The sequence below is a fragment of the Klebsiella sp. D5A genome, from assembly GCF_001620885.1.
In the GTDB taxonomy this organism is placed as follows: domain Bacteria; phylum Pseudomonadota; class Gammaproteobacteria; order Enterobacterales; family Enterobacteriaceae; genus Klebsiella; species Klebsiella variicola.
This window is the reverse complement of the sequence record NZ_LOAR01000005.1, coordinates 1-56,629: the sequence shown is the minus strand read 5'-3', so window position 1 is coordinate 56,629 and position 56,629 is coordinate 1. Positions and strand designations below refer to the sequence as shown.

Below are 56,629 nucleotides of genomic sequence, written 5' to 3'. Positions count from 1 at the left end.
AGAACTAGTGGTTTGCGTTAAGGATGGCGCAACGATGATCCTGAATTTCTTCCGCTGAAGCCCGGTTCAGGGTCAGCAGGTTACGCTCCGTCGCCAGCAGCACCAGCGAGCCGTCGCTCTGCTGCGCCATCGCCAGCGCGAAGCGTCCCATATGTTCGCGCGCCTCCGGCACCTCTTCCGCCAGCATCAGGAACGGGCTGCGCTGGGCCAGTTCGGCCTCCGTCACCCGGCGCGCCAGGTATTCATGGCCCTGAAGCCCGCCCGGCAGCGGCAGCCAGCGGCTGCTGACCGCGCGCGCATCCTTATCTAACTGCGCGCGCACATCGGGGCGCAGGCAGGAGATATGAATATGGAAATGGTTTTGCGTGCGTCCGCTGCGCGAGTTAATCGCCAGTGATATCGCGTTATCAGGAACCGGCGCGCCGTGACGCTGACTCATGATTTCACGTCCCTGCCAGGCCTGCCAGAAGAAGTTCGGCGTCAACGGGTCCAGCAGCAGCGGGCTTTCGGTGCCGTTAATGCGGTAGGTCGGCATCAGCAAATACTGCAGCGGGCCGTTACGGTCTTTAAACAGCACATAGCCGCCCTTGAGGTTCACTTCCGCGCACGGCGACGGATTTTGCTGCTGTTGCTGATGGGGTACGCACTGCTGCAGGACAATCTTGCGTAATGCGTCCGGGTTGCCGGAGTGCAGCCAGTAGTAGCCGCCCGCCAGCGCCGCGAGGATCGCCACCAGCAGCGCCAGCAAAAAGTATCTTACTCTTCTCATTTTCATTCCCTGTTAAGCCTGAAGCGGAAGAGTAACGTAATTTGATGACTAAATGAAAACAGATGGCGGGTGGGGCGTTATCCCGGGTAGCGGCTGGCGCCTTACCCGGGCTACGGACGGTGCAAATAGTAGCCCGGCTAAGCGCAGAGAAAGCCGGGGATTCCCCGGGTGGCGGCGTTCCGCCTTACCCGGGCTACCAGACGAAGCAGAACTGTAGCCCTGCTAAGCGTAGCGCAAGCAGGGACAAGAGGATTAACGCTGGCTAATCTGGTCGAAGGTGCCGCCGTTGGAGAAGTGCTCTTTCTGCGCTTTCGTCCAGCCGCCGAACTCCTGATCGATAGTAAACAGCTTCAGTTTCGGGAACTCGTTAGCATATTTCTTCGCCACATTCGGATCGCGCGGGCGGTAGAAGTTCTTCGCCGCAATCTCCTGGCCTTCCGGCGAGTAGAGATACTTCAGGTACGCTTCCGCCACCTGGCGCGTGCCTTTTTTATCCACCACTTTGTCGACCACAGAGACGGTCGGCTCAGCCAGAATCGACTCACTCGGGGTCACGATTTCAAACTTGTCTTTGCCCAGTTCGTTGGTCGCCAGCAGCGCTTCGTTTTCCCAGGCAATCAGCACATCGCCGATGCCGCGTTCTACGAAGGTATTGGTCGAACCACGCGCGCCGGAGTCCAGCACTTCCACGTTTTTATACAGCGCCTTGACGAATTCCTGGGCTTTGGCCTGGTCGCCGTGATTCTGATGCAGAGCATAGCCCCAGGCTGCCAGATAGTTCCAGCGGGCGCCGCCGGAGCTTTTCGGGTTCGGGGTAATGACCGACACGCCCGGTTTGATCAGGTCGTTCCAGTCATGGATCTGTTTCGGGTTGCCCTTGCGGACGAGGAACACGATGGTTGAGGTATACGGTGCGGAGTTATCCGGCAGGCGTTTCAGCCAGTTTTTATCGATACGGCCGCGTTCAGCAATGGCGTCTACGTCGTAGGCCAGCGCCAGTGTGACCACATCCGCTTCAATACCGTTAATCACTGAGGTCGCCTGTTTGCCAGAACCACCGTGCGACTGGCGGATCACCACGTTGTCGCCGGTCTCCTGCTTCCAGTGCGCGCTAAACGCTTTGTTGTACTGTTCGTACAGCTCGCGCGTTGGATCATAAGAAACGTTTAAAAGCTGAATGTCTTTTGCCAGAACGCTGGCGGATGCCAGCAACAGAGTTAACCCTACGCCCCACTTATTCATCGCACCGCTCTCTTTATGTGTGTTGTGATGGGCTAAGCGTGCCAGAAAGCGATTCAATGATTAAAGAATAAAAAAAGATTGGCTATAACTTGTGGATATAAAGAGGTGAATAAGGATTGCCCCCTCCCGGGCGGGAGAGGGCGCGAAGCGATTAGACTTCTTCCATACGGCCCAGCAGCGCCTGCAGGCGATCCTGCCAGCCCTGCTGTTGCTCTTTCAGCTGGCTGTTTTCGCGCTCCAGCTCTTCACGACCATGCTGCGCGCTCTGAACTTCCTGAACCAGGGTGTTGTTCTTTTCTTTCAGCTCTTCGATTTCCATCTGCAACAGAGTGATGGTATCAATCGCCTGCTGAACTTTAGATTCTAATTTCTCAAACACTTCTAATGACATCGTCATACCTCTCCTGAACTTGCAAGGCGTTGATAGAAACTCGTGTTTCGTATACGCGGTCCCGCCTTAACGAAAATTAGCGCACATAGCGGTGTTATCGTCGATTGTATGAATCCCCGCCGCCCCTGTCCAGCGGCAAGCCGCGCAGATTGCGGTTTGCAACACTTTTCAGTCTTTACCTGGTGCTTTCAGCGCAGTTCGCTCGTACTTCATGGGTCATTGTTAATTTTATGGTTAACAAAATGCGAGGTGAAACGCTCCGGCACCGGTCTCAATGCGCGCGGATGGCGCGAAAACGCTCATTTTCTTGACGCGGTACACACATTTGAAGTTCGATATTTCTCGTTTTTGCTCGTTAACGATAAATTAACACTATGCCTACATGGCAATATGGTCGTCTGTGACCACCCTACATACAATAATCATCACCACGCTTCAGGATTCGATTATGAGCCAAACATCAACCTTAAAAGGCCAGTGCATCGCAGAGTTCCTCGGTACCGGGTTGTTGATCTTTTTCGGCGTTGGGTGCGTGGCTGCGCTCAAGGTCGCGGGAGCCAGCTTCGGGCAATGGGAAATCAGCATCATCTGGGGTCTGGGCGTCGCCATGGCGATCTACCTGACCGCTGGGGTCTCCGGTGCGCACCTTAACCCTGCGGTAACTATCGCACTGTGGCTGTTCGCCTGCTTCGATGGCCGCAAAGTGGTCCCTTTTATCATTTCGCAATTCGCTGGCGCCTTTTGCGCTGCGGCATTAGTTTACGGGCTTTACTACAATCTTTTCCTCGATTATGAAACCACCCACCATATGGTCCGCGGCAGCGTAGAAAGCCTCGATCTGGCCGGCATCTTCTCCACCTATCCGAACCCGCATATCAATTTTGTGCAGGCCTTCGCGGTAGAGATGGTGATTACCGCTATCCTGATGGGCGTCATCCTGGCGCTGACCGACGATGGCAACGGCGTGCCGCGCGGCCCGCTTGCTCCGCTGCTGATCGGCCTGCTGATTGCGGTGATTGGCGCCTCCATGGGACCGCTGACCGGCTTCGCCATGAACCCGGCGCGTGATATCGGCCCGAAAGCTTTCGCCTGGCTGGCCGGCTGGGGCGACGTCGCCTTCACCGGCGGCAAAGATATTCCTTATTTTCTGGTGCCGCTGTGCGCACCGGTGGTCGGCGCGGCGCTGGGCGCATTCAGCTATCGTAAGCTGATTGGCCGTCACCTGCCTTGCGACACCTGCGTGGAGGAAGAGCAACAGAGCCCCTCCTCTTCCACCACTCAACATAAAGCTTCGCTGTAATCTGACTACGGGACACCGACTATGACCGACAAAAAATATATCGTTGCGCTTGACCAGGGCACTACCAGCTCCCGGGCCGTTGTGATGGATCATGATGCCAATATCGTCAGCGTCTCCCAGCGAGAATTTGAACAAATTTATCCTAAGCCAGGCTGGGTCGAACATGACCCGATGGAAATCTGGGCTTCCCAAAGCTCGACGCTGGTCGAAGCGCTGGCCAAAGCGGATATCAACTCCGATCAGATCGCGGCCATCGGCATCACCAACCAACGTGAGACCGTGGTGGTGTGGGAGCGTGAGACCGGTAAACCCATCTACAACGCCATCGTCTGGCAGTGCCGCCGTACCGCGGAGATCTGCGAGCAGCTCAAGCGTGACGGGATGGAAGAGTATATCCGCAAGGCCACAGGCCTGGTGGTGGACCCCTACTTCTCCGGCACCAAGGTAAAATGGATCCTCGACCATGTCGAAGGTTCCCGTGAACGTGCGAAACGCGGCGAGCTGCTGTTCGGCACCGTTGACACCTGGCTTATCTGGAAGATGACCCAGGGCCGCGTGCACGTTACCGACTACACCAACGCCTCACGTACCATGCTATTCAACATCCACGAGCTGGACTGGGACGACAAAATGCTCGACGCGCTGGACATTCCGCGCGCCATGCTGCCGGAAGTGCGCAAGTCTTCCGAAGTGTACGGCCAGACCAACATCGGTGGTAAAGGCGGGACCCGTATTCCTATCGCCGGGATCGCCGGTGACCAGCAGGCGGCCCTGTTCGGCCAGCTGTGCGTCAAAGAAGGGATGGCGAAAAACACCTATGGCACCGGCTGCTTTATGCTGATGAACACCGGTGAAAAAGCGGTCACCTCCACCCACGGTCTGCTGACCACCATCGCCTGCGGCCCGCGCGGCGAGGTGAACTACGCGCTGGAAGGGGCGGTGTTTATGGCCGGCGCGTCTATTCAGTGGCTGCGCGACGAGATGAAGCTCATCAGCGATGCCTTCGATTCCGAGTACTTCGCCACCAAAGTGAAGGATACCAACGGCGTATACGTGGTACCCGCGTTCACTGGTCTTGGCGCACCATACTGGGACCCGTATGCCCGCGGCGCGATTTTCGGCCTCACCCGCGGCGTGAACTCCAACCACATTATCCGTGCGACGCTGGAGTCCATCGCCTATCAGACCCGCGATGTGCTGGAGGCGATGCAGGCAGACTCTGGCATTCGTCTGCACGCCCTGCGCGTGGACGGCGGCGCGGTGGCTAACAACTTCCTGATGCAGTTCCAGTCCGATATCCTCGGCACCCGTGTCGAGCGTCCGGAAGTACGCGAAGTGACGGCGCTGGGCGCGGCCTATCTGGCGGGTCTGGCGGTCGGTTTCTGGCAGAATCTGGACGAGCTGCAGGAGAAAGCGGTGATTGAGCGCGAATTCCGCCCGGGGATTGAAACCACTGAGCGTAACTATCGTTACAGCGGCTGGAAGAAAGCGGTGAAACGCGCGTTAGCGTGGGAAGAGCACGACGAAGCGTAAGATTGTGGAGGTATTCCCGGCTTGCGGCGTAAACGCCTTAGCCGGGCTACAAAACCCCAAGCAGCACGATCTTGTAGCCCGGACAGGTGCGCAGCACCGCTTCCGGGTTTTTTATCAGCCAAACATCGGCAGCAGCAGGTATAGCTTAATCACCAGTGCGTTGACGATGTCGATAAAGAACGCTCCCACCATCGGCACCACCAGGAAGGCCATATGTGACGGGCCAAAGCGGTCGGTAATCGCCTGCATATTAGCAATCGCCGTCGGCGTTGCGCCCAGACCAAACCCGCAGTGGCCCGCCGCCAGCACCGCGGCATCGTAATTCTTGCCCATCATCCGGTAGGTAACGAACACCGCATACAGCGCCATCGCCAGCGCCTGCACCGCCAGGATAATAATCATCGGCAGCGCCAGCGAGGCCAGCTCCCACAGCTTGAGGCTCATCAGCGCCATGGCGAGGAACAGCGACAGGCTGACGTTGCCCAGCACCGATACCGCGCGATCGAACACCCGGTACAACCCCGCCAGCGCCAGGCTGTTGCTAAGGATCACACCGATAAACAGCACGCAGACGAAGGTCGGCAGCTCGAAGACGCTGCCCGCCAGCAGTTGCGCAACCACCTTGCCCACCGTCAGACAGATAGCGATCAGGGCGATACTTTCGATCAGCACCAGCGAGGTGATCACCCGCCCCACGTCCGGTTTTTCAAAGGCGGTTGGCGCCACCTGATCGTCCGGTGTGCCGTCCGGAGAGGAAGAGTGCTTCACCAGGTAGCGAGCCACCGGACCGCCGATCAGGCCGCCCAGCACCAGGCCGAAAGTCGCGCAGGCCATCGCCACTTCGGTGGCGTTGGCAAAACCGTAGCGTTCAACGAACAGCTTGCTCCACGCCGCCCCGGTGCCGTGGCCGCCGGATAAGGTAATCGACCCGGCCAGCAGGCCCATCAGCGGATCCAGCCCCAGCAGCGTCGCCATGCCGATACCGAGGGCATTCTGCAGCAGCAGCAGGCCAACCACCACGATCAGGAAAGTGCCCAGCACCTTGCCGCCGGCCCGCAGGCTGGCGAGGTTGGCGTTAAGACCGATGGTGGCGAAGAACGCCAGCATCAGCGGGTCTTTCAGACTCATATCGAAATCAATTTCGATATCCATGCTTTTCTTCAGCACCAGCAGCGCCAGCGCTACCAGCAAACCGCCGGCAACAGGTTCAGGAATGGTGTATTTCTTGAGGAAGGGAACGGTTTGCACGAGTTTTCTGCCGAGCAATAGCACAAGCGTTGCGGCAACGAGCGTCGATAAGGTATCGAGGTGAAACATAAAAAGCTCCTTATGGGCGCATGATCCATTCACACGCGACGTAATTCCTGGTGTCTTTAGCTTCTCATCATGAGGAGTCAGAAGGGGATTTTACGCAGAACGGCGGAAAAAATGACAGAAAAAGATATTTTGTATCCTTAATGATGCGATTTAGCATACAAAATGTTAATAACCTCGTTGCGCATATTCACGGCATAAATTTTTATGACCAAATGCTGGCAAACGTTTGCTTTTGGTCTACAGTCCGATAAAATTCCCGCTTTGCCACCTTGGGATTGCTTGTGATGTCCGTTAACACCGCAGAGTCAGAAAATGCGCAACCGGTTGCGCATAAATCAGCTAGCGAATTAATCTACCGCCTCGAAGATCGCCCACCGCTACCGCAAACCCTGTTCGCCGCCTTCCAGCACCTGCTGGCGATGTTTGTCGCGGTGATCACTCCAGCGCTGTTAATCTGCCAGGCTCTCGGTCTCCCGGCGCAAGATACCAAACATATCATCAGCATGTCGCTGTTCGCTTCCGGTGTCGCCTCTATTATTCAGATCAAAGCCTGGGGCCCGGTCGGCTCCGGATTGCTCTCCATCCAGGGCACCAGCTTTAACTTTGTCGCCCCGCTGATCATGGGCGGTACCGCATTGAAAACCGGCGGCGCCGACGTCCCCACCATGATGGCCGCCCTGTTCGGCACCCTGATGCTGGCCAGCTGCACGGAAATGGTCCTCTCCCGCGTCCTGCACCTGGCGCGCCGCATCATTACCCCGCTGGTCTCCGGCGTGGTGGTGATGATTATCGGCCTGTCGCTGATTCAGGTCGGACTGACTTCCATCGGCGGCGGCTACGCGGCGATGGCCGACCACACTTTCGGCGCGCCGAAGAACCTGCTGTTGGCGGGCATCGTGCTGGCGCTGATCATTATTCTCAACCGCCAGCGTAATCCCTATTTGCGCATTGCTTCGCTGGTGATTGCCATGGCGGCGGGCTATCTGGCGGCATGGTTCCTCGATATGCTGCCAGCCAATACCGCCCCGACCAACAGCAGCCTCATCACCGTGCCGACGCCGCTCTACTATGGTCTCGGTATCGACTGGAGCCTGCTGCTGCCGCTGATGCTGGTGTTTATGATCACCTCCCTGGAAACCATCGGCGATATCACCGCCACCTCAGACGTCTCCGAACAGCCGGTTTCCGGCCCGCTGTATATGAAACGCCTGAAAGGCGGTGTGCTGGCTAACGGCCTCAACTCCTTTGTTTCCGCGGTCTTCAACACCTTCCCGAACTCCTGCTTCGGCCAGAACAACGGCGTGATCCAGCTGACCGGCGTCGCCAGCCGCTACGTCGGTTTCGTGGTCGCCCTGATGCTGATCGTCCTCGGTCTGTTCCCGGCGGTGAGCGGCTTCGTGCAGCACATCCCTGAGCCGGTGCTCGGCGGCGCCACGCTGGTGATGTTCGGCACCATTGCCGCGTCCGGCGTGCGCATCGTCTCCCGTGAGCCGCTGAACCGTCGGGCGATCCTGATTATCGCCCTGTCGCTGGCAGTGGGCCTCGGCGTGTCGCAGCAGCCGTTGATCCTGCAGTTCGCCCCAGACTGGCTGAAAAACCTGCTCTCTTCGGGGATTGCCGCCGGTGGTATCACAGCGATAGTTCTGAATTTAATTTTCCCGCCAGAAAAAGCCTGATCTGACGCGCTCCCGGTCGCGCCATTGGCCGGGACGCTTTCCACGACCTGCCTCATCACGGAAATAAACCACGCCCGCCTTGAGAAGTGCGCCTAAATCGGGCATAACACGGTGATGTGCATCTCACAGAATGGAAGACCATGAAATTTCTTGGAAAGCTGATTCTCTGGCTGCTAGTCGCTCTGCTGCTCGTCATTGTTGGCGCGTGGTTCCTGCTGCAAACCCACTGGGGCGCCCGCCAGGCCAGCGCCTGGCTCAGCAATGGCACCGGCTGGCAGGTCTCCTTCGATGCGATGGAACACGATTTCTCCTCCCCTCTTCATGTGCAGTTGCAAAACGTCACCTTTGGCCGGGAAGGCAAGCCGGCCACCCTGGTGGCAAAAACGGTCGATATTGGCTTCAGCACCCGCCAGTTTAGCGATCCGCTGCATGCGGATGAGATAGTCCTTAACGACGGCACTCTGAATCTGTCACCCCACTCTGCAGACCTGCCGTTCGCTGCCGACCGGCTGATGTTGCGCAACATGGCTTTCAACAGCCCGGAAACCGGCTGGGCGCTCAGCGCGCAGCGCGTCACCGGCGGCGTCAGTCCATGGACGCCGGAAGCGGGCAATGTGCTGGGGAAAACGGCGCAGATCCAGATGAGCGCGGGCTCGATGACGCTCAATGGCGTCGAAGCCAGCAACGTTCTGATTCAGGGCAGGATTGATCAGGGTGAAGTGACCCTCTCCACCCTCGGCGCCGATGTCGCCCGCGGCACCTTAACCGGCAATGCGAAACGCAGCGCCGACGGCAGCTGGCTGGTGGATAACCTCCAGCTCAATGAGATTCGACTGCAGAGCCCCGCCTCGCTGGCCGAGTTTTTCGCGCCGTTAACCACGGTCCCCTCTCTGCAGATTGGCCGCCTGGATATCACCGACGCCCGCCTGCAGGGGCCGGACTGGGCGGTAACCGACCTCGACCTGAGCCTGCGCAACCTGACGCTCAGCCACGGCGGCTGGCAGAGCCAGGACGGCACGCTGTCGATGAACGCCAGCGAATTTATCTACGGCTCGCTGCACTTCTTCGACCCGATTCTGAATGCTGAATTCTCTCCCCAGGGCATTGCGCTGCGCCAGTTCTCCTCGCGCTGGGAGGGCGGCATGGTGCGCACCTCCGGCAACTGGCTGCGCGCTGGTAACGCGCTGGTGCTCGACGACACCGCCTTCGCCGGACTGGAGTACACGCTGCCGGCGAACTGGAAACAGCTGTGGATGGCGCCGATGCCAGCCTGGCTGCAAAGCCTGACGCTGAAAAAATTCAGCGCCAGCCGTAACCTGATCATCGATGTGGATCCTGCCTTCCCGTGGCAAATTACCGCCCTCGATGGCTATGGCGGCGAGCTACAGCTGGTGAAAAACGGCAACTGGGGAGTATGGAACGGCAGCGCGACGCTGAACGCCGCGGCGGCGACTTTTAACCGGATCGACGTGCGCCGCCCGTCACTCAAGCTGAGCGCGACAGCGTCGACGGTCAATATCACTGAGCTTAGCGCCTTCACCGAGCGCGGCATTCTGCAGGCCACCACCGCGGTATCCCAGCTGCCGCAGCGCCAGGTCAATCTGAGCTTTACCGGCCGCGGCGTGCCGCTGAATATTCTGCAGGCCTGGGGCTGGCCGTCGCTACCGATAAGCGGGGATGGCAATCTCCAGCTGACCGCCAGCGGCAGCGTGCAGGCCGATGCCCCGCTCAAGCCGACGGTCAACGGGCAGCTCAGCGCCGTGAATATGGAGAAACAGCAGGTGGCGCAAATCATGCGCAACGGCGAGGTCAGCCCCGCCCCCGCCGCGCCGCAGTAAAATCCCCCTCATCTGGCCCTCTCCCCACGGTGAGAGGGCATGCTTTCCGACAAACTCCGCTCTGGCCACGCCCTCTCCCTTTCAGGGAGGGGGTTGGGGTGCGAGTCCTGAAACCTGTGTGCAATACGCGGCTATCTGTACCTATTTAGCGCAACAGGTTCCTTTCAAATATCAGAATTGCTATAACCAAATTACTGGAAGTCGATAAAAAACCGCTCCCTGTACCTACAAAAATATAAAAGGATCAATCATGCCTGAAATACGTCAGCGTATTCTGGAGAATATGCAAAAATTCTCCCGGGCCATGATCGGCGCCGTATTGTTCTTGCCGGTCATTGGCTTAATTCTGGCCCTCAGTTCAGTATTAACTAATCCGACATTAATTGCTGAAACCAGTTTCTTACATCAGCTTGGGCAAATGCTCGGCGACACTTTTTGGCCTTTATTTGGCAACCTCGGCTTATTATTTTGCGTCGGCATTAGCTATGGCCTGGCAAAGGATAAAAAAACCGAAGTCGCGCTGGTTGCAGTGATGTGCTTCATTATGTTCCTTGGCGCCAACCACTCCTGGCTGGAACACACCCACGGACTCGCCGAAAAAATTAACGGTGAATATTATGGCACCGGGCAAACCCAGCTGCTGGGCTTTGTGGTGGTGGATATGGGCGTTTTCCTGGGCATTATTCTCGGCTGCACGATTGCGTGGGTGCACAATAAAGTCTCTGCCATTGAGCTGCCTGGCGCGCTGTCGATGTACGGCGGCGCCAAGCTGACGCTGGTGGCGATGACGCCGGTGGTTATCTTCTACGCCATCGCCTTTACCTGGATTTGGCCCTTTATGACCCACGGCATCTCCGCCCTCACCGGTTTTATGAAAAATGCCGGGGTCGCCGGGGTCTTCGTCTATGGTTTCTTTGAAAAATTCCTTATCCCCACCGGCCTGCACCATTTCGTCTGGTCCCCCTTCCAGCTCACCCAGATTGGCGGCACCCTGCACGTGGACGGTCAGGTGGTCTCCGGGACCCAGGCCATTTTCCTCGCCTATATGCGCCACCCCGACCTGACGCCGGTCATGAACGACGCATTACGTTTTTCGCAGCAAGGGATGACCACTATCTTTGGCCTGGCGGGCGCCTCGCTGGCGTTCTACCACACCGCGAAACCGGAGAAGAAAGTGATGGCGAAGGCGATCCTGCTGCCGGCGATCATCACCTCGATGCTGACCGGTATCACCGAACCGATCGAGTTCACCTTCTTGTTTGTCTCGCCGCTGCTGTGGGTGATCCACGCGACGTTAACCGCCGCCTCGCAGGCCATTTGCGACATTTTCACCGTACGTCCCTGGGGAGCATCGGGCCTGATCGAGTTTCTGATCTATAACCTGCCGCTGCCGGTCTCCTTAACGCGCTGGCCGGGCTATGTCCTTATTGGTATCGGCCAGTTCGCCGTTTACTACGTGATTTTCCGCACCCTGGTGGTGAAGCTGAATCTGAAAACGCCGGGCCGGGAAGATGACGAGAACGTGAAGCTTTACAGCAAAGCAGAGTACCGCCAGAAAGTCTCGCAACCGCAGTCGGTCACCGATGACATTATCCGCGGCCTCGGGGGCAAGGAGAATATTCTCTCCGTCGATAATTGTTTTACTCGTCTGCGCGTGGCCGTGCGCGATATGGCGCGGGTTGATGACGCGCAATTAAAAAATACCGGCGCCAACGGCGTCGTACGAAATCGTAATGAAGTTCAGGTTATTTATGGCGTCAAAGTGGGACAGGTACGTTCCCGGGTTGATAACTGGTTAGCAGAAAATTAATGAGGAGTTTGTATGAAATTAACCGTATTAGGCGGGGGCGGCGTTCGCTCTGCATTTTTAGCGAAATCTCTGGCCTATAACGCTCACCGCATTGGTTTAACAGAAGTGGTTTTTCTCGATAACTCTGCTGATAATCTGGCGATATTTGGCGAAATTGCCCGCTATGTATTTAATACTATTCGCCCGGATATTCAGTTTAGTACCACTACCGACCCGATCGCAGCGCTGCAGGATGCCAACTATATCATTACCACCCTGCGGGTTGGCGGTGACGAAAGCCGTATTCGCGACGAACGCATTGCGCTTCAGCATAACACCCTCGGCCAGGAGACCACCGGCGCCGGCGGTTTCGCGATGGCCATGCGTTCGATCCCGGCGATCCTTCGCTATTGCCGGCTGATCGAAGAACATGCCGCCGAAGACGCCATTCTGTTTAACTTTACCAACCCGTCAGGCCTGGTGACGGAAGCGATCGTCAAGTCCGGTTTTAAGCGCCGGGTCTATGGGATCTGCGATGCTCCCTCCGAGCTGATTCGTGAACTGCCGGCGATCCTTGGTTGTGAAGAACGCGACCTCAGCGTGGAATGCTATGGGCTGAACCATTTCTCATGGTTTACCCACTTCACCGTACGCGGGGAAGAGGTAACCGAACGGCTGATCGCCAGCCCGGAACTGTACCAGAAGACGGCGATGCAGTACTTCTCCCCGGAGCTGGTGCGGCTTTGCGATAATCAGCTCCTCAATGAATATCTCTATTATTACTACTATCGAGAGGTGGCGCTGAAGGCGATTCAGGAGGCCGGCGAGACGCGCGGAGAGCAGATCGCCCGTATCAATCAGGAGATGCGCGAGGCGCTGCGCACCGTGGATGCCAGAACGCAACCGGAAGCCGCTTTCACCATCTGGATGCAGCATTACCTGCGCCGGGAAAACAGCTATATGCAGAATGAGTCGCAGCAGGAAAAATTCCACACCCGCGAACCGCTGACGCTGCGCCAGTTTATCGAAGAGCCGGACACCGGCGGCTATGCCGGGGTGGCGCTGGATATCCTGGAAGCGGTGAACAGCACCACCACCAAGCGTATCGTGGTATCGATCCAGAATCACGACACGCTCGACTTTTTGCGCCCTGACGACGTGATCGAGATCAGCTGCGACCTGAGCCGGGATGGCCTCAAGCCGGTGACGCCGGTGAAGGTGCCGACGGCGCAGAAGAATATGATTTCCTGCGTGAAGGAGTATGAGCGGCTGGCGGTGGCGGCAATCCTGCAGCAGGATAAATCGCTGGCGGTGCGGGCGCTGATGGCGCACCCGCTGATCGGTTCCTATTCGCTGGCGAAAACCCTGGTCGAAGCCTATCTCGACGATGAGCAATTCGCCGCCTGGCAGTAACCCGCATTGCCGATGGGATTCCCCCCCGCTCGCGCTGCGCTTAGCGGGGCTACGAACGGAGCGGTTTGTGTTTTATGTAGGCCGGGTCAGGCGTAAGCCGCCACCCGGCAAAATAGCCGCATCACCCGGTAGCCCGGATAAGGCGCCAGCCGCCATCCGGCAAAATAGCCGCATCACCCGGTAGCCCGGATAAGGCGCCAGCCGCCATCCGGCAAAATAGCCGCATCACCCGGTAGCCCGGATAAGGCGCCAGCCGCCATTCGGGAACTCCCCCCGCCCGCACCGCGCTTAGCGGGGCTACGAACGGAGCGGTTTGTGTTTGATGTAGGTCGGGTCAGGCGTAAGCCGCCACCCGACAAAATAGCCGTATCACCCGGTAGCCCGGATAAGGCGCCAGCCGCCATCCGGGAACTCCCACACTCGCGACGCGCTTAGCGGGGCTACGAACGGAGCGGTTTGTATTTTATGTAGGTCGGGTCAGGCGTAAGCCGCCTCCCGGCAAAATAGCCGCATCACCCGGTAGCCCGGATAAGGCGCCAACCGCCATCCGGGAACTCCCCCGCTCGCGCCGCGCTTAGCGGGCTACAAACGGAGCGGTTTGTATTTGATGTAGGCCGGGTCAGGCGTAAGCCGACACCCGGCAAAATTGCCGTATCACCCGGTAGCCCGGATAAGGCGCCAGCCGCCATCCGGGAGCTCCCCGCTCGCGCTACGCTTAGCGGGGGCTAACTATTGCTGCGTAGGCTGGTAAACCACATCTTCAATAGTCGCTCAAAGCCTAAGATGCAGTAGCCAAAAAACGGGTTGCTCCAGTAAATATCATCGTCGAACTTCTGCGGGTCGTGAATAATAAACGCCGTATCCGCAGCCTGCGCCAGCGGGCTTTGGTAATCGCCGGTAAAGCAGACCAGATTAATCTCCTTCCCCTCCAGGGCCTTCACCCAGTTGAGCGCCGAGCTGCTGCGCCCGGATTTAGAAACGATCCAGATGGAGTCGAAGCGGGCGGCGTTTTTCTGTTCGAGGATTTCATAATCCGGCCACAGCGCCAGGCTGGCATTCACGCCGGTGACGAGGAACTTGTTGTAAATATACTGGGCGATTAGCTGCGAAAAGCCGCTGCCGTGGATCAGGATGCGCTGCTGTTTAAGGCTTGCCAGCAGCAGCGTCAGCGCTTCTTCCGGCTGAACGCTCATGTAGTCGATATCGTTGGTGACATCGAGCTTCGGCATGGTGATATTGAACTTGATGAAATAGACCAGCTCCAGCCAGCCGCTGAACTTCAGTTTCTTCGCCAGCCGGACCAGCGAAGAGGGGTTGCTGTAGCACTGTTCGGCCACAGCGCGGACTCCCTGGCGGATACACTGCTCCGGGTCGTTCTGAATAAAGCGCAGCACGGTCATTTCCGTTTTGCTTAGCTTCACGTCACGAAAGATATTTTCTAAGTCCATGGCGGGCTCCTCTCAACGGCAGAATACGCTAACACCGTTCGGCGACAGCGTCTGCGGCCTGAGTCACCACTATGAAATGAACGTTACTTTTTGTACAAAAATGAAATAAAAAAACCCTCGCCGCTGGCGGAGAGGGTTGCAGCCGTTAAGATGGTGTTTTACAGGGTAATCGTCAGCGTATTGCCCTCGGCGCTCACTACCACACCCCATTCGCTGCCGGCCTGAGTCCCGCCCTGCACGCCCGCGACCTGCGGGATATTACGCAGACACAGCGTCCAGCCGCGGGCCTCGCCTTCGCCGCTCACGGCGATGGTGTTGCCCTGGCGCCTGGCCTTCAGGGTGAAAATCGTCGAGCCGTCTGCCGCCGGAACGTCACAACGTGCCTCGCGTCCATCCTCGAGGTGGAACAGCTGGAAGGCGGTGCCCTCATGCCAGGCATAATCGGGTTTCTGGTCATTGTTGCCCAGCGCCAGCAGGGTGTTGTCACGAACGTAGACCGGCAGGCTCAGCGCATCGTGATGCTGCTTATGCCAGCGGCTACCCGGTAATTCATCGTTATGCCACAGGTGCGTCCAGCGCCCATCCGGCAGATAAAATTGCACCTCGCCCGCTTCGGAGAACACTGGCGCCACCAGGACCGAATCACCGAGCATATACTGGCGGTCAAGATAGTCGCAGGCCGGATCGTCCGGGAACTCGAGCATCATCGCACGCAACATCGGCGTGCCGAACTCGTTGGCCAGCGCCGCCTGGCGATAAAGATACGGCATCATGCGGCATTTCAGCTGCGTGAAGTGGCGCACCACATCACAGGACTCTTCGTCGTAGGCCCATGGCACCCGATAGGATTTGCTGCCGTGCAGCCGGCTGTGGCTGGAGAGCAGGCCGAAGGCGCACCAGTGCTTGTAGACGTGGGCCGGCGCGGTGTTTTCGAAACCGCCGATATCGTGACTCCAGAAACCGAAGCCGGACATGCCGATCGACAGCCCGCCGCGCAGGCTTTCCGCCATCGATTCGTAGTTGGCGTAGCAGTCGCCGCCCCAGTGCACCGGGAACTGCTGCGCGCCCACCGAGGCGGAACGGGCGAACAGCACCGCCTCCTGCTCGCCGACGGTCTCTTTCAGCACCTTCCACACCAGCTCGTTATAGATGAAGGCGTAGTGGTTGTGCATTTTCTGCGGATCGGAACCGTCAAACCACTGGACGTCGGTCGGGATACGCTCGCCGAAGTCGGTCTTGAAGCAATCGACCCCCATCGCCACCAGGCCTTTTAACTTGTCGGCGTACCACTGGCAGGCTTCCGGGTTGGTGAAGTCATAAATCGCCAGCCCCGGCTGCCACTTATCCCACTGCCACAGCGAACCGTCCGGGCGCTTCAGCAGGTAGCCCTTCTCTTTCAGCTCCTTGAACACCGGCGAGCGCTGGCCGATGTACGGGTTGATCCACACGCAGACCTTCAGCCCTTTCGCCTTCAGGCGTTTGATCATCCCTTCCGGGTCCGGGAAAGTTAGCGGATCCCATTCAAAATCGCACCACTGGAAGGCCTTCATCCAGAAGCAGTCGAAGTGGAAGACGTGCAGCGGCAGATGGCGCTCAGCCATGCCGTCAATAAAACTATTCACCGTCGCTTCGTCATAGTTGGTGGTGAACGAAGTCGTCAGCCACAGACCGAACGACCATGCCGGCGGCAGCGCCGGGCGGCCGGTGAACTGCGTATAGCGGTTAAGCACCGCTTTCGGCGTCGGGCCGTCGATGACGAAGTACTCAAGGTATTCGCCTTCAACGCTGAACTGGACTTTAGAGACCTTCTCCGAGCCCACCTCGAAGGAGACGCGCTGCGGATGGTTGACCAGCACGCCGTAGCCGCGGTTGGTCAGATAGAAGGGGATATTTTTGTAGGATTGCTCGGTGCTGGTGCCGCCGTCTTCGTTCCAGGTTTCTACCGTCTGGCCGTTGCGCACCAGCGCGGTAAAGCGCTCGCCGAGGCCGTAGACGGTTTCGCCGACGCCGAGGTCGAGGCGCTCAAACATGTAGTTGCGCTGGGTCTTACTATCCTGCACGTAGCCGTTGTTTTTCAACTGGCTACCGGTGATGCGCACGCCGTCGCGCAGAAAATCCAGCGCCCAGAATTCACCTTTAGTGACGCGCACGCTGAGGTTGCCGCTTTTCAGCTCGGCGAACCCGGCCGTATTTTCTATTTCGACATGGACGTCTTTCTGCACGTTCAGCGGATAGTGCGGGCCGTTATCCAGCGCGCCCTGGAAGTGCGCCATGCGCACGCCGATTATCCCTTCCTGAGGCGAGAAAAAGCGCAGGGTGAACAATGGCGTATCCAGCTGCCAGGCACGTTCGCGAACATCGCGCGGCGCGGCATAGACCACCATTTCATTTCCCTGCTGTTCCACCTCGTAAACCTGTACGGGTTGGATCAGGTTGAGCCCTGGTTGAATGAGCCAGTTTCCATCACTGATTTTCATTAAAACGTCCTCTTAGTTTTGCCATTCTTTATCGATCGGGGCTGCGGTGAAATCTTGTTCGTTGCGACGCGCGCCCTCGGCCAGCTCGGCCATCATTTTTTTCAGGAACGGCGTTTTCAGCGTGTAGTAGCGTTTGGCGATCACCGCGCTCAACAGGTAGCACACCGCCGGAACGAGGGTGAACAAGGCGATAATGATGGTGAGGGTGGCGCTGTTCTGGGTTTTAGCGGCGGCGTCATAGCCGCCGCCGGCCAGCATCCAGCCGATCAGCGCGCCGCCCAGCGCCAGCCCTAACTTGAGCACAAACAGGGTGCCGGCGAAGCTGATGCCGGTCAGGCGTTTGCCGTTACACCATTCGCCGTAGTCGACGGTGTCGGACATCATCACCCACTGGATTGGCGTCACCAGCTGGTGCAGTACGCCAATGATGAAGATAAAGACGAACATGGTGATTTCGGCGTCCATCGGTACGAAGAACATCGCCACGCTGAGCACCGCCAGGAGGGCGTTGGTCCACCAGAAGACGCTGACTTTGCATTTCCAGTCGGTCAGCGGTTTCGCCAGCGCCGAGCCAATCAGGTTGCCGACGCAGTAGGTGGTGAGGAAGACGGTGAACAGCGCCGCCGAGCCCATGATCCAGGTGGTGTAGTACATCATCGCGCCGCCGCGAACGCAGACCGCGAGGATATTGAGGATGGTGAGTACGCCAACGATGCGCCACTGGTCGTTGCGCCAGATATCGCGCAGGTCTTCACGCATCGAGGTACTGCTCGGCGGCGCTTCGACACGCTCTTTGGTGGTGAAAAAACAGAAGGCCAGCATCAGGAAGGCAATCACCGAGAGCACCGCGATGCCGCCCTGGAAGCCGAGCGCTTTGTCTTCGCCGCCGATAAAGTTGACCAGCGGCATCATCAGCACGGTGGAGAGCATGCCTCCCGCCGTCGCCAGCACGAAGCGCCAGGACTGCAGCGAGATGCGCTGTGTGGGGTTGTCGGTGATCACGCCGCCCAGCGCGCAGTAGGGGATATTCACCACGGTGTAGAGCAGGGTCAGCAGCGTGTAGGTCACGGCGGCGTAGATCAGCTTGCCGTTGTGGCTTAAATCCGGCGAGCTGTAGGCCAGCACGCAGACGAGGCCGAACGGGATGGCGCCGAAGAGGATCCATGGGCGGAACTTACCCCAGCGGCTACGGGTTCGGTCGGCAAGCAAGCCCATGCACGGGTCAGAAATCGCGTCCAGCGCCCGCGCCAGCAGGAACATGGTGCCGACAAAGCCGGCGGGGATACCAAAAATATCAGTGTAGAAAAACATCATGTATAACATGACGTTATCAAAAATGATGTGGCTGGCGGCGTCACCCATGCCGTAGCCAATTTTCTCTTTGACGGACAAAATATGATCTTTCATATGCGCACTATTCCCTTAGCGGCACCGCGGATTGGTACCGGTTACGATTTTTGTAAACCTTTGCCGCAGTAAGATGAATTGCGATATCTCGTTATCAGATTACGTTTCTTGTTTTCTGTGATCGTGGTAGGGAATCAGGGAGTGAAAAAGTGTAACTCACGGATTTTGTGAGGATTTGTCCAGGACTGTTCTGTAAAGTCCAGTTTTAACAGTAAAAAAGTGCGTTTAGGTATGTGGTAAACGGCTGAAAGTAGCTATAATGCGCCCCGCCTCCATGTAGCAATCGAGGCGCGGAAGATCGTCATCTCCGGTGAGGTGGCTGGACTTCAAATCCAGTTGGGGCCGCCAGCGGTCCCGGGCAGGTTCAACTCCTGTGATCTTCCGCCAGTTTGCCTCTGCTCCCCCAAAGCCACGCCATACCAACCTGAGCACCCCCAAACTCATCATCCCAGCCAATCATTTTCATCCAAACCCTGCGTTATTTTGTCTCTCGCAAACCCGTTACACTGGCGCGGTGGCCGCGTGCCGTTGCCAACCGAAACAGGAGAGCCATAATGACCCCCGAACTCAGACACTGTTTTTCCATTACCATCCAGGTTGATAAACCGATAATTGTCTCCCGCAGCCCGCAGACCGGTAAGCGCCAGCTGATCCCGATTATCGGCGGCAGCGTCTCGGGTCAACTTCGCGGCCACGTGCTGCCCGGCGGCGTCGACAGCCAGATAATCGAACCCAACGGCACCTGCAGGCTGTCCGCCCGCTATGCCCTGCAGGTGGCGGAAGGGACCGTCTATGTGGAAAACAATGGCATCCGCCGGGTGCCGGCCCAGTATCATGACCAGCTATTCGCCGACGATATGCGCTTTTTTAGCGATATTCCGCCAGAAGCCATCTATTTTCGCACCGTGCCCACCTTTGAGGTGGATACCCCCGCGCTCAGCTGGCTAACCACCTCGCTGTTTATCTGCGCCGGTGGCCGGACCCAGGATGGGGTAATGCTCGATTTCTATCAGGTGGGCTGATTTTCACTTTCTGCATATAACTGTTATTGCCGTTAGCCCGTTTTTCCCCTCCCGGCAGCGGTCTACTATCGCGTCATCTTTTCATTCACCCGAATCACAGACCGGAGCAGTTATGAAAGCTATCGCCATTACTCAAGCCGCCGCTGACGGCAACAACATCCCTTCTTTAACTGAGATCGACCTGCCGGTCCCCACCGCCCACGGGCGTGACCTGCTGGTCGCCGTGAAAGCCATCTCGGTCAATCCGGTAGACACCAAAGTGCGCGCCGGCTTCCAGGGCGACACACCGCGGGTGCTGGGCTGGGACGCCGTTGGCGTGGTGCAGTCCGTCGGTGAGGAGGTGACGTTGTTCGCCCCGGGTGATGAGGTCTGGTACGCCGGCGCGCTGGGCCGGGCCGGCAGCAACAGTGAATATCAGCTGGTGGACGATCGCCTGGTGGCGCACAAACCGCGCACCCTCGATAACGCCGCTGCCGCCGCGCTGCCGTTGACGGCGATCACCGCCTGGGAGCTGCTGTTTCACCGTCTCGGCGTTAAGGAAGGCGGCAATGCGGGCGACACGCTGCTGATCGTCGGCGCGGCGGGCGGCGTGGGGTCAATCCTGACCCAGCTGGCCAGCAAACTGACCGCCATGACGGTGATCGGCACCGCCTCGCGTCCGGAGAGCCAGCAGTGGGTCCGCGAGGCGGGCGCGCACCATGTGATCGATCACAGCAAGCCGCTCGCCAACGAGCTGGCGCGCATTGGCATCAGCGCGGTGACCCATGTCGCCAGCCTGACCAACACCGAGCAGCACTTCAACGCGCTGATCGACGCCCTCGCCCCGCAGGGCAAGCTGGCGCTGATTGATGACCCGGAGACCCTCGACGTGGTGCCGCTGAAAGCGAAAAGCCTGTCCCTGCACTGGGAATTTATGTTCACCCGTTCAATGTTTGAGACGGATGATATGATCGCCCAGCATCAGTTGCTCACCCGCGTGGCGGCGCTGATCGACAGCCACACGATCAAAACCACCCTCGGCGAACACTACGGCGCCATCACCGCCGCCAATCTGCAGAAAGCGCATCGCCAGCTGGAAACCGGGCGTGCCGTCGGCAAGATTGTGCTCGAGGGGTTTTAAGATGATATCGCTTATCGCCGTGCTCAAGGCGAAACCGGGCCAGACGGACGCCCTGCGCCAGGCCCTGCAGGCGCTGCTCCTGCCGACAAGACAGGAGCCGGGCAATCTCGACTACGCCCTGTTTCAGCTGCGCGACGCGCCGGACACCTTCTACATGCGCGAGGCGTGGCAGGGACAGGACGCCCTCGATGCGCATGTCGCGATGCCCTATTTTCAGGCGTTTATGACGCAAATGGAGTCCCTGCTGGCTGAGCCGCTGCGGCTGGACTACCTGACGGCGATTGAGCCTTAGCAGGTTCGATTCACGAGGGGTGGGAAAATCACGCCCCTCCGCCGCACGGGCTTAAAAGTGGGCGGGAAGCGGGTGAGCAATGGTCCTCAGCACACCGCGATGGATCGTAATATAATCACCTTTACGCAGCTCCGACAGAATCGACATGATGCGGCTACGCGACAAGTTGGTACGGCGCTGAATAAAGCTCAGGACGTTGATTTGGCGACGATATGCCTCCGGATAGTCCGCCAGCTCTGTTAGCAGGGTTCGCACCATCAGATAAGAATCCACCCCCATCAGCTCTTGCTCACGCATGCTCAACACCATCAACCGCTGCGCCAGGATATGCGTGACATGGCGCCACAGGTTTTGCTCATTCAGGATATCAACAGCAGCCTGGTGTGATATCCAGCGCCCATGCAAATCCGTCTCGGCAAACAGCACGTAGTGCCGTTTTTGTGGGATATCATCAAATAGCCCATAACCATCCATAAATCCTAATATCGACGGAGAAAAAAGCGGGGTTACCACCATCTGTTTTTCCCCATGACAAATTGAAGCAATCCCCTCTTCAAGCATAATGACCCCAGGCTCGGCCTGATCTGGACGAAAATCATAATTGCTCTCTCGCGCCAGTTCAAAGGGCGCACTGGCGGGACGAAATGCCGTGAATAAGGACTCCAACGCCAATAATGGTTTTGTCCGGCTTCCGTAATAAAAAGACGGTAACGCCTGGTCGGTAGAGGGGCTGGCTGCAGTTATCGACATGGTTTTTATGCTATCGGTCAGGTTGAAAAAGAGATTCGTTGAGAATCATAGTATCAACAGGTGAAATAACGAATAAAAGACAAGACGTTACGGAGATAAAAAGAGTGTAAGCATCGTTATCTACAATAATTATTTCTCTCTATTTTACAGGATTAAATAATATTATTTGCCGTAAATACCTATAAGGCTTAGCGGCGATAAAGATAAGGCCAGCTTATTATTTACTGCGCTGGCTTACGCCGCGCCTGAGGGTTTCTCAACCGCTTTCCCCCTCGCATCTCGGCCAGTCCAGGCTACGCTTATCGATGCCACTGACCACCCGCTTTCCCCTCCCGTTCTATTGAGTCCATTCATCAAGAAGAGGTTTCGCTATGCTGATCAACGCTATTGGTACCTACTCCGCCAGCCAGCCGCTGGAATCAATGGCCATCACCCGCCGCGAGCCGGGGCCACAGGATGTACAGATCGCCATCGCTTACTGCGGCGTCTGCCACTCCGATCTCCACCAGGCGCGATCGGAATGGGCGGGAACGCACTATCCCTGCGTGCCGGGGCATGAAATTGTGGGTCGGGTGACCGCGGTCGGCAACGCCGTCTCGCGCTACGCCGTCGGCGATCTGGTGGGCGTCGGCTGTATGGTCGATAGCTGTCAACAGTGCGAAGAGTGCGCTGAGGGGCTGGAAAACTACTGCGACCATATGGTGCTGACCTATAACGGGCCGACCCAGGACGCGCCGGGACACACGCTTGGCGGTTATTCACAGCAGATCGTGGTCAATGAACGCTACGTGCTGCGGATAACCCATCCCGAAGCGCAGCTGGCCGCCGTCGCGCCGCTGCTGTGCGCCGGGATCACGACATACTCGCCGCTGCGCCACTGGCACGTCGGGCCGGGTAAAAAAGTCGGCGTGGTCGGCATCGGCGGCCTCGGGCATATGGGGATCAAGTTGGCCCACGCCATGGGGGCCCACGTGGTGGCCTTTACCACCTCCGAATCCAAGCGTAATGCGGCCAGAGCGCTGGGCGCCGATGACGTGGTGGTGTCGCGCAACGACGACGAAATGGCGGCCCACGTCAAAAGCTTCGATTTTATCCTCAACACCGTGGCGGCGCCGCACAATCTCGATGCCTTCACCACGCTGCTGAAACGCGATGGCACCATGACCCTCGTAGGCGCTCCGGCCACGCCGCATCCGTCGCCGGAAGTGTTCAATCTGATCTTCCGCCGCCGGTCGATTGCCGGCTCGATGATCGGCGGTATTCCGGAAACTCAGGAGATGCTCGACTTCTGCGCCGAACACGGCATCGTCGCCGATATCGAGCTGATCCGCGGCGATGAGATCAACGAAGCCTGGGAAAGAATGGTCAAGGGTGACGTGAAATACCGCTTCGTGATCGACAGTGCGACCCTCGCCGGCTAAGCGCCGCGACGAAAGGTGCGCCGCCACTCCGTCGGGCTGACGCCAAAGCGCGCCTTAAACTGCTGGCGCCAGGTGACCGCTGAAAGATAGCCCACCGCCTCCGCCACCTGTTCGACCGGCAGATCGCCCGCCTCAAGCAGACTCTGGCTGCGGCGCAGACGTTCGGCGGTCAGCCAGTCGGTAATGCTCATCCCGGTCGCCCTGGCGAAGTGGCGGGTCAGGGTACGGCGGCTCATCGCCACCACCCGGGCCAGCGAATCGAGACTGTGCGGCTCGGCAATATGCTGCTGCAGATAATCCAGCAGGCAGTTGATTCGCGCATCGCGGGTGTTTTTCGGCACCGGCTGGGCGATAAACTGCGCCTGGCCGCCTTCGCGGTGCGGCGAAACAATCATCCGCCGGGCGATCTGGTTGGCCGCGAGGCTGCCGAAACGCTGGCGGATGAGGTACAGGCAACAGTCCAGCGCCGCCGCGGTGCCCGCCGAGGTGATCACCCGCTGGTCATCGACATACAGGGCATTGATATCCAGCTGCACCTGCGGAAACAGGCGCTGGAAATCCTGCTCGAACTCCCAGTGGGTCGCCGCTCGCCTGCCGTCCAGCAGCCCGGCGTAGCCGAGGACAAACGCGCCGAGACACAGGCCGACGATTTCCGCGCCGTTATCCCGCGCCCGCACCAGGCTATCAAGCAGTGCCTGCGGCGGACGCCGATCGACCTCGCCCCAGTAAGGCACCACCACGATATCCGCCTGTTCCAGCGCGGCGAAATCGCCGGTGGCGTACAGCGCAAAACCATCGCGGGCGCGCAGCAGCCCCGGCCGCTCGGCGCAAATGTGCAGATGAAAGCGTTTGATTTCAGAGACCGAATCGCCAAACAGCATGCAGGGGACGGCGTAGTGAAACGGGCTAAAGCCCTCTACAGCGACAATCGCCACGTCGGTGAGTTTCATCGTCCTTTCCCCTTGCGCATGTTAATAAACCACGGAATCCCCATCCTGCGGGATACTCACCACATCGGCAATCTGATTATCCACCGCATACTGGCGCATCTCTTCCCGGCTCACCAGACAGTGGTTGACCGCCTCGAGGTGGATAGCCATGATTTTCGCTTCCGGCAGGGCGAAGTGCACGTTCAGGAGATCTTCCTTGCCCATGATTATCGGGCCAAAGCCGATGACGTGGGCGTAGCCGGCGTTCAACACCACCACGTCCGGGCGCAGCTTCAGCAGGTCGGCTGCAATGTCATCACGCCAGATGGTATCCCCCATCAGCCACAGCGTCTTCTCCTGCGGATGGCGAAACACCACGCCGCAGGCTTCTCCCAGGCGCTCAGCCATCGCCGGCACCGCGTAGGTCCGGTCGCTGCCGTGTTGGCCGGAGGTGGTTTTCTGCAGGCGCACGCCGGCAAATTCGCTGTCTGCCGACAGCAGGCGCAGATCCTGAAATCCCTGGCTGCGCAGCAGCGCGGCGTCGGCCTCATGCTGGACGAACACCGGCAGGGTTTTCGGGATCGCGGCGATCGCCGCCGCGTCCCAGTGATCGTCATGGGTATGGGTGACGATCACCGCATCAACATCGATAATTTTATCGCGGGAAAACGGTAGCTCGACCAGCGGATTGCGCAGCTCGCTGCGCGCAGTGCCAGGAAAACCGGGCCAGGCGCCCTTGTCAGCCAGCATCGGGTCGATGAGAAATCTTTTCCCGGCGTAGTCAATCCTCTGGGTCGCATTACGGATGTGGGTGATGTTCATGTTGGTGTTCCTCAGTGGGGTCATCTGACGAACATCGTACTGAGTCCCCGCCTGGCTCAACAGGGGCATTTGGGCAATGATCGATGGAATCGGGCCAACCTGCAGCGGTTGCCATCCGCCTCCGGCTATGTTGTTCTTAAGGCTCAATTTTTGACAGGAGTGGCAGGATGAAAAAGAAACTGACCGCCGCCGATATGCACGACCCGCAGGTCATCGCCGAGACGCAATGGTTCAGCATGCGTAAGGTGGGTATTGATGTCGCCCCCGGCGAGCGCCGCGACTTTTATTCCATTCATTACCCGCGCCCGGCGGTGGGGATTGTGGCTATCCAGGATGAGAAAGTACTGCTGATTCGCCACTACCGCTATCTGATCGATCAGGTGGTGTGGGCCATTCCCTCTGGCGGCGTCGATGAAGGGGAAGATCCGGCGGTCGCCGCGCTGCGCGAGCTGCGGGAAGAGACCGGCTGGCAGGCGCAACGCGTCGAGGAGATCATTCGCTTCAACCCCTCCTACGGCAGCAGCGATCAGCTGTTTATCACCTGGCTGGCCACCGGTTTACGCTGGGTGGGGATGGATGCAGATCAGGATGAAGTGATGGAGACCGGCTGGTTTACCTTCGACGAGATAAACCAGCTGATCGCCCGCGGCGAGATGCCGGACGGGCTGTCGCTGGTGCCGCTGCTGCAGCTGATGGCGCAGCGGCGAAGCGGCCCGCTTACGGCTTAAGCATCCGCCAGCGGAACCACAGCTGGGCCACCAGGATCAGCACGCCGCCGATAATCTTCTGTAGCGGCAGCTGTTCGCCGTACCACAGCGCGGCGGCAATGACCGTCAGCAGCGGTTCGAGCACCATGATGATCGCGGCGCTGGCCACCGCCGCGTACTTTTGCCCCTTCATCTGCAGACCGAAGCGCAGGCTGGTGGCGATGACAATGCTGGCCACCAGCCAGCCGAGAGTCGGCAGGGTCATCGGCTGGTCCCAGCGTTCAACGGCAGCGGAGATGGTCAACCCGACGATACCGGTGATCGCCAGCTGCACGGTGGTCAGGGGGATCAGCGGTACTTCACGCGCGCAGCGGCTGGTGTAACAGAACCAGATCGACTGCACCAGCGCCGTCAGCAAAAACCAGCCCTGGCTGGGGTGGAAGGCTATCGGCATATGCAGACTGAGCAGCCCCAGGCCTACCACCGCGATCGGCAGGCACTCCCACCAGGCGCGAGGCGGGCGCACCTTCATCATCACCCACGCGGTCAGCGGGACGAACATCATCGACAGGCTCATGATAAACGCCCCTTCGCCGAGCGACGCCGTCGTGGAGACCGAATAGATCCACAGGCAGAGGTTGAGCGCAAACCAGAGTCCGCTGATGATGAGTTTGGGCCAGTGCTGCTTTTGCGGGCGAAAACCGCGGCAGAACGGCAGCAGAAGCAGCGCGGCGAAGAAAAAGCGCAGCCCAAGGAACGCGAATACCGGCATGCCGGCGATCGCCTCGCGGGAAAAAATCCAGCCGCAGGCGGCAATCACCGTCGCGGCAATCAGCAGCAGGTCAGCCTGCCGTTGGCGTACCATACGCGCCTCTCCCTGTGTGTAGGCTTACCAGCCCGGCACCGCGCCGCCGTTGAAGATAGTCTCTGCCGCCTTCGCCACCTCCGGCGACTGATACGACTGCATAAACTCCTTCACGTTTTCCGCGTCTTTATTGTCTTCCCGGGTCACGATGATGTTCACGTAGGGCGAGTTTTTATCTTCGATAAAGATGCCGTCACGAACCGGCGACAGCCCGGTTTGCTGCAGGTAGGTGGTGCTGATGATGGCCACATCGACTTTGGGATCGTCGAGTACGCGCGGCAGTTGCGCCCCTTCCAGCTCCATGATCTTCAGGTTATGCGGGTTGTCGGTGATATCCACCGCCGTCGGCAGCAGGCCGGTGCCGGCTTTGAGGGTAATCAACTTCTCTTTTTGCAGCAGCAGCAGCGCCCGCCCGAGATTGGTCGGGTCGTTGGGGATGGCGATCGTCGCGCCGTCTTTCAGTTCGGCGACTGACTTGATCTTGCGCGAATAGCCGGCCATCGGGAAGACGAAGGTATTGCCGACCGCCACCAGATGATAGTTATGCGCTTTGTTGTCCTGCTCGAGGAAAGGCCGATGCTGGAAGACGTTGGCGTCCAGATCGCCGGCGTTGGTCGATTCGTTAGGCAGCAGCGAGCCGCTGAATCCCACCAGTTCGACGTCCAGACCGTACTTCTCTTTGGCCACCTTCTTCGCCACTTCCGCCACATCCTGCTCGGCGCCGTTAATCACACCGACCTTAATGTGCTTCGCTTCATTACCCTTTTGGTCGCAGCCGACCAGCGCCAGACCCGCCAGCATCACTGCGGCGGCGGCCCGTAAACGTAATCTCATCCTCTTCACCCTGTCTGTCCTGACTGTCATTGTTTTTTTCGTGCAAAACTATAGCGACTTTCGGGTCGGGTAATAAACAGCAAACCACGCAACTGGAAATAAAATCATCTTCGCGAAACGCGAGGCGCTAGCCCCGTCGCCACTCGCCCGGCGTCACGCCATAGCGCATTTTGAAGCGCTTCGAGAAGGACGCCAGCGACTGAAAGCCGCAGCGTTCGGCAATGACCTCGAGGTTGGTCTGACGCTCCAGGCGCAGCAGCCGGGCGGCCAGCGCCATTCGCAGCTGCGACAGCCACGCCTGCGGCGTCAGGTGATAGACGCGGGCAAAATGACGGGCAAAGGTGGCCCGCGAAAGAAAGGCACGGGCGGCCATGGTTTCCAGCGTCCACGGCTGCTCCGGGGTCGCCATCACCGCCAGCACCGCCGGCATCAGGCGTTCATCGCTCATCAGACGCAGCAGTCCGCCGGGCGGCTGTTGCTCGCCAAGCAGCATGCGCAGCAGGAGCACCAGCAGCGTATCGCCGAGGCTACGCACGATAGCGCTGCCGCCGGGACGCTGCGCCAGGCTCTCGCGCACCAGTATATTAAGCAGCGCGTCCAGCTCCGGGCAGTCTTCACGCGCATCGGTATGGAGATGGATCAGCGTCGATGCTTCACTGAACAGCCAGCTGACGTGCGGACCAAAATAGAATTCGCCGCACAGCATCTCCAGCGCCCCCTCCGCCGGGCCGGCGCGCATTTCCGTCACCGTGCCGTTAAACCGGTGCGCTACCGGCAGCACCTGGCCCCACTCCACCAGGCTCTCCATCAGATGCGGCGAACCGTGCGGCAGGAGGACCACATCTCCCGCGCGCAGGTGATGAGTCTGGCCGCCGACGTTGAGCCGCCCCTCGCCGCGCAGCACCACGTGCCAGGGCACCACGCCGCTGCGCATTTGCTGGTGCCCGGCCTGCCAGCGGCCGCCGAAGCGACAGTGCAGGTTCACTTCGCAGCGCGGCGCCAGCAGCGCCAGCAGATGACTGAGACTGTCCATGCTTCTCCTGAGACGATAAGACAAAAAGGTGAGACGAAGACCGCCAGTCTAGCATGCGGCAAGCGCCTAAGATGACCCCATTGCCAACACACCCTCGATAACAACAGGAGTTAACCATGAGCCGTTTAGCAGATATCCGTGAACAAGACGCCACCGGCAAAGCCGCCGATATTTTCGCCGGGATCAAAAAAGCGATGGGCAAAGTGCCGAACGCCTATCTCACCATCGGCGGCCACTCGCCGGCGGCGCTGCAGCAGGCGCTGGCGCACAATGCGATGCTCCATAAAGGCAGCCTCAGCGCCCAACAGCTGGAAGCGATTAACCTGTCGGTCAGCGAAGCCACCGGCTGTGACTACTGTCTGGCCGCGCATACCCTGATGGCGAAAAAAGCCGGCTTCAGCAGCGAACAAATCCACGCCCTGCGCCGCGGGGAGTATGCGGAAGAGGCGCAGCTTGATGCGCTGGTGAAATTCGCGCAGACCCTGGTGACCACCACCGGTACGCTGCCGGAAGCCGACGTCGCCGCGCTGCGCAACGCCAGTTTTAGCGACCAGCAGGTGATTGAGATTATCAGCGCCGTCAGCGCCATCCTGTTCACCAACATGGTGAACCGGGTTAACGACACGGTGGTCGACTTCCCGAAAGCCGATTAACCCGTCGTCGCGCGCCTGTTTACAGTCCCAATTCGCTTAGCCCCGGATGATCGTCCGGGCGGCGCCCCTGGGGCCAGTGGAACAGGCGCTCGCTTTCGGCGATCGGCAGATCGTTGATGCAGGCGTAGCGCGTCTGCATCAGCCCGTGCTTATCAAACTCCCAGTTCTCATTGCCATACGAGCGAAACCAGTTGCCGCTGTCGTCGCACCACTCATAGGCGAAGCGCACGGCAATGCGATTCTCCTGCCATGCCCACAGCTCCTTAATCAGCCGGTATTGCTGCTCCTTGCGCCATTTTCGCTGCAGGAACTCAACAATTTGCCCCCTGCCGTGGACAAATTCGCTGCGGTTGCGCCATTCGCTATCGACGGTGTAGGCCAGAGCGACTTTTTCGGCATCGCGACTGTTCCAGCCATCTTCCGCGGCGCGGACCTTCTGGATAGCGCTGTCGCGGGTAAACGGCGGTAACGGGGGACGTTGCTCATTCATCAGGAGTCTCCTTTTGAGGCTAATTGCTGCTGCAGGCGCTGATTCTCCTGCTCCAGGTCATGAATACGTTGCTGCAGGTTCTGGCTGTACTCCGCCACCTGCTGCGCGCTGTAGCGCGGCGTAATGTGCTGCGGGCAGTTCCAGTCAAACGCCTGCAAATGAAAAAGAAACAGACGTTCGATGCGAGCGCGATAGTTTACCGGCGCCACCTGCGCCAGCAACTGCGGATGGTCCTCTGCCGCCACGACTTCGACGGTGGCGTAGATTTTCAGCCTGGCACGGCGCGGATAATCCATCAAAAACAGGCAGGCCCGGTCGCTGCCACGCAGATTGCCGGTGGTGATGTACTGGCGGTTGCCGCCGAAATCGGCCATCGCCAGGGTGGTGTCATCCAGCAGATGCAGAAACCCCAGCGGGCCGCCGCGATGCTGAATGTAGGGCCAGCCGCTCTGCGACACCGTCGCCAGATAAAAGCTGTCGCGGGTGGCGATCATCCCCGCTTCGCTGTCGCCGAAGCGGTCGGCCTGGCGGCGACTGTGCGGCGTTTGCCACAGCGAGTCGCTGCCCATTTCATGCTGCACATCCATCACGTCCGGGGTGATGGCGATATCGAGAAAGGTTGCTGCCATAGCGCCTCCTGTTGTCTGGCGCCATCATGGACTGTACTGTGAAGAATGATAATACGGGTAAAGTGGCAATCATCTTTCCGAAAAACGGGAGAATAATGGATCGATTAAGCGCGATGGCGCTGCTGGTAAAAGTGACCGAGCTGGGGAGCATGTCGGCGGCGGCGCGGGCGCTGAATATGCCGTTGACCACCGTCAGCCGCCATATTGGCGAACTGGAGAGCGCGCTGGGCGTGCGCCTGCTGGCGCGAACCACCCGCAAACTGACACTCACCGACGCCGGGGTCGATTATGTCGCTGCCGCCCGGCGGATCCTTGAGGAGGTGGAAAACGCCGAACGCCAGGCGACGGGCGAATATCAGGAACCGAAGGGCGAGCTGGTGATCTCCGCGCCGACGATGTTTGGACGCCAGCACGTTCTTCCGGTAATCAGTGAATTTATCGCCCGCTACCCGCAAATTCGCGTCCGTTTGCTGCTCAGCGATCGCAATGCCGACCTGGTGAGCGACCATGTCGATCTGGCGGTGCGGATTGGCGACCTGGCGGACAGCAGCATGGTGGCCACCCGCCTCGGCACCATGCGGATTGTGGCCTGCGCCCATCCGGCGCTGCTGGCGAAATACGGCGAGCCGCAGCGGCCGCGCGATCTGGCGGCGCTGCCGATCATCCGCATTGAATCGCCGATGCCCTATCGCGGCTGGCGCTTTCGCGCCGCTGAGCGCGAGGACCAGCTGATTAACCTGCCGCCGGTGCTATCCGTCACCACGCCAGAGAGCGCCGCCGATGCTGCGCGCCTGGGGGTGGGGGTGGCCCGCTTACTGCATTATCAGGCGCTGGATGGCCTGCGCCACGGGGAGCTCCGTCTGCTGCTGGAAAGCGTCGAGCCCGCCCCCGCGCCGGTCCATTTGCTGTATACCGCACGGGATCTGGCGCCGCTTAAGCTGCGCAAATTTATCGATTTTGCCGTGCCGGCGCTGCGTCAGGCACTGCTGCGCATCGCCGGGGCCGCTTAATGCGTCGCGGTCTTCAGCGGCGCCTCCTTTAACAGCCAGGAGAGGACAAACGCCACCGCCATAATGCCGGCCGCCATCAGAAACGCCGCGTGGATCGCCGCGCCGAAGGCGTCGAGGTAGTCGAGGCGGATATCCGCGGGCAGGTGCTGGACCGCCACCGGATTCATTCCCGGCGGCAGCACCGCGCCTTCCGGCAGCAGTTGTTGCAGGTTGCTCTGCAGCACGTGCGTGAACACCGCGCCAAACAGCGCCACGCCGATCGAGCCACCAATCGAGCGGAACAGGGTCACGCCGGAGGTGGCGACGCCGTACATCTGCGCCGGCATAGCATTCTGCACCGCCAGGACCAGCACCTGCATCACCAGCCCCAGACCCGCCCCCAGCACGCCGGTAAACAGGTACAGCTGCCACAGCGGCGAGTGAATGGTGATGCGGGTCAGCAGTACCATGCCGGTCACGCCGAGCAGGGTGCCGAGGATGGGGAACAGGCGATATTTACCGGTACGGCTGATAATCCGCCCGCTGATAATCGAGGTCAGCAGCAGGCCGCCCATCAGGGGGATCAGCTGCAGCCCGGCCTCGGTGGGCGTCGCCTCCTTCACCACCTGCAGATAGAGCGGCAGGAAGGTGACTGACCCGAACAGCGACATGCCGATGACGAAGCCGATCAGGCTGCACAGCAGGAAGCTGCGGTTACGGAACAGCGCCAGCGGAATAATCGGCTCGGCGGCCATCCGTTCTTCGTAAATAAAGCCGATGATCCCCACGATGCCGAAGGCCAGAATGCACCACAGCTGCGGGTCATTCCACGCGTGGACGCTGCCCCCTTCCGAGGTAAACAGAATGATGCACAACAGCGCCATGCTGAGGTAAATCGCCCCCAGCCAGTCAATCTGATGCTGGCTGCGTTTATTGCTGCTGTGGAATACCGCGCCGATCACCAGCAGCGCGAACAGGCCGAGCGGCAGGTTGATATAGAAGATCCAGCGCCAGGAGGCGTGCTGCACCAGAAAACCGCCGATCAGCGGGCCGATCACCGTCGCGAGGCCAAAAACGCCGCCGAACAGCCCCTGATAGCGGCCACGATTGGCGGGTGGGATGACGTCGGCGACCGCCGCCATGCTGATCACCATCAGGCCGCCGCCGCCGAGCCCCTGCAGGCCGCGCATCAGCACCAGCTGGGTCATGTTCTGCGCCAGCCCGCAGAGCGCAGAGCCGACGAGAAACAGCCCAATCGCCACCTGCAGCACGATTTTGCGACCGAACAGATCGCCGAATTTCCCGTACAGCGGCACCGCGATGGTGGAGCTGAGAATATAGGCCGTGACCACCCAGGAAAGCTTGTCCAGCCCGCCCAGTTCGCCGACAATCGTCGGCAGCGCGGTGGAGACAATGGTCTGATCCAACGCCGAGAGCAACATCACCAACAGCAATGCGCTGAACAGCAGGCGTATCGACTGCACCGGTGGGTTAGCGACTTCAGAAGTCATTACAACGCTCGCTTGAAATTAATTAAATGCATAATTAATATTTAGTGAAAGAATGAGTCGGGTCAAGAGATCGCCATACCATGACAGCACAAAAGGATCAGGATGCCCCCCGCCGCCCGGGTCGGCCGCGCGGTAAAAAACCGGATACTGCCAATCGCGAACAGCTGATGGACATTGCCCTGATGCTGTTTGCCCGCGACGGGGCGGGCCGCGTATCGTTGAACGCCATCGCCAAAGAGGCCGGGGTGACGCCGGCGATGCTGCATTACTACTTCAGTTCCCGGGATGCGCTGGTGACCCAGCTGATTGAGGAGCGCTTTATGCCGCTGCGCAATCACATCAGCCGCATTTTTGTCGATCATCCGCAGGATCCGGTGCTGGCGCTGACGATGATGGTCGAGACGCTGGCGCATATGGCGGAGAAAAACGCCTGGTTTGCGCCGCTGTGGATGCAGGAGATCATCGGCGAGATGCCGATCCTGCGTCAGCATATGGATGCCCGCTTCGGCGAGGAGCGTTTTCAGGTGATGCTGGAGACGGTGCGTCGCTGGCAGCTGGAGGGCAAGATCAATCCGGCGCTGTCGCCGGAGCTGCTGTTTACCACGGTGATTAGCCTGGTGCTGGTGCCATTTTCACGCATTCACAGCGATCCGCGTTTACAGGCGGTCAACCGCCAGACCATCATCAGCCACGCGCTGGCGTTAATGGGCCACGGCGTCGGAGGTTAAGGCGTGGTTTTGACGCTTTTGTAGCCCGGATAAGGCGCCACGCGCCGCCATCCGGGAGTTTCCCTGCTCGCGCTACGCTTAGCAGGGCTACAACTTCTATGTTAATTCCCGGCAGATTGCGCTCCCGGTTGATCTTCTGCGTTATGTCTCTTATGCCGCAGGGAGCGCACAGGGGGCGGCCAGTCGCCGCCGCCCCCTGTACCCCCGGGCTCCGGCCAGCAAAATCGCCGCTACGCGGTCCCTTCGACTTATCCCTGCAGGCTTCGGGTCGGGCCGAGGCAGCGTCCGTGCAAAACACGGCCCTCAGCCCGCATCCATGCGGGCTGCCCCGGCCTTCCGGGAACGTCTCAGCGATTTTGAGGCCGCCAGCACCGGCAGTTTCAGTCGCGCAAGTGGGTATATCAATAACAGGCCGCTCGGAACGTAGGCCGGATAAGGCGCCAGCCGCCATCCGGCACAACCACAGGTAGGGTACCTGACCGCCCGGGGATACCAGGATCGTTACAGCGCCTTCGACAAATAGTGGCGCTGCATGCCTGCGTGGGGGAAGTCGGGCAGCGACATCTGCAGCTGATAGCCTAATTTCTGATAAAACGGCAGCGCCTGGAAGCTAAAGGTATCCACCAGCAGATGGCTGCAACCTAGCGCCTGCGCCTGCTGTTCCGCCTCCTGCATCAGCTCGCTCCCCAGCCCGCGCCCGCGCGTCGCCTCGCTAACCCACAGATACTCAATGCACAGCCAGTTGCCCTTGCGTTTGGCAATCAGCCCGCCCTGCATCACCCCTTGCCCATCGCGGGAGTAAACCCCCAGATCGCCAAACTGCGCCGCATCGAGATACTGCTGATTATACTGCCGCAGACCGGCAAACAATTCTTGTTGATCGTCGGGATTAATGCTTTTTGTAATGATTAGTGTCATTAACTATCTCCAGTATCGCGATGCCGAATGGTTATTTTCCCACTCCACTTTCACAAAATATTCTTATTTTCTCCATGATTATTTGCCTTAATTTTTTGCGTTCTAAAAGTAAGCAAAAAAACCTTTCCATTATCGCGGCGGATCGTATAATGGAGAAAAATGAGAATGATCATTCTCACCACAAAACCAGAGGAGATGCGCTTTTCACCTCCTGAAGACCGAAGAGGTTGGCTTCAACGGAGACACAATAACAATCACGTTCAGGAACATCTGTGTTCCTTTTTTGTCATTTTCGCTCACCCGAAAATGCCTCAGCGCCCAACCTATTCCCTCGTTTTTAAATAAACGGGGCGGACGTCTTATATCTTGAGAAAATATAATGAAATACATCATAGCTCCCATCGCGACAGCATTATTTCTCCTTAGCGGATGCGATAATGCGCAGACATCTGCCCCGCAGCAACCCACGCCGGAAGTGGGCGTGGTCACCCTGCAAAGCCAGCCGGTGCCGGTAGTCAGCCAGCTCACCGGCCGCACCACCGCCTCGCTCAGCGCCGAAGTACGCCCCCAGGTGGGTGGCATCATCCAGAAGCGCCTGTTTACCGAAGGCGATATGGTGAAGGCCGGGCAGGCCCTTTACCAGATCGATCCCTCCAGCTATCGCGCGACCTGGAACGAAGCGGCGGCCGCGCTGAAACAGGCCCAGGCGCTGGTGGTCTCCGATTGCCAGAAGGCCCAGCGCTACGCGTCGCTGGTCAGGGATAACGGCGTTTCCCGCCAGGATGCCGACGACGCCGCCTCCACCTGTGCCCAGGACAAGGCCAGCGTGGAATCGAAGAAAGCGGCGCTGGAGAGCGCGCGCATCAACCTGAACTGGACCACCGTCACCGCACCGATAGCCGGGCGCATCGGCATCTCGTCGGTTACGCCGGGGGCGCTGGTCTCCGCCGATCAGGATACCGCGCTGGCAACGATCCGCGGGCTCGACACCATGTATGTCGATCTGACGCGATCCAGCGTCGATCTCCTGCGTTTACGCAAACAAAGCCTGGCCAGCAACAGCGACACCCTCAGCGTGACGTTAACCCTGGAAGATGGCAGTACCTACCAGGAAAAAGGGCGTCTGGCGCTCACCGAAGTCGCCGTCGATGAATCCACCGGCTCGGTGACCCTGCGAGCTATCTTCCCCAACCCGCAGCACGTCCTGCTGCCGGGGATGTTCGTCCGCGCGCGCATCGATGAAGGCATCATGAACGACGCGATCCTCGCCCCACAGCAGGGGATCACCCGCGATGCCAAAGGCGACGCCACGGCGCTGGTGGTCGATGCCGCCAACAAAGTTGAGCAGCGTACCGTGGAAACCGGCGACACCTATGGCGATAAATGGCTGGTGCTGAGCGGCCTGAAAGCGGGCGATAAGCTGATTGTCGAAGGCACCAGTAAAGTGGCCCCCGGACAGACAGTGAAGGCCGTTGCCGTCAACAATAACGGAGGCAATGCCTGATGTTCTCCCGTTTCTTCGTGCGTCGCCCGGTCTTTGCCTGGGTGATCGCCATTCTGATTATGCTCGCCGGGGTGCTGGCGATCCGCACTCTGCCGGTAGGCCAGTATCCTGACGTCGCCCCGCCGGCGGTGAAAATCTCCGCCACCTATACCGGCGCGTCCGCCGAAACCCTGGAGAACAGCGTCACCCAGGTGATCGAGCAGCAGCTTACCGGCCTCGATCATCTGCTCTACTTCAGCTCCACCAGCAGCTCCGATGGCTCGGTCAGCATCACCGTCACCTTTGAGCAGGGGACCGACCCGGACACCGCCCAGGTGCAGGTGCAAAATAAAGTCCAGCAGGCGGAATCGCGGCTGCCGAGCGAAGTCCAGCAGTCCGGCGTGACGGTGGAAAAATCGCAGAGCAGCTTTCTGCTGATCCTTGCGGTGTATGACAAAACCAATCGCGCCACCAGCTCCGATATCTCCGACTGGCTGGTCAGCAATATGCAGGACCCGCTGGCGCGTGTGGAGGGCGTCGGCAGCCTGCAGGTGTTCGGCGCCGAATACGCGATGCGCGTCTGGATGGACCCGACCAAACTCGCCTCCTACTCGCTGATGCCTTCCGACGTTCAGTCGGCGATTGAGGCGCAGAACGTGCAGGTCTCCGCCGGTAAAATCGGCGCGCTACCGTCGTCCAATGCCCAGCAATTGACCGCCACCGTGCGGGCGCAATCCCGGCTGCAAACCCCTGACCAGTTCAAAGCGATCATCGTGAAAAGCCAGGCCGACGGCTCGGTAGTGCGCCTGAGCGATGTCGCGCGGGTGGAGATGGGCAGCGAGGATTACACCGCTACCGCTAATCTGAACGGCCATCCGGCCGCCGGGATCGCGGTGATGATGGCCCCCGGCGCCAACGCGCTGGACACCGCGACCCTGGTGAAAAGCAAAATCGCCGAATTCCAGCGTCAGATGCCGCAGGGCTACGATATCGCCTATCCGAAGGACAGCACCGAGTTCATCAAAATCTCGGTCGAAGATGTGATTCAGACCCTGTTCGAAGCGATCATTCTCGTGGTCTGCGTGATGTATCTGTTCCTGCAGAACTTCCGCGCGACGCTCATTCCGGCGGTGGCGGTGCCGGTGGTGCTGCTTGGCACCTTTGGGGTGCTGGCGCTGTTCGGCTACTCGATTAACACCCTGACGCTGTTCGCCATGGTGCTGGCGATCGGCCTGCTGGTGGATGACGCCATCGTGGTGGTGGAGAACGTCGAGCGCATTATGCGCGACGAAGGGCTCCCCGCTCGCGAAGCCACCGAAAAATCGATGGGCGAAATCTCCGGCGCGCTGGTGGCGATTGCCCTGGTGCTGTCGGCGGTGTTCCTGCCGATGGCCTTCTTCGGCGGTTCGACCGGGGTCATCTATCGCCAGTTCTCGGTAACCATTATCTCGGCGATGATGCTGTCGGTGGTGGTAGCGCTGACCCTCACCCCGGCGCTGTGCGGCGCGCTGCTCAGCCACTCCAAACCGCACACCAAAGGGTTCTTTGGCGCCTTTAACCGCCTGTGGGGACGTACGGAGGCGGGCTACCAGCGCCGGGTGCTCGGCGGCCTGCGCCGGGGCGCAGTGATGATGGGCGCTTACGTGCTGATTTGCGGGGCGATGGCGCTGGCGATGTGGAAGCTGCCGGGCAGCTTCCTGCCGGTGGAGGACCAGGGGGAGATCATGGTCCAGTACACCCTGCCCGCCGGGGCGACGGCGGTGCGTACCGCCGAGGTGCGCCGCCAGGTCACCGACTGGTTCCTCACCAAAGAGAAAGCCAATACCGATGTCATTTTCACCGTCGACGGCTTCAGCTTTAGCGGCAGCGGGCAGAACGCCGGGATGGCCTTCGTGTCGCTGAAAAACTGGTCGCAGCGCAAAGGGGACGACAACACCGCCCAGGCCATCGCCCTGCGCGCCACCAAAGAGCTGGGGACGATCCGCGACGCCACCCTCTTCGCCATGACCCCGCCGTCGGTAGACGGTCTCGGGCAGAGCAACGGCTTCACCTTCGAGCTGATGGCCAGCGGCGGTACCGACCGCGACAGCCTGATGAAGCTGCGCAGCCAGCTGCTGGCGGCGGCCAACCAGAGCAGCGAACTGCAGTCGGTGCGCGCTAACGACCTGCCGCAGATGCCGCAGCTGCAGGTGGATATCGACAACAACAAAGCCGTCTCGCTGGGGCTGTCGCTGAGCGACGTGACCGATACGCTCTCCAGCGCCTGGGGCGGTACCTACGTGAATGACTTTATCGATCGCGGCCGGGTGAAAAAGGTCTATATCCAGGGCGAAAGCGACGCGCGCGCGGTGCCGTCGGACCTTGGCAAATGGTTCGTTCGCGGCAGCGATAACAGCATGACGCCGTTCTCCGCCTTCGCCACCACCCACTGGCAATACGGCCCGGAAAGCCTGGTGCGCTACAACGGCTCCGCCGCCTTTGAGATCCAGGGCGAAAACGCCGCCGGCTTCAGCTCCGGCGCGGCGATGGACAAGATGGAAAAGCTGGCCGACAGCCTGCCGGCGGGCTCCACCTGGGCGTGGAGCGGCATTTCGCTGCAGGAAAAGCTGGCCAGCGGCCAGGCGATGAGCCTGTACGCCATCTCGATTCTGGTGGTGTTCCTGTGCCTGGCGGCGCTGTATGAGAGCTGGTCGGTGCCGTTCTCGGTGATCATGGTCATCCCGCTCGGCCTGCTTGGCGCGGCGCTGGCGGCGACGCTGCGCGGCTTAAGCAACGACGTCTACTTCCAGGTGGCGCTGCTGACCACCATCGGCCTGTCGTCGAAAAACGCCATCCTGATCGTGGAGTTCGCTGAATCCGCCGTGGATGAGGGGTATTCGCTCTCCCGGGCGGCGATCCGCGCCGCGCAGACTCGCCTGCGCCCGATTGTCATGACCTCGCTGGCGTTTATCGCCGGGGTGCTGCCGCTGGCCATCGCCACCGGCGCCGGAGCCAACAGCCGCGTGGCGATCGGCACCGGGATTATCGGCGGCACCCTGACGGCCACCCTGCTGGCGGTGTTCTTCGTACCGCTGTTCTTCGTGCTGGTGAAACGTCTCTTCACCCGCCAACGTCCTTCTCAGGAGTAAGGTATGTTTCGTTTAAGTTTTATGTTTATCGCGCTCCTGACCGCGGGCTGCGTCTCGCTTGACCCGCATTATGATCGCCCGGCCGCGCCGGTGCCGGCCACCCTGCCCGGGGCGCACGGCGAATCGACGGCGGTGGTCGGCGACTGGCAGAAAGTGGTCAATGACGCGCGGCTGAAAAAAGTGGTCAGCATCGCGCTTAACAGCAACCGCGATGTGCAAAAGGCGCTGGCCGATATCGAGGCCGCGCGCGCCCAGTATGGCGAAACGCGGGCATCGCTGTTTCCCACCGTTGATGCCGAACTGAGCCACACCCGCAGCAAAACGGTGGCCAGCGGCCTGAGCTCCGCTTCACAGGCCGACGGCGCGGTCTCCAGCTTCGAACTGGACTTGTTCGGCAAGAACCAGAGCCTGTCGCGCGCGGCGCGCGAAACCTGGCTTGCCAGCGAATTCACCGCGCAGAATACCCGGCTGACGATGATTGCCGATTTGACCACCGCCTGGGTAACGCTGGCGACGGATAACAGCAATCTGGCGCTGGCGCAGCAGACCATGGACAGCGCAGCAAACTCGCGCAACATCGTCGCCCGCCAGATGGCGGTTGGCACCGCCTCCGCGGGTGATTTAAGCTCGGCGGAAAGCGTCTATCAGCAGGCGCGCGCCAGCGTCGCCAGCTATCGCACGCTGGTGGCGCAGGATAAAAACGCCATTAACCTGCTGGCGGGGGAAACCGTGCCGGAGAGCCTGCTGCCCGGCACTCTCGAGAGTCTCGGGGATAACAGCATCGCGCTGGTGCCGGCGGGCGTGTCGTCGTCGGTGCTGCTGCGTCGGCCGGACATTCAGGAAGCGGAGCACAATCTGAAGAGCGCCAATGCCGATATCGGCGCGGCGCGGGCGAACTTCTTCCCGTCGATTTCCCTGACCGCCAGCGCCGGGGTCGGCAGCGACTCGCTGTCGTCGCTGTTCAGCCACGGGATGCAGGTGTGGTCGTTCGCCCCCTCCATCAGCCTGCCGCTGTTCACCGGCGGCAGCAACCTGGCGCAGCTGCGCTATGCGGAAGCGGAGAAAAAGGGGCTGATCGCCACCTACGAGAAATCGATTCAGAGCGCGTTTAAGGACGTTGCCGATGCGCTGGCGCGCCGGGAAACGCTGAGCGAAGAGCTTGATGCTCAGCGGCAGTATGTCGCCGCCGAGCAGACATCGCTGGATATCGCCATGAAGAGCTATCAGGCCGGGGTCGGCGATTATCTGTCGGTGCTCACCGCTCAGCGCACGCTGTGGTCGGCGAAAACGACGCTGCTGTCCCTGCAGCAGACCGACCTCAATAACCGGATCACCCTCTGGCAGTCGCTGGGCGGCGGCGCCAGTTAAACTTACCCGCCGGGCGACCGAGCCCGGCCTCTACAAGGAATCGTTATGGCACGTGTTTCCCTCTCCTGGGCGCTGATCCTCGGCCTGCTGTCGGGTATCGGCCCGCTGTGCACGGATTTTTATCTACCGGCGCTGCCGGAGATCACTCAGCAGCTGCAGGCCACCAGCACCCAGACCCAGCTGTCGCTGACCGCCGCGCTGATTGGTCTCGGCCTGGGTCAGCTGTTTTTCGGCCCGCTGAGCGACCGCATTGGCCGCCTGAAACCGCTGGCGCTGTCGCTGCTGCTGTTTATCTTCTCTTCGGCGATGTGCGCCCTGACCCGCGATATCAACATGCTGATTGTCTGGCGCTTTTTACAAGGCTTTGCCGGCGCCGGCGGCTCGGTGCTGTCGCGATCCATCGCCCGCGATAAATACCAGGGCACCCTGCTGACCCAGTTTTTCGCCTTGCTGATGACGGTGAACGGCATTGCGCCGGTGCTGTCCCCGGTGCTGGGCGGCTACGTTATCACCGCCTTCGACTGGCGAATTCTCTTCTGGACGATGGCCGCCATCGGCGGCGTGCTGCTGGTGATGAGCCTGACGATCCTGCGGGAAACGCGCCCGGCCACAGCAACGCATGCCGCCCGCCAGCAACGCGGCCAGCCGGTGCTGAAAAATCGCCGCTTTCTGCGCTTCTGCCTGATTCAGGCCTTTATGATGGCCGGGCTGTTCTCTTACATCGGCTCCTCTTCCTTCGTGATGCAAAGCGAATACGGCATGAGCGCCATGCAGTTCAGCCTGCTGTTCGGTCTGAACGGTATCGGGCTGATTATCGCGGCGATGATCTTTTCCCGCCTGGCGCGCCGCTTTAACGCCGAAAGCCTGCTGCGCGGCGGCCTGACGCTGGCGGTGAGCTGTGCGGCGATCATGCTGCTGTTTGCCTGGCTGCAGCTGCCGGTGCTGGCGCTGGTCGGCCTGTTCTTTACCGTGTCGCTGATGAGCGGCATCAGCACCGTCGCTGGCGCGGAGGCGATGAGCGCCGTCGATGCCGCGCAGTCCGGGACCGCGTCCGCGCTGATGGGCACCCTGATGTTTGTCTTCGGCGGCATCGCCGCGCCGCTGGCAGGCCTCGGTGGTGAAACGATGCTGAAAATGAGCCTCGCGATGGCCATCTGCTACCTGCTGGCGCTGCTGCTGGGCCTCAGCAAACCGCGCAGCGCGCGCTAATCTCCTGCTGCGGTAATAAAATATTCCAGATTTATTACCGCACTATTTCCCGCCATACCTACCATTCTCCTATTATTCTCCACGTACTAATCGTGATACTCTTCACAGGCAAGGAATAAATAATTCCTTATACTGCGCGCCACTGAGAATAACGAGGTTTCTATGAGTATCGACCTGAGCAAACTGCTGACCGAGCGACGTAACGCCAACAGCGCCAACATTGACACCCTCTCCACCCTCGAGATGCTGACGGTGATAAACCAGGAAGACCAGCAGGTAGCCCAGGCGATAACGCCCTATCTGCCGCAGATTGCCGAGGTGGTGGATAAGGTCGCGGCGGCGCTGCAGGCCGGTGGCCGCTTGATTTACATTGGCGCGGGTACCTCAGGGCGTCTGGGGATCCTCGATGCCAGTGAATGCCCACCGACCTTCGGCACCCGCCCGGAGCAGGTGGTGGGGATCATCGCCGGCGGACATAAAGCGATTCTCAGCGCCGTGGAAAACGTGGAAGACAACAAAGCGCAGGGGGCGATGGATCTGCAGAACCTGAACTTCAGCCACCGCGATGTGCTGGTGGGACTGGCGGCCAGCGGACGCACGCCGTACGTCATTGGCGCCATGGAATACGCCCATAGTCAGAATGCCTTTGTCGCCATCGTCAGCTGTAACCCGCATGGCGAAATGGCCCAGCTGGCGGATGTGGCGATCACCCCGGTGGTCGGCCCGGAAGTGGTCACTGGCTCTACCCGCCTGAAAGCCGGTACCGCGCAGAAGCTGGTGCTGAACATGATCTCCACCGGGGCGATGATCCGCGTCGGCAAGGTGTACAGCAACCTGATGGTCGACGTCGAAGCGACCAACGCCAAGCTGATTGAGCGCCAGGTCTCTATCGTGATGGAGGCGACCGACTGCGATCGTCCCACTGCCCGGAAGGCGCTGGAGGCCTGCGGCCGCCACTGTAAAACGGCGATCGTGATGGTGCTGGCGGACTTAAGCGCCGAAGACGCGCAGTCGCTGCTGGCAAAAAACAACGGCTATATCCGCAAGGCGCTCAGCAACACCTGAGCACCGACAGACAGGTAACGGGCAATGGCAAAAATAACGAAAGAGATGATAGCGCGGATCCTCGCCCACGTAGGCGGCGCCGCAAACGTCGCGCAGGCGGGCAACTGCATGACGCGCCTGCGCTTGACCCTGCGCGATGAAAGTCTGGCCGACAGCGCCGCCATCCGCCAGATTGACGGCGTAATGGGGGTGATCGTCAGCGACGAGCAGTTCCAGGTGGTGCTCGGCCCCGGCAAGGCGCAAACCGCCGCCGAGATGATGAACGGCCTGCTGGAGGAGGCGCCCGCCGCGCCGTCGCTGGCCGACGTCGCGGCAGAGAAAAAGCAGGCGCTGAAGGGCAAGCAGACCAGCGCGGTGCAGAAGTTTCTCGCCAAATTCGCCACCATCTTTACGCCGCTGATCCCCGGCTTTATCGCCGTCGGGCTGCTGCTGGGCTTCGCCACCCTGGCGGAACAGGTTTTCGTGCTGGAGAACGCCCATCCGAACGCCAGCCTGGTAGCGCTGATTGGCTATATGAAGGTCTTCAGCAAAGGGATGTTCACCTTCCTGAGTATCCTGATTGGCTATAACGCGCAGAAGGCGTTCGGCGGCTCCGGCGTGAACGGCGCAATTATCGCCTCGCTGTTCGTGCTGGGCTACAACCCGGAGGCGACCAGCGGCTTCTACGCCGGCATTTCCACCTTCTTCGGCCACGGCATCGATCCGCGCGGCAATATCATCGGCGTATTGATCGCCGCTATCCTTGGGGCGTGGGTTGAACGCCAGGTGCGGCGGGTAATGCCGGCCAACCTCGATATGATCCTCACTTCGGCGGTGACGCTGCTGATCATGGGCGCGGTGACCTTTACGGTGATCATGCCGATTGGCGGCTGGTTGTTTACCGGCATGTCGTGGCTGTTCCTGCATCTTAACGGCAACCCGTTTGGCTCGGCGGTGCTGTCCGGCCTGTTCCTGCTGGCGGTGATGTTCGGCGTCCATCAGGGGTTTGTCCCGGTCTATTTTGCGCTGGTGGACGCCCAGGGCTTTAACTCGCTGTTCCCGATCCTGGCGATGGCCGGGGCCGGGCAGGTGGGGGCGGCGCTGGCGCTATTCTGGCGGGCGAAGCGCGATTCGCTGCTGCGAACCCAGATTAAAGGGGCGATTATTCCGGGCTTCCTCGGGATTGGCGAGCCGCTGATCTACGGCGTCACCCTGCCGCGGATGAAGCCGTTTGTCACCGCCTGCCTCGGCGGCGCCTGCGGCGGGTTCTTCGTCGGACTGATCGCCTGGCTGGGGCTGCCGGTCGGCCTGAACACGGTGTTCGGCCCATCCGGGCTGGTGGCGCTGCCGCTGATGACCTCCGGCAGCGGAATTTACGCCGGGATGGCGGTCTACGCCGGCGGGCTGGCGGTCTCCTACCTGTGCGGCTTTGTCCTCACCTGGCTATTCGGCAGTAAAAATGTCGATTTAAGCTAGAACGCGACTGTCGGGTAGTGCCCGGTGGCGGCTTCGCCTTACCGGGCCTGCAACATCGTTACGCCGCCGCGCCCGACTACCATTTCCTGCCCCGCCGCCCGGGCTGGCGCATGCTATGATTCCCCTTTGTCATATTTCACTTGAGGAAAAGATGGGCTCCAGCAAAAAAGGGATGCTGAACGTACTGATTGCCGCCGTGCTGTGGGGCAGTTCCGGGGTGTGTGCGCAGTTTATTATGCAGGAAAGCCAGATGTCGTCGCCGTTTCTGACCATGACGCGTCTGCTGTTCGCCGGGCTGATCCTGTTGATGCTCGGCTTTGTTCACGGCGACCGCATTTTCCGCGTGCTGCAAAACCGCCGCGACGCCCTCAGCCTGCTGTTTTTCTCGCTGTTTGGCGCGTTAACCGTGCAGTTCACCTTTCTGATGACCATTGAAAAATCCAATGCCGCCACGGCCACGGTGCTGCAGTTCCTGTCCCCGACGATCATCGTCGCCTGGTTTGCCCTCGCCCGCAAAGCGCGTCCCACTCCGCTGGTGCTGGGAGCTATCTGCACCTCGCTGGCGGGCACCTTTCTGCTGGTGACCCACGGCAACCCAACGACGCTGTCGATTTCGCCGGCGGCGCTGTTCTGGGGGATCGCCTCGGCGTTTGCCGCCGCGTTTTATACCACCTATCCCTCGACGCTGATTGCCCGCTACGGGACGCTGCCGATCGTCGGCTGGAGTATGCTGTTCGGCGGCGCGATGCTGCTGCCGTTTTACGGCGGCCAGGGCACCGATTTTGTGGTGAACGGCAGCCTGCTGTTAGCTTTTTTCTATCTGGTGGTGATCGGTACCTCGCTGACCTTCAGCCTCTATCTCAATGGCGCGCAGAAAATTGGCGGCGCGAAGGCCGGGATCCTCAGCTGCGCCGAACCGCTGAGCAGCGCCCTGCTGTCGCTCCTGCTGCTGGGGATCACCTTCACGCTGCCGGACTGGCTGGGCACTCTGCTGATCCTTGCGTCGGTGGTGCTGATCGCCATCGACTCGCGGCGGCGGGTGAGAGCCGCCTGAGCAGGCGATAAAAATTGCATTTTCAATAAGTTAAACTGACCACTATTTGCGTGTTTTCGCGCCTGCGCATATAGTTGACGGAAGCGATTACGGAAGGAGAAGCCTGATGAAAGCATGTTGGATGGTATGCCTGGTCACCGCCCTGAGCGCCACGTCGGCGTGGGCCGAATCACCGCTGCAAAGCCTGCAGTTCGAGCAGCAAAAACAGCAGGTGCTCAAAGCGGTGAAGGAAAAATGCGCGCCAGCAAGCCACCTCAGCGACAACGATTTTGCCAATAAAGTGCTGGCGACCGACGGTAACAAGAACGCGGTCCGCGAAGCAACGCTGGCGAAAGAGCGCAATAACCAAAAAAGCTACCAGGCCGCAATCGACAAAATCGTCTGTCCGGCCAAATAGCGGTTATTTCAGCCTAGCGACCAGCGTTTTCCAGTCAAACGGCGTCAGCTGCCTGTAGCTCAGGCTACGGGCGGCCATCTGCTCCGGCAGCTGGCGCTGGCTTTTCGCGATCGCCTCGCTCATTATCCCGGCGCTCCCCACGTCACGCAGGGTTTTCACCACCTCTTCCATCTCTTCGCTGCGCCGAATGCCATGTTCCGCCACCCGGCTGATCAGATAGTCGGGGAACGCTCCTGTCCAGCCCAGAGAGGGGAAACTATGATGCAAGGAACTAAGCACCTCCTCCTCGACGCCATATTCACGGGCCGCGAACAGGCATTCTGTGGTGAGCGCTTCAAGACCTTTGATTATCACGCTACGGCACATTTTTATCGCCGACACCTGGCCCACCGTACTGGCGCCATAGCGGGCATTCAGCCCCAGCCCCTGCAGACGCGGCGCGATCGCCTCCGCCTGCGGCCCGCCGATCAATAACGGTGTCTGCAATCGGGCCGGCGGTACCGGCGCCATCACCGCGACATCGATGTAGGCGCCGGGCAGAAAATGTTCAGCCGCCTGCCGTTTCGTCTCCGGCGCCACGGAGTTGAGATCGAGGAAGTATTGCCCCGGCTGCAGCAGCGCGGCGGCCTGCTGCGCCACCTTTAGCGCCTCACCCGCGGTCACAGTAGAAAAAACCAGCGTGGCGCTCTCCAGCGCCTGCGCCAGCGAACTTCCCACCTGAACGCGCGAGTCACGGGCTTTTTTGCCCATCGCCTCTCGCGCCGGGCCATTGAGCTTGCAATCCCAAATGGTCACCGCATGCTCACGGGCCAGATCCGCCGCCAGAATGCCACCCGCCTCGCCAAAACCAATAAACGCGATCGTCATCATTACTCCTCACGCGGCCAGACGCGGGCCGGAATAAAAACCTCGCCAGCAAACAGCAGTCGCGCCGTGCGTAACAGGCCGCAGCCAGCCAGGGCGCCGTCAGCATCAAGCTGAAGCGTCACGCTAAATTCGCCTGTCGGATGCTCAACGCTGAGCAGCGGCGTATCGCCTGGCGCTACCTGCGCCAGGCCCTGCGCGACAGAGCCGGGGAGCAGACAAGCGCTGGCCACGCTCACCGCGCCAAACACGCCGATTGACGCGTGGCAGCGGTGCGGGATAAAGGTGCGGCTGCTGATGGCGCCGCCGTGTCGCGGTTCGGCGATCAGGGTCATCTTGGGCACCGTGCGCTGGCTGACGTCGCCAAGCTGCATCAGCGGCCCGGCCTGCAGGCGAATCGACTCCAGGCGACGTTTAAGCGCATCGTCATTATCCAGCTGTTCGCGCGTCTCATAGCCGGTGCAACCGAGGTCGGAAGCGCGCAGCAGGATCACCGGCATACCGTTATCGATGCAGGTCACCTCAACGCCGTCAAAACGGTCACGAACCCGGCCGGTCGGCAGCAGCGCCCCGCAGCTGGAGCCCGCCACATCAAGAAAATGGAGCAGGATCGGGCTGGCGCTGCCCGGCACGCCATCGATACGACTCTCGCCGGCGTAGTCGACCCCGTCGGCATCGCAGGGGATCTCTGCCACCGCCAGTTGCCCCGTGTTCTCCATATAAATACGCACCCGAGTGAGCGGCGCATCGTGGCGAACCAGACCACGCTCGATGGCGAAAGGGCCAACGGCGGCGAGAATATTGCCGCAGTTTTGGCCGTAATCCACGGTGGCCGCCGCCACGTTCACCTGGGCAAACAGATAGTCCACATCGGCGTCAGGCCGTGCGGAGCGGCGGATAATCGCCACTTTACTGGTCAGCGGATCGGCGCCGCCGATCCCGTCAATTTGCCGGGGATCAGGCGAGCCCATCACCGCCAGCAGCACCGCATCACGTTGCACCGGATCGGCAGGCAGATCGTCAGCCAGAAAACAGGCTGCCTTCGAGGTGCCGCCGCGCATCCATAGACAGGGGATTCCGCGTTGCGCCATTTATTCCTCCACCTCGTCTGCGCGGTCGTAATACCGCAGCCCCTTTTCCGCCAGACGCGGGCGCATCGCGTAAATATCCAGCCCCAGCTCGCCATGGCGCATCCGCTCACGCTTCGCAAGCTCATTGCTCATACGGGCTTCCGCTTTATCGAGCACATCACGGACCTGCGCGTGAGGCAGCACCACGACGCCATCGTCGTCGGCCACCACGACATCGCCCGGCTGCACAAGCTGACCTGCGCAAATCACCGGGACGTTAACCGAACCGAGGCTCTCTTTCACCGTTCCCTGGGCATAAACCTGACGGGACCAGACGGCGAATCCCATCTCCCGCAAAGTCTGCGAATCACGAATGCCGATATCGCCCACCAGACCGACCACGCCGCGCGATTGGAGAGACGTCGCCAGCAGATCGCCGAAGAAGCCATCGCCGCACGGCGACGTCGGGGCCACCACCAGAATATCGCCGGCGCGGCACTGCTCGACCGCGACATGAAACATCCAGTTGTCGCCTGGCGTCACCAGCACGGTTACCGCGTTGCCCGCCCGGCTGACGCCCTGCTGAATCGGACGGATTGCCGGCCCCATCAGCCCCTGACGATCCCAGGCTTCATGGAGCGTCGCCACCCCGGCCGCCTCACAGCGGCGCAAAACCGCCTCGTCATGGCGCGGCAGATGGCGGATCACAAGGCCTTTTTTATTTAACAGGTTCATGCCAGGTTCTCCGTTACGCGGGGGAAGATGCTCTGGAAGGCTTCGCCGTGAACGATATCGCGCGCGGCCGTGATGCCGATATTGCGTTTGGCCTGCACTCCGCGCTGCAGCGCCACGCGGGTGTAGTATTCCCACAGATGCTCCTGACCCTGCATGCACTGAATGGCCTGATACTTCTTCTCCCAGACGGCGGTGATGTCCAGTAACACATCGGGTTTCCAGTTGCACTGCTCCGGCTGGTGCGGTTCGAAACAGTAAACCGGGGGAGCAGCGACAATTTTCTCGCCGGGGCGATAGCCTTCTGCCTGAGCGATAATCCGAGCCTCCTGCGCCAGATGGGAGGCCAGCGGATGATCGTAGTTATAGGGATCGTGCAGGGAGTGCGTCAGGACAAAGTGGGGCTGGATACGGCGATACACATCCGCCAGACGAAACAGCGTCTCTTTATCGGCGCGCAGCGGATAGTCGCCGATATCAAAGAATTCGACGCTGGCGCCCAGGATCTCAGCGGCGGCCTGCGCCTCTTCGCGACGCACCTGCTTCACCGCCTCCTCGGTCATGTTGCCTTTGCGCCACAGTTTGGCGGACTCGCCGCGCTCGCCAAAGGATAAACAGACCACATGGACCTGATAGCCCTGCAGGGCATGCAGCGCTATCGCACCGCCCGCGCGCCAGACGAAATCGGCTGAGTGGGCGCTGACGACAAGGGCACTTTTTTCGCTAACCGGATGAGACATGATGGCTTCCTCTGTTGTTTTTTTCAGCTTGTCATGTCCCGTCGCAGGGAGGTAATTCGTTAACTTGCGAAGGCTATGATTTTTATTTATGTTGTCGACTCACTCACTGTTTCAGGCCTGACGAACCATGCTGAAGAAAAAGCACGATAAAATCATAAATATCATGCAGCTGCGCTTTTTCTGTCAGGTCGCGCTGCGCGGCAGCGTCTCGCGTGCGGCCGATGACTTATTCCGCACGCAGTCAGCGATAACCCGGGCGATCCGCGACCTTGAATCCGCCTTGAACCTCACGCTGTTCGAACGCCATTACAGCGGCATGGTGCCCACCGAGTATGGCAAGTGCATCCTGCCGCGCGCCCGGCGGGCGATTGACGACCTGCAGGCCATTCCGGCGCTGTTGCAGAAACACCATACCCGCACCAGCGGCCCGCTGGCGGACGCCGGCTGGCTGTTCAATACCCGCCGGTTAGCCATATTTATTCAGCTCTATCACGTCAACCATACCCAAACCGTCGCGCAACAGTTGGGGATCACCCAGCCGGCGGTCAGCGCCGCGCTGAAGGTCCTGGAGAAAGGGGCGGATTCGGCGCTATTTCGCCGGACGCCAGAAGGGGTGCGCCCCACGCCCGCCGCGGAGCTACTCTATCCCCCGGTAAGCAGAGCGCTCAACGAGCTGGAAAACATCTGGAGCGATATCGCCGCCCGTCGCGGGGTGCTGGAGGGCACCGTGCGCATTGGCGCCCTGCCGCTGAGCCGGACCCGGTTACTGCCCTCCGCCATCGCCGCCTTTCTGGCTCAGCACCCGGGCATTACCCTCATGACCAATGAAAGCCCGTATGAGTCGCTGGTCGCCGATATGCGGGCAGGTAATATCGATTTTATTATCGGCGCCCTGCGTCAGGATGAAGATCTTCCGGACCTCTGTAGCGAGGCGTTATTTGAAGAGGATATGTTGATTTTACTGCGTAATAACCACCCGCTGCTGCGCCATCCGGATCCGCGCAGCCAGCTGGCGACCGCGCAATGGGTGCTGCCGCGCGCCAACGCGCCGGCGCGCCATTTGCTGGATAAGGCGTTTATCACCCTGGGGCTGCCGCTGCCCCAACCGACGGTGGAGACCGGGGATGCGGCGATGGTGAGAGGATTGCTGCAGGACTCCGACATGCTGGCGGCGGTCTCCGCCAGCCAGATGCGTTTTGAAACTGACAATGGGCTGCTCAGCGTGTTGCCGGTCCCCCTGCCCGATACCACCCGGCGTATCGGGCTGACGTTTCGCGCCGGCAGCCTGCCCTCCCCGGCGACGCAGGCGCTGTTGCGTTTTATCTATCAGCAGGTTCAGGACGGGACCGTTTAACGTTTACCCGCCACCGAATAGGTTACCTGTTGGTTGCGCGTTTGCTGAAACGCCTCCAGCGTCTGCCCGCGCATCGCGGCGTAAATATGCAGGTTGGATACGCCGACCACCGCGCCCATTTTCTCCAGCAGGAAGAAACTGGCGCCATACTGAATCAATCCCCGCCAGTCGCGTGCGTTGAGCAACTGCTGTTCCTCCTCACTCAGTCCGGCTTCGGCATAAAGCGACTGAGGCGACTGCAGAAAACGTTCGCGCCAGGCAGGCTCAATCAGCCGATGCAGGAAACGGTTAAGCCGCAAGCCATTCAGGCTGCGCTCGTGGGTAAAAGGATAGGTTCCCGGCAGTTTCTCCACCCCGGCCAGCTGCTGCGCCATATGCTGGCGATGGCGCGTCAGGGTATCGACGGGGGGCAGGCGCGCATTGTTCTCAAGGATCAGCGTGGCGATACCGGTCATCGACGGCAGGTAATAGTCGCGCCAGGTTTCGGTGACATTGGCTGATAGCGCGCCGCGCATCACCAGCCACATGATCACTTCGGACCCCTCCATCCCCCCCAGCTCAGCATATTCGCCAAGGGTCATTTCGGTGAGCTTTTCCGGGTCATTAACCAGCATGTCAACAAACTGGGCATCCCAGTCGGGATTATTAAATCCGCAGCGCTCGCCATGAACCTGATGCGAGAGGCCGCCGGTCGCGACAATCGCCACATTGATATCTTCCGGGAAGCTTTCAATTGCCCGGCGCAGCGCCTGGCCGAGTTTGTAACAACGGCGCGCGCTCGGTACCGGAAATTGCAGCACGCCGATCTGTAACGGGATCACCGCCGTCGGCCACCCCTGCGCTTCATCCCAGGGCAGCAGCGCCGAAAGCGGCGAGAAAAGGCCGTGGTCGAGCTTTTTATCCATAAAGAACGACATATCAAACTCATCGGCCATCAGGCTGGCGCCAATGTGCCTTGAGAGCGCCGCATTGCCCTGGACCGGCGGCAGACAGCGTGGTCCGCCGCCTTCATCGGCAACGTCATATTGACTGTCGATTCCCAGCGTAAAAGTCGAATAGTGATCGAAGAAAAAGGCGGTCACATGATCATTAAAGATGTACACCAGCGCATCCGGTTTTTTCTCCTCCAGCCAGCGCTGCAGCGGTTCGAAGCTCTGGAAGATCGGCGACCACGCCGGGTCCTGCTGTTTATGATGATCGACCGCGAAGCCGATAGTCGGGGTATGAGAGACGGCGATACCGCCGAGAATGTTAGCCATCAGATAACTCCACTTATCGGTGTTCCAGGGGGGATGACAAAGCGTCCAGTTCTGCCTCTGTGAGTCGAGGCTTAGCGTGATTCATACGGTGCAACAAAATACAGATCCCCGCCAGGCAGGCCGGCAGCGCAAGCACCAAAAAGATCGACGAGTGTCCCGGCACGGCCAGCATCAGCATCCCACCCAGCGTGGAGCTGAGAATAGCCCCGGTACGGCCGATACCATGCATCCAGCTGACGCCGGTAGCACGGATCTCGGTTTGATAATAGGCTGGCGAATAGGCCTGCAGACCGTTCTGCGCGCCGTTAATGCACATCCCGCTGATAAAAATCAGCACCGACAGCGCCGCCGATCCGAAATCCATCAACCCCTGGGACAACAGGCACAGGCAGCCGAGGAAATAGGTTGCCGCAATCACGGCTTTCGCCGAAGCACGATCCATCAGCATACCGACAAGGATCCCGCCCAGCGGGCCGCCGAGCTGGAACAAGCCGGTCATCATCGCCGCCTGCTGCAGCGACAGCCCGCCGGAGCGGAGAATGGTTGGCAGCCAGCCGTTCAGCAGATATATCACGAACAGCCCCATAAAATAGGTCAGCCACAGCGCTATCGTGCCGCGGGCATAGCCATGCCGAAACAGCTGCGCCACTTTATTGCTGCGCGTGATGGGCGGCGCATTCAACTGAAAAACGGTTTCCGCCGTAAACTGGCCCCCAAGCCGGTTAAGCGCCCTGGCGATCTGCTCGCCCGGTAGCCGGCGCGCCACCATGTTCATCGCCGACTCCGGTAACATCACGATCATAAAGGGGAGCACCACGAGCGGCAGCACGCCGCCAAAAATCAGCGCCGAGTGCCAGCTGTAATGCGATAACAACCCGGCGGCGATAAAGCCGCCGAGGCCAGAGCCCACGTTAAAACCGCTGTACATCAGGGTGATCATCACCCCTTTACGCCGCTCCGGCATATATTCTGCCACCAGCGTGACGCAGTTGGGCATCACCGCGCCAAGGCCAAGGCCAGTAAGAAAACGCATCAGCGCCAGTTGCGATGGGCTTTGCGCCACGGCGCCGGCCAGGCTGAACAGCGCAAACAGCGCCACCGACCAGAGTAAAATGCGTTTTCGGCCGTAGCGGTCAGAAAGCGGGCCCGCCACCAGGGCGCCAATGGCGACGCCGAACATGGCCGCCCCAAGAATCGGCCCCATTTCAGCCCGGCTGATGCCCCAGTCCTCAATGAGCGCCGGGGCGACAAAGCCCATCACCGCGGCGTCATACCCATCCAGCATAATGATGATGAAACAGAGCAGCAGCACGTTCCATTGAAAGCGCGAGACCGGACGGGCATCTATCCACGCTTTCACATCGACAACGTTCATGTGATTCATAGGGTCACTTCCTTAAGCAGGCGGTACGAATGTTCTGGTTAGTGTTTTTTGAGTGGAACTTTCGTACTCAACTTAAGGCAGGTCACGCAGGCTGTCCGGTTCGAAAACCCGGCGTCAGATATGAGTTTTATTTATAATGTGAGGGATACGACAAAAACCAGCCAGCAAAAAACCCGCAGCCAACGGCGGCGGGTCAGGGCAAGAGCGGTGTTCAGTGCTTCGGAATAATTAAATCGCCGCGCAGCGGGCTGCCGCCCGGGTTGTCCGTTTTCTCGGTCAGCCAGTTGACGATCCGCGACGCCATCGCGTCCATGGAATATTCAATGGCCGGAATGGTGGGGATACCGGGCAGCTGTAACGATCCGGCGAGGCTAAACACCATCACATTTTGCGGAACGGCGCGGTTAAACGCCTGCAGCTGCGGCACCACGCGCTGCGCCTGCTGTTCATCGCTCACCAGCAGCGCGTTAAAGTTCAGCGTCGTGGCGTTATTGACCAGCTCCTGCACCGCCACCGACGGCGAGGTGTTATCCAGAAACACCAGGTTGCGATTAAACGGCAAAAAGTTTTTTTCCAGCGCGTGCTTGTAGCCCAGCAGCACCTGGTCGGCAAAGCCGCTGCTCTGCGGATGAATCAGCGCAATCTGCCGTCTCCCCTGGCTAATCAGATAGTGGCAGGCGGTTTCGGCAGCGAAGGCATGATCGAACTGAATGCTGTTGTCGCCCTCGCTGTCGAGGCAGTCCACCAGCACCACGTCCGGGCGGTTAATATTCAGGGGAAAACGCGCGCCGATGATCAGCACGTTATCGCACAACCCGCAGGTCAACTCCTCCAGCGAGCTCATCACGCCGTTGCTGGTGTTGGCGAAGCGCAGCAGCAGGTGCTTCTGGTGCTGGCTGAGCTGTTTTTCCAGGGCGTAGAGATAGCTGGTGGTTTGGTTGATGTTGTCCTGGGCGCAGATGACGCCGATACAGCCGGTGGACTGGCTGAGCAACGACTGGGCTATCATGTTTGGCCGGTAATTGAGCGCTTCCGCCGCCTGCAGCACCGCCTGACGACTGGCTTCCTTCACGCCACGTGAGCCGCTCAACACTCGCGACACCGTGGCTTTGGAAACCCCGGCAAGTCGTGAAACATCATTGATTGTCGACATCATTTTCCCCTGCGCGGGCGCCGCGTCCCGCCAAAATCCTGTAAACCTGAATCGCTTCAATTGTGACCAGCGCAGTATATCCATTTCACCATTTGTTTGGAAACCGATTTTCCATTTCAGCGCAAAACATCGCCAAATCGACAGAATAATGTGAGCGAAATCCAATAAATCCGCCCCATAAGCAGGAGATCTTGACCACTATCACAGTTCTGTTTTTTATGAATGGAAACCGGTTTCCGTCTGATATCAAATCATCCACGCAATAACTTTTTACATTTTGAGGATGGTCGTCGATGTACAAGATTATGCTGTGCTGCTCTGCCGGGATGTCCACCAGTCTGCTGGTCAGAAAGATGGTGGAGGCGGCGAATGAACGTGACCTGCCGGTGCAGATTGATGCCTATGGCGTTTCCGAATTTGACATGCAGTTTCCGCAGTATCAGGTGGTGTTGCTTGGCCCCCAGGTGAAATACATGTTGAAAACCCTGTCTGACAAAGCGGCTTCCCTGAACATTCCCGTTCAGCCCATCGATACGATGGACTACGGTATGCAGCGGGGAGACAACGTCCTGAATTATGCTCTGTCGCTGATCCCAGCGGCGCACTGAGAGGTGTTGAAATGAGTTCTCTGTATCAGTCCATGATTGCCGTGATCGAGCAATCTATTACTCCGCTGGCAGGACGCCTTGGGCAGCAGAAATACGTTATCGCGATCCGCGATGGCTTCACTGCCGCCTTGCCGTTTATGATCATCGGCTCTTTCATGCTGGTATTTATCTTTCCGCCGTTTTCACCCGATACCACCAACGGCTTTGCCCGCGGCTGGCTTGATTTCTCCCAGCACTACCGCGAACAGCTGATGCTGCCGTTTAACCTCAGCATGGGCGTGATGACCTTCTTTATCTCGGTCGGCATTGGCGCCAGCCTCGGTCGTCAGTTTCAGCTCGATCCGGTAATGTCCGGTCTGCTGGCGTTTATGGCCTTCCTGCTGGTCGCCGCGCCCTATGCCGATGGCAAAATTTCCACTCAGTATCTGTCCGGTCAGGGCATTTTCACCGCGCTGATCACCGCCATCTACTCCACCCGCGTTTATGCGTGGCTGAAGCAAAACAACATTACGATTCGTCTGCCGAAAGAGGTCCCCACCGGCGTCGCCCGTTCGTTTGAAATCCTGATCCCGGTGCTGGTGGTCATTGCGACTCTGCATCCGCTGAACCTGTTTATCGAAGCGCAGACCGGGATGATCCTGCCGCAGGCGATCATGCATCTGCTGGAGCCGCTGGTTTCCGCCTCCGACTCGCTGCCGGCGATTTTGCTCTCCGTTCTGATGTGCCAGATTTTCTGGTTCGCCGGGATCCACGGCTCACTGATTGTTACCGGCATTATGAACCCGTTCTGGATGGCCAACCTGTCGGCAAACCAGGCGGCGCTGGCGGCGGGTACGGTGCTGCCGCACGTCTATCTGCAGGGCTTCTGGGATCACTATCTGCTGATTGGCGGTGTCGGTTCGACTCTGCCGCTGGCTTTCCTGCTGCTGCGTAGCCGGGCCACGCATCTGCGCACCATCGGCAAGATGGGCATTGTGCCGAGCTTCTTTAATATCAACGAGCCGATTCTGTTCGGGGCGCCAATCATCATGAACCCGATGATGTTTATCCCCTTCGTCTGCGTGCCGATGGTCAACGCGGTGCTGGCTTACGGCGCGACGCGTCTTGGCTGGCTGAGCCAGGTGGTGTCCCTCACTCCGTGGACCACGCCGGCACCAATTGGCGCGTCATGGGCGGCCAACTGGACCCTGAGTCCGGTGGTGATGTGTCTCATCTGCATGGTGATGTCGGCGGTCATTTACCTGCCGTTCCTGCGCGCCTATGAACGTTCCTTAATGAAAACCGAAGTTGAGAAAGCCAAAAATAGCGTTCCAGTGGCAGAAACCGTTAGCTAATCCCTCCCCTTCCGGAGAGATAATAAGATGACAGCGTAATAATGCAGAAAATGGACTTTCACTGCATTATTAAATAATAAATACCTCAGGAATACACATGATTGAATTAGAAGATGCGGTAATGGAAATTATCGTTAATGCAGGACAGTCACGCTCATTATGTTTTGAAGCGTTGCATGCGGCCCGAACCGGAAATATCGACGAAGCGCGCTTACTCTTAAATGAGGCCGACGGCTACGCCCGCCGGGCGCATCAGATGCAGACCCAGCTCATCGGGCAGGATGCCGGTGAAGCGCGTCAGCCTATGACGCTGATTATGGTACATGCCCAGGATCATCTGATGAATTCGCTGCTGGCCCGCGAGTTCTCAGAAGAATTAATCCATCTGTACCAGCGTTAATTAATATGGAATAACGTCAGCGAGAATATTATTCTCCGGCGTCGCTGTACCCTAAAAAACAAATCAGCTTATTTTGGTTATTTATTTTAGCCAGAATGGGATGGTTATTATCTGAAATATATTAATTATTAAAGCGAGATAACCATGAATACTGTGAAAAAACTGCCTTTAGCCATGGCGGTGGTCGCCGCGCTGTGCCCAATTTCTGTCATGGCGCAAGAATTTACGCAGGAACAGATCGACGCCATCGTTGCCAAAG

The 56,629-nt window shown here is 59.7% G+C and carries 52 protein-coding genes, 1 tRNA gene and 1 pseudogene; 29 read left to right on the top strand and 25 right to left on the bottom strand.

What is annotated here, in order from left to right; all coding sequences use genetic code 11:
- Positions 1–4: 4 nt before the first annotated feature.
- The 3 genes from AS136_RS08235 to zapB form a co-directional block, all read right to left on the bottom strand.
- Positions 5–775, bottom strand: coding sequence for a CDP-diacylglycerol diphosphatase (locus AS136_RS08235; protein ID WP_162823399.1), 771 nt, complete (start codon positions 773–775; stop codon positions 5–7).
- Between the two features lie 246 nt (positions 776–1,021).
- On the bottom strand, positions 1,022–2,011 hold the full coding sequence (locus AS136_RS08230) for a sulfate ABC transporter substrate-binding protein (RefSeq protein WP_002922936.1): 990 nt from the start codon (positions 2,009–2,011) through the stop codon (positions 1,022–1,024).
- Positions 2,012–2,162: 151 nt separating this feature from the next.
- Positions 2,163–2,408 (bottom strand): septal ring assembly protein ZapB, encoded by a 246-nt coding sequence (gene zapB, locus AS136_RS08225; RefSeq protein WP_008806812.1) that lies wholly within the window; start codon positions 2,406–2,408, stop codon positions 2,163–2,165.
- A 442-nt stretch (positions 2,409–2,850) separates the two neighbouring features.
- Between zapB and AS136_RS08220 the strand changes: the two genes are divergently transcribed.
- Both AS136_RS08220 and glpK read left to right on the top strand, forming a co-directional pair.
- Positions 2,851–3,702 (top strand): MIP/aquaporin family protein, encoded by an 852-nt coding sequence (locus AS136_RS08220; RefSeq protein WP_012540293.1) that lies wholly within the window; start codon positions 2,851–2,853, stop codon positions 3,700–3,702.
- Between the two features lie 21 nt (positions 3,703–3,723).
- The gene (glpK, locus tag AS136_RS08215) at positions 3,724–5,235 is read left to right on the top strand and encodes a glycerol kinase GlpK (RefSeq protein ID WP_008806810.1); all 1,512 of its coding nucleotides are present in this window, start codon (positions 3,724–3,726) and stop codon (positions 5,233–5,235) included.
- 114 nt (positions 5,236–5,349) lie between these two features.
- Here glpK and gltS read toward each other — a convergent pair whose 3' ends face one another.
- Entirely contained in the window at positions 5,350–6,552 is a 1,203-nt protein-coding gene (gene gltS / locus AS136_RS08210; protein ID WP_008806809.1) for a sodium/glutamate symporter, read from the bottom strand.
- 284 nt (positions 6,553–6,836) lie between these two features.
- On the opposite strand from gltS, the gene AS136_RS08205 reads away from it, so the two are divergent.
- From AS136_RS08205 to AS136_RS08190, 4 genes are all read left to right on the top strand, one after another.
- The gene (locus AS136_RS08205) at positions 6,837–8,228 is read left to right on the top strand and encodes a nucleobase:cation symporter-2 family protein (protein ID WP_063266750.1); all 1,392 of its coding nucleotides are present in this window, start codon (positions 6,837–6,839) and stop codon (positions 8,226–8,228) included.
- A gap of 140 nt (positions 8,229–8,368) precedes the next feature.
- The gene (locus AS136_RS08200; RefSeq protein WP_038421905.1) at positions 8,369–10,066 is read left to right on the top strand and encodes an AsmA family protein; all 1,698 of its coding nucleotides are present in this window, start codon (positions 8,369–8,371) and stop codon (positions 10,064–10,066) included.
- A gap of 250 nt (positions 10,067–10,316) precedes the next feature.
- Positions 10,317–11,876: a PTS transporter subunit EIIC gene (locus AS136_RS08195; RefSeq protein ID WP_023298351.1), complete on the top strand. Its 1,560-nt coding sequence runs from the start codon at positions 10,317–10,319 to the stop codon at positions 11,874–11,876.
- 12 nt (positions 11,877–11,888) lie between these two features.
- A complete protein-coding gene (locus tag AS136_RS08190) occupies positions 11,889–13,268 on the top strand; it encodes a family 4 glycosyl hydrolase (protein ID WP_023323389.1) in 1,380 nt (459 codons plus the stop codon).
- Between the two features lie 725 nt (positions 13,269–13,993).
- On the opposite strand, the gene AS136_RS08185 is transcribed toward AS136_RS08190, so the two are convergent.
- The 3 genes from AS136_RS08185 to AS136_RS08175 form a co-directional block, all read right to left on the bottom strand.
- Positions 13,994–14,716: a MurR/RpiR family transcriptional regulator gene (locus AS136_RS08185; protein ID WP_016161976.1), complete on the bottom strand. Its 723-nt coding sequence runs from the start codon at positions 14,714–14,716 to the stop codon at positions 13,994–13,996.
- A gap of 158 nt (positions 14,717–14,874) precedes the next feature.
- Positions 14,875–17,193, bottom strand: a complete 2,319-nt coding sequence (gene yicI, locus AS136_RS08180; protein WP_063266749.1) for an alpha-xylosidase — start codon at positions 17,191–17,193, stop codon at positions 14,875–14,877.
- 12 nt (positions 17,194–17,205) lie between these two features.
- The gene (locus AS136_RS08175; RefSeq protein ID WP_032733950.1) at positions 17,206–18,600 is read right to left on the bottom strand and encodes a glycoside-pentoside-hexuronide family transporter; all 1,395 of its coding nucleotides are present in this window, start codon (positions 18,598–18,600) and stop codon (positions 17,206–17,208) included.
- A gap of 292 nt (positions 18,601–18,892) precedes the next feature.
- Between AS136_RS08175 and AS136_RS08170 the strand changes: the two genes are divergently transcribed.
- From AS136_RS08170 to AS136_RS08155, 4 genes are all read left to right on the top strand, one after another.
- Positions 18,893–18,987: transfer RNA gene (locus tag AS136_RS08170), tRNA-Sec, on the top strand.
- A 167-nt stretch (positions 18,988–19,154) separates the two neighbouring features.
- The gene (locus AS136_RS08165) at positions 19,155–19,622 is read left to right on the top strand and encodes a DUF3237 domain-containing protein (RefSeq protein ID WP_063266748.1); all 468 of its coding nucleotides are present in this window, start codon (positions 19,155–19,157) and stop codon (positions 19,620–19,622) included.
- A gap of 112 nt (positions 19,623–19,734) precedes the next feature.
- Complete coding sequence (locus AS136_RS08160; RefSeq protein WP_063266747.1) at positions 19,735–20,742, top strand: zinc-binding alcohol dehydrogenase family protein; 1,008 nt, start codon at positions 19,735–19,737, stop codon at positions 20,740–20,742.
- A 1-nt stretch (position 20,743) separates the two neighbouring features.
- Entirely contained in the window at positions 20,744–21,034 is a 291-nt protein-coding gene (locus AS136_RS08155; RefSeq protein ID WP_008806799.1) for a putative quinol monooxygenase, read from the top strand.
- A 51-nt stretch (positions 21,035–21,085) separates the two neighbouring features.
- Here the strand turns inward: AS136_RS08155 and AS136_RS08150 are convergent, their stop codons facing one another.
- Complete coding sequence (locus tag AS136_RS08150; protein WP_012967037.1) at positions 21,086–21,784, bottom strand: winged helix-turn-helix transcriptional regulator; 699 nt, start codon at positions 21,782–21,784, stop codon at positions 21,086–21,088.
- A 371-nt stretch (positions 21,785–22,155) separates the two neighbouring features.
- Between AS136_RS08150 and AS136_RS08145 the strand changes: the two genes are divergently transcribed.
- Complete coding sequence (locus AS136_RS08145; RefSeq protein WP_049009354.1) at positions 22,156–23,205, top strand: NAD(P)-dependent alcohol dehydrogenase; 1,050 nt, start codon at positions 22,156–22,158, stop codon at positions 23,203–23,205.
- Here AS136_RS08145 and AS136_RS08140 read toward each other — a convergent pair.
- Both AS136_RS08140 and AS136_RS08135 read right to left on the bottom strand, forming a co-directional pair.
- Positions 23,202–24,155 (bottom strand): GlxA family transcriptional regulator, encoded by a 954-nt coding sequence (locus AS136_RS08140; protein ID WP_012540290.1) that lies wholly within the window; start codon positions 24,153–24,155, stop codon positions 23,202–23,204. The two genes, AS136_RS08145 and AS136_RS08140, sit on opposite strands and share 4 nt — an antisense overlap.
- A gap of 21 nt (positions 24,156–24,176) precedes the next feature.
- Positions 24,177–24,956, bottom strand: coding sequence for an MBL fold metallo-hydrolase (locus tag AS136_RS08135; RefSeq protein WP_023340845.1), 780 nt, complete (start codon positions 24,954–24,956; stop codon positions 24,177–24,179).
- 167 nt (positions 24,957–25,123) lie between these two features.
- Here AS136_RS08135 and AS136_RS08130 point away from each other — a divergent pair, with 167 nt between their 5' ends.
- Positions 25,124–25,684, top strand: coding sequence for an NUDIX domain-containing protein (locus AS136_RS08130; protein WP_023340846.1), 561 nt, complete (start codon positions 25,124–25,126; stop codon positions 25,682–25,684).
- On the opposite strand, the gene AS136_RS08125 is transcribed toward AS136_RS08130, so the two are convergent.
- From AS136_RS08125 to AS136_RS08115, 3 genes are all read right to left on the bottom strand, one after another.
- Positions 25,674–26,528 carry a DMT family transporter gene (locus tag AS136_RS08125; protein ID WP_002922972.1) on the bottom strand — a complete coding sequence of 285 codons (855 nt, stop codon included), beginning with the start codon at positions 26,526–26,528 and terminating at the stop codon, positions 25,674–25,676. The two genes, AS136_RS08130 and AS136_RS08125, sit on opposite strands and share 11 nt — an antisense overlap.
- A 24-nt stretch (positions 26,529–26,552) precedes the next feature.
- Positions 26,553–27,362 carry a lipoprotein NlpA gene (nlpA, locus tag AS136_RS08120; protein WP_012967033.1) on the bottom strand — a complete coding sequence of 270 codons (810 nt, stop codon included), beginning with the start codon at positions 27,360–27,362 and terminating at the stop codon, positions 26,553–26,555.
- 127 nt (positions 27,363–27,489) lie between these two features.
- Entirely contained in the window at positions 27,490–28,395 is a 906-nt protein-coding gene (locus AS136_RS08115; RefSeq protein ID WP_008806791.1) for an AraC family transcriptional regulator, read from the bottom strand.
- A gap of 116 nt (positions 28,396–28,511) precedes the next feature.
- Between AS136_RS08115 and AS136_RS08110 the strand changes: the two genes are divergently transcribed.
- Positions 28,512–29,048 (top strand): carboxymuconolactone decarboxylase family protein, encoded by a 537-nt coding sequence (locus AS136_RS08110; RefSeq protein ID WP_023340847.1) that lies wholly within the window; start codon positions 28,512–28,514, stop codon positions 29,046–29,048.
- A gap of 19 nt (positions 29,049–29,067) precedes the next feature.
- Here AS136_RS08110 and AS136_RS08105 read toward each other — a convergent pair whose 3' ends face one another.
- Positions 29,068–29,538 carry a nuclear transport factor 2 family protein gene (locus tag AS136_RS08105; RefSeq protein ID WP_016161992.1) on the bottom strand — a complete coding sequence of 157 codons (471 nt, stop codon included), beginning with the start codon at positions 29,536–29,538 and terminating at the stop codon, positions 29,068–29,070.
- On the bottom strand, positions 29,538–30,167 hold the full coding sequence (locus tag AS136_RS08100; RefSeq protein ID WP_023340848.1) for a pyridoxamine 5'-phosphate oxidase family protein: 630 nt from the start codon (positions 30,165–30,167) through the stop codon (positions 29,538–29,540). The genes AS136_RS08105 and AS136_RS08100 overlap by 1 nt, the downstream gene beginning before the upstream one ends.
- Positions 30,168–30,205: 38 nt before the next feature.
- On the opposite strand from AS136_RS08100, the gene AS136_RS08095 reads away from it, so the two are divergent.
- On the top strand, positions 30,206–31,177 hold the full coding sequence (locus AS136_RS08095) for a LysR family transcriptional regulator (RefSeq protein ID WP_162994829.1): 972 nt from the start codon (positions 30,206–30,208) through the stop codon (positions 31,175–31,177).
- Here the strand turns inward: AS136_RS08095 and AS136_RS08090 are convergent.
- Entirely contained in the window at positions 31,174–32,667 is a 1,494-nt protein-coding gene (locus tag AS136_RS08090) for an MDR family MFS transporter (protein ID WP_012540283.1), read from the bottom strand. The genes AS136_RS08095 and AS136_RS08090 overlap by 4 nt on opposite strands.
- A gap of 80 nt (positions 32,668–32,747) precedes the next feature.
- Here AS136_RS08090 and AS136_RS08085 point away from each other — a divergent pair, with 80 nt between their 5' ends.
- On the top strand, positions 32,748–33,395 hold the full coding sequence (locus AS136_RS08085) for a TetR/AcrR family transcriptional regulator (protein ID WP_023298366.1): 648 nt from the start codon (positions 32,748–32,750) through the stop codon (positions 33,393–33,395).
- A gap of 501 nt (positions 33,396–33,896) precedes the next feature.
- On the opposite strand, the gene AS136_RS08080 is transcribed toward AS136_RS08085, so the two are convergent.
- Positions 33,897–34,313 carry a GNAT family N-acetyltransferase gene (locus AS136_RS08080; protein ID WP_063266746.1) on the bottom strand — a complete coding sequence of 139 codons (417 nt, stop codon included), beginning with the start codon at positions 34,311–34,313 and terminating at the stop codon, positions 33,897–33,899.
- Here AS136_RS08080 and AS136_RS28600 point away from each other — a divergent pair.
- The gene (locus AS136_RS28600) at positions 34,288–34,404 is read left to right on the top strand and encodes a hypothetical protein (protein WP_046882556.1); all 117 of its coding nucleotides are present in this window, start codon (positions 34,288–34,290) and stop codon (positions 34,402–34,404) included. The two genes, AS136_RS08080 and AS136_RS28600, sit on opposite strands and share 26 nt — an antisense overlap.
- On the opposite strand, the gene AS136_RS28595 is transcribed toward AS136_RS28600, so the two are convergent.
- On the bottom strand, positions 34,364–34,486 hold the full coding sequence (locus AS136_RS28595) for a hypothetical protein (protein WP_046620780.1): 123 nt from the start codon (positions 34,484–34,486) through the stop codon (positions 34,364–34,366). The genes AS136_RS28600 and AS136_RS28595 overlap by 41 nt on opposite strands.
- 206 nt (positions 34,487–34,692) lie before the next feature.
- On the opposite strand from AS136_RS28595, the gene eefA reads away from it, so the two are divergent.
- The 8 genes from eefA to AS136_RS08035 all read left to right on the top strand — a co-directional run bounded on the left by eefA (position 34,693) and on the right by AS136_RS08035 (position 45,472).
- Entirely contained in the window at positions 34,693–35,817 is a 1,125-nt protein-coding gene (gene eefA, locus AS136_RS08070; RefSeq protein ID WP_012967027.1) for a multidrug efflux RND transporter periplasmic adaptor subunit EefA, read from the top strand.
- Positions 35,817–38,924, top strand: coding sequence for a multidrug efflux RND transporter permease subunit EefB (gene eefB, locus AS136_RS08065; protein WP_023283082.1), 3,108 nt, complete (start codon positions 35,817–35,819; stop codon positions 38,922–38,924). Before eefA ends, eefB begins: the two co-directional genes overlap by 1 nt.
- Positions 38,925–38,927: 3 nt before the next feature.
- Positions 38,928–40,292, top strand: coding sequence for a multidrug efflux RND transporter outer membrane subunit EefC (gene eefC, locus AS136_RS08060; protein ID WP_004186228.1), 1,365 nt, complete (start codon positions 38,928–38,930; stop codon positions 40,290–40,292).
- 45 nt (positions 40,293–40,337) lie between these two features.
- A complete protein-coding gene (locus AS136_RS08055) occupies positions 40,338–41,501 on the top strand; it encodes a multidrug effflux MFS transporter (RefSeq protein ID WP_023323402.1) in 1,164 nt (387 codons plus the stop codon).
- A gap of 162 nt (positions 41,502–41,663) precedes the next feature.
- Positions 41,664–42,566: an N-acetylmuramic acid 6-phosphate etherase gene (gene murQ, locus AS136_RS08050; RefSeq protein WP_023323403.1), complete on the top strand. Its 903-nt coding sequence runs from the start codon at positions 41,664–41,666 to the stop codon at positions 42,564–42,566.
- 24 nt (positions 42,567–42,590) lie between these two features.
- On the top strand, positions 42,591–44,021 hold the full coding sequence (gene murP, locus AS136_RS08045; protein WP_023323404.1) for a PTS N-acetylmuramic acid transporter subunit IIBC: 1,431 nt from the start codon (positions 42,591–42,593) through the stop codon (positions 44,019–44,021).
- Between the two features lie 151 nt (positions 44,022–44,172).
- Entirely contained in the window at positions 44,173–45,075 is a 903-nt protein-coding gene (locus AS136_RS08040; protein ID WP_002923118.1) for a DMT family transporter, read from the top strand.
- A 106-nt stretch (positions 45,076–45,181) separates the two neighbouring features.
- Positions 45,182–45,472, top strand: coding sequence for a YicS family protein (locus tag AS136_RS08035; RefSeq protein WP_002923120.1), 291 nt, complete (start codon positions 45,182–45,184; stop codon positions 45,470–45,472).
- A gap of 3 nt (positions 45,473–45,475) precedes the next feature.
- Here the strand turns inward: AS136_RS08035 and AS136_RS08030 are convergent, their stop codons facing one another.
- Genes AS136_RS08030 through galB form a run of 4 tightly spaced genes read right to left on the bottom strand, consistent with a single transcriptional unit; the run spans position 45,476 to position 48,878 of the window.
- Entirely contained in the window at positions 45,476–46,339 is an 864-nt protein-coding gene (locus AS136_RS08030) for an NAD(P)-dependent oxidoreductase (RefSeq protein ID WP_063266745.1), read from the bottom strand.
- Positions 46,340–46,341: 2 nt separating this feature from the next.
- Positions 46,342–47,427 (bottom strand): 4-oxalomesaconate tautomerase, encoded by a 1,086-nt coding sequence (locus AS136_RS08025; protein ID WP_016162004.1) that lies wholly within the window; start codon positions 47,425–47,427, stop codon positions 46,342–46,344.
- Entirely contained in the window at positions 47,428–48,141 is a 714-nt protein-coding gene (locus AS136_RS08020) for a 4-carboxy-4-hydroxy-2-oxoadipate aldolase/oxaloacetate decarboxylase (protein ID WP_008806775.1), read from the bottom strand.
- Positions 48,138–48,878, bottom strand: coding sequence for a 4-oxalmesaconate hydratase (galB, locus tag AS136_RS08015; RefSeq protein ID WP_008806774.1), 741 nt, complete (start codon positions 48,876–48,878; stop codon positions 48,138–48,140). Before galB ends, AS136_RS08020 begins: the two co-directional genes overlap by 4 nt.
- 127 nt (positions 48,879–49,005) lie before the next feature.
- On the opposite strand from galB, the gene AS136_RS08010 reads away from it, so the two are divergent.
- Positions 49,006–50,232, top strand: coding sequence for a LysR family transcriptional regulator (locus AS136_RS08010; protein WP_023323406.1), 1,227 nt, complete (start codon positions 49,006–49,008; stop codon positions 50,230–50,232).
- On the opposite strand, the gene AS136_RS08005 is transcribed toward AS136_RS08010, so the two are convergent.
- From AS136_RS08005 to AS136_RS07995, 3 genes are all read right to left on the bottom strand, one after another.
- The gene (locus AS136_RS08005; RefSeq protein WP_008806772.1) at positions 50,229–51,491 is read right to left on the bottom strand and encodes a gallate dioxygenase; all 1,263 of its coding nucleotides are present in this window, start codon (positions 51,489–51,491) and stop codon (positions 50,229–50,231) included. The genes AS136_RS08010 and AS136_RS08005 overlap by 4 nt on opposite strands.
- Before the next feature lie 13 nt (positions 51,492–51,504).
- Positions 51,505–52,875 carry an MFS transporter gene (locus AS136_RS08000; protein WP_008806771.1) on the bottom strand — a complete coding sequence of 457 codons (1,371 nt, stop codon included), beginning with the start codon at positions 52,873–52,875 and terminating at the stop codon, positions 51,505–51,507.
- Positions 52,876–53,086: 211 nt separating this feature from the next.
- A complete protein-coding gene (locus tag AS136_RS07995; RefSeq protein WP_032691298.1) occupies positions 53,087–54,028 on the bottom strand; it encodes a LacI family DNA-binding transcriptional regulator in 942 nt (313 codons plus the stop codon).
- A gap of 293 nt (positions 54,029–54,321) precedes the next feature.
- Here AS136_RS07995 and AS136_RS07990 point away from each other — a divergent pair, with 293 nt between their 5' ends.
- The 4 genes and pseudogenes from AS136_RS07990 to AS136_RS07975 form a co-directional block, all read left to right on the top strand.
- A complete protein-coding gene (locus AS136_RS07990; RefSeq protein ID WP_004145041.1) occupies positions 54,322–54,636 on the top strand; it encodes a PTS sugar transporter subunit IIB in 315 nt (104 codons plus the stop codon).
- Between the two features lie 11 nt (positions 54,637–54,647).
- Complete coding sequence (locus AS136_RS07985) at positions 54,648–55,970, top strand: PTS cellobiose transporter subunit IIC (RefSeq protein WP_002923156.1); 1,323 nt, start codon at positions 54,648–54,650, stop codon at positions 55,968–55,970.
- A 97-nt stretch (positions 55,971–56,067) separates the two neighbouring features.
- The gene (locus tag AS136_RS07980; RefSeq protein WP_002923158.1) at positions 56,068–56,370 is read left to right on the top strand and encodes a PTS lactose/cellobiose transporter subunit IIA; all 303 of its coding nucleotides are present in this window, start codon (positions 56,068–56,070) and stop codon (positions 56,368–56,370) included.
- Between the two features lie 144 nt (positions 56,371–56,514).
- Positions 56,515–56,629, top strand: a pseudogene (locus AS136_RS07975) (carbohydrate porin); the annotation flags it as partial.

Coding starts and splice junctions, on each gene's coding strand:
- AS136_RS08235 (WP_162823399.1), bottom strand. CDS start 775: ATGAAAATGAGAAGAGTAAGATACTTTTTGCTGGCGCTGCTGGTGGCG.
- AS136_RS08230 (WP_002922936.1), bottom strand. CDS start 2,011: ATGAATAAGTGGGGCGTAGGGTTAACTCTGTTGCTGGCATCCGCCAGC.
- zapB (WP_008806812.1), bottom strand. CDS start 2,408: ATGACGATGTCATTAGAAGTGTTTGAGAAATTAGAATCTAAAGTTCAG.
- AS136_RS08220 (WP_012540293.1), top strand. CDS start 2,851: ATGAGCCAAACATCAACCTTAAAAGGCCAGTGCATCGCAGAGTTCCTC.
- glpK (WP_008806810.1), top strand. CDS start 3,724: ATGACCGACAAAAAATATATCGTTGCGCTTGACCAGGGCACTACCAGC.
- gltS (WP_008806809.1), bottom strand. CDS start 6,552: ATGTTTCACCTCGATACCTTATCGACGCTCGTTGCCGCAACGCTTGTG.
- AS136_RS08205 (WP_063266750.1), top strand. CDS start 6,837: ATGTCCGTTAACACCGCAGAGTCAGAAAATGCGCAACCGGTTGCGCAT.
- AS136_RS08200 (WP_038421905.1), top strand. CDS start 8,369: ATGAAATTTCTTGGAAAGCTGATTCTCTGGCTGCTAGTCGCTCTGCTG.
- AS136_RS08195 (WP_023298351.1), top strand. CDS start 10,317: ATGCCTGAAATACGTCAGCGTATTCTGGAGAATATGCAAAAATTCTCC.
- AS136_RS08190 (WP_023323389.1), top strand. CDS start 11,889: ATGAAATTAACCGTATTAGGCGGGGGCGGCGTTCGCTCTGCATTTTTA.
- AS136_RS08185 (WP_016161976.1), bottom strand. CDS start 14,716: ATGGACTTAGAAAATATCTTTCGTGACGTGAAGCTAAGCAAAACGGAA.
- yicI (WP_063266749.1), bottom strand. CDS start 17,193: ATGAAAATCAGTGATGGAAACTGGCTCATTCAACCAGGGCTCAACCTG.
- AS136_RS08175 (WP_032733950.1), bottom strand. CDS start 18,600: ATGAAAGATCATATTTTGTCCGTCAAAGAGAAAATTGGCTACGGCATG.
- AS136_RS08165 (WP_063266748.1), top strand. CDS start 19,155: ATGACCCCCGAACTCAGACACTGTTTTTCCATTACCATCCAGGTTGAT.
- AS136_RS08160 (WP_063266747.1), top strand. CDS start 19,735: ATGAAAGCTATCGCCATTACTCAAGCCGCCGCTGACGGCAACAACATC.
- AS136_RS08155 (WP_008806799.1), top strand. CDS start 20,744: ATGATATCGCTTATCGCCGTGCTCAAGGCGAAACCGGGCCAGACGGAC.
- AS136_RS08150 (WP_012967037.1), bottom strand. CDS start 21,784: ATGTCGATAACTGCAGCCAGCCCCTCTACCGACCAGGCGTTACCGTCT.
- AS136_RS08145 (WP_049009354.1), top strand. CDS start 22,156: ATGCTGATCAACGCTATTGGTACCTACTCCGCCAGCCAGCCGCTGGAA.
- AS136_RS08140 (WP_012540290.1), bottom strand. CDS start 24,155: ATGAAACTCACCGACGTGGCGATTGTCGCTGTAGAGGGCTTTAGCCCG.
- AS136_RS08135 (WP_023340845.1), bottom strand. CDS start 24,956: ATGAACATCACCCACATCCGTAATGCGACCCAGAGGATTGACTACGCC.
- AS136_RS08130 (WP_023340846.1), top strand. CDS start 25,124: ATGAAAAAGAAACTGACCGCCGCCGATATGCACGACCCGCAGGTCATC.
- AS136_RS08125 (WP_002922972.1), bottom strand. CDS start 26,528: ATGGTACGCCAACGGCAGGCTGACCTGCTGCTGATTGCCGCGACGGTG.
- nlpA (WP_012967033.1), bottom strand. CDS start 27,362: ATGAGATTACGTTTACGGGCCGCCGCCGCAGTGATGCTGGCGGGTCTG.
- AS136_RS08115 (WP_008806791.1), bottom strand. CDS start 28,395: ATGGACAGTCTCAGTCATCTGCTGGCGCTGCTGGCGCCGCGCTGCGAA.
- AS136_RS08110 (WP_023340847.1), top strand. CDS start 28,512: ATGAGCCGTTTAGCAGATATCCGTGAACAAGACGCCACCGGCAAAGCC.
- AS136_RS08105 (WP_016161992.1), bottom strand. CDS start 29,538: ATGAATGAGCAACGTCCCCCGTTACCGCCGTTTACCCGCGACAGCGCT.
- AS136_RS08100 (WP_023340848.1), bottom strand. CDS start 30,167: ATGGCAGCAACCTTTCTCGATATCGCCATCACCCCGGACGTGATGGAT.
- AS136_RS08090 (WP_012540283.1), bottom strand. CDS start 32,667: ATGACTTCTGAAGTCGCTAACCCACCGGTGCAGTCGATACGCCTGCTG.
- AS136_RS08085 (WP_023298366.1), top strand. CDS start 32,748: ATGACAGCACAAAAGGATCAGGATGCCCCCCGCCGCCCGGGTCGGCCG.
- AS136_RS28600 (WP_046882556.1), top strand. CDS start 34,288: ATGCTTTTTGTAATGATTAGTGTCATTAACTATCTCCAGTATCGCGAT.
- AS136_RS08080 (WP_063266746.1), bottom strand. CDS start 34,313: ATGACACTAATCATTACAAAAAGCATTAATCCCGACGATCAACAAGAA.
- AS136_RS28595 (WP_046620780.1), bottom strand. CDS start 34,486: ATGATCATTCTCATTTTTCTCCATTATACGATCCGCCGCGATAATGGA.
- eefA (WP_012967027.1), top strand. CDS start 34,693: ATGAAATACATCATAGCTCCCATCGCGACAGCATTATTTCTCCTTAGC.
- eefB (WP_023283082.1), top strand. CDS start 35,817: ATGTTCTCCCGTTTCTTCGTGCGTCGCCCGGTCTTTGCCTGGGTGATC.
- eefC (WP_004186228.1), top strand. CDS start 38,928: ATGTTTCGTTTAAGTTTTATGTTTATCGCGCTCCTGACCGCGGGCTGC.
- AS136_RS08055 (WP_023323402.1), top strand. CDS start 40,338: ATGGCACGTGTTTCCCTCTCCTGGGCGCTGATCCTCGGCCTGCTGTCG.
- murQ (WP_023323403.1), top strand. CDS start 41,664: ATGAGTATCGACCTGAGCAAACTGCTGACCGAGCGACGTAACGCCAAC.
- murP (WP_023323404.1), top strand. CDS start 42,591: ATGGCAAAAATAACGAAAGAGATGATAGCGCGGATCCTCGCCCACGTA.
- AS136_RS08040 (WP_002923118.1), top strand. CDS start 44,173: ATGGGCTCCAGCAAAAAAGGGATGCTGAACGTACTGATTGCCGCCGTG.
- AS136_RS08035 (WP_002923120.1), top strand. CDS start 45,182: ATGAAAGCATGTTGGATGGTATGCCTGGTCACCGCCCTGAGCGCCACG.
- AS136_RS08030 (WP_063266745.1), bottom strand. CDS start 46,339: ATGACGATCGCGTTTATTGGTTTTGGCGAGGCGGGTGGCATTCTGGCG.
- AS136_RS08025 (WP_016162004.1), bottom strand. CDS start 47,427: ATGGCGCAACGCGGAATCCCCTGTCTATGGATGCGCGGCGGCACCTCG.
- AS136_RS08020 (WP_008806775.1), bottom strand. CDS start 48,141: ATGAACCTGTTAAATAAAAAAGGCCTTGTGATCCGCCATCTGCCGCGC.
- galB (WP_008806774.1), bottom strand. CDS start 48,878: ATGTCTCATCCGGTTAGCGAAAAAAGTGCCCTTGTCGTCAGCGCCCAC.
- AS136_RS08010 (WP_023323406.1), top strand. CDS start 49,006: ATGCTGAAGAAAAAGCACGATAAAATCATAAATATCATGCAGCTGCGC.
- AS136_RS08005 (WP_008806772.1), bottom strand. CDS start 51,491: ATGGCTAACATTCTCGGCGGTATCGCCGTCTCTCATACCCCGACTATC.
- AS136_RS08000 (WP_008806771.1), bottom strand. CDS start 52,875: ATGAATCACATGAACGTTGTCGATGTGAAAGCGTGGATAGATGCCCGT.
- AS136_RS07995 (WP_032691298.1), bottom strand. CDS start 54,028: ATGTCGACAATCAATGATGTTTCACGACTTGCCGGGGTTTCCAAAGCC.
- AS136_RS07990 (WP_004145041.1), top strand. CDS start 54,322: ATGTACAAGATTATGCTGTGCTGCTCTGCCGGGATGTCCACCAGTCTG.
- AS136_RS07985 (WP_002923156.1), top strand. CDS start 54,648: ATGAGTTCTCTGTATCAGTCCATGATTGCCGTGATCGAGCAATCTATT.
- AS136_RS07980 (WP_002923158.1), top strand. CDS start 56,068: ATGATTGAATTAGAAGATGCGGTAATGGAAATTATCGTTAATGCAGGA.